The organism is Geodermatophilus sp. SYSU D00684 (genome assembly GCF_054050455.1).
This window is the reverse complement of the sequence record NZ_JBJGZI010000013.1, coordinates 1-57,671: the sequence shown is the minus strand read 5'-3', so window position 1 is coordinate 57,671 and position 57,671 is coordinate 1. Positions and strand designations below refer to the sequence as shown.

The following is a 57,671-nucleotide window of genomic DNA, read 5'->3' as shown; positions in this document are numbered from 1 at the left end:
CGGAGCGCTCGAGGGCCTCGATGGTGTTCGCGAAGGTCGGCGGCTCGGCCGACCCGGTGATCGCGGCGATCTCGGCGCGCTGCTCGGCCATCCCGGCCAGCACCGCCTCGCGGCAGTGCTCGAGCGTGATGCCGGCGAACGGCGGCAGCCCGTACGGCAGCGGCGACTCGGCGAACAGCGGGTTGGACACGGCGGGGGCGGTCTCGGCGCTCATCGCCGTCCATCCTGCGCCGCTCCGCCCTGGGTCCGTACGCCGGTGGCCCAGGACCGGGGAGATCCTGGGCCACCGGCGAACGACGGTCGCTCTACCGGGACGCGGTGCGCTGGTAGAGGCGGACCGACAGCGGCACGAACACCGCGAGGATGACCGCCGTCCAGATCAGCGTGTAGAGCACCGGGTTCTGCAGCGGCCACGCGTCGGGCACCGGGTAGCCGGCGGGCACGTTGCCGAACAGCTCGCGCGCGGCCAGCGTCACCGACGAGACGGGGTTCCACTCGGCGAAGGTGCGCAGCACCGCCGGGAAGGTCTCCAGCGGCACGAACGTGTTGGCGATGAACGTCAGCGGGAAGATCACGATGAAGCTGGCGTTGTTCACCACCTCCGGCGTGCGGACCAGCAGCCCGACCACCGCCATCAGCCACGAGATCGCGTAGGCGAACACCAGCAGCACGAGGAACCCGCCCACCGCCTCGCCGATCGAGGAGTTGATCCGCCAGCCGACCACCAGGCCGGTCAGCGCCATCACCGTGATCGAGATGACGTTGAGCCCGGAGTCGGCGATCGTGCGCCCGACCAGCACCGCGGACCGGGACATCGGCAGCGACCGGAACCGGTCGATCAGCCCCTTCTGCAGGTCCTCGGCGATGCTCGCGCCGGTGACGGTCGACCCGAAGACGACGGTCTGCGCGAAGATCCCCGGCAGCAGGAACTCCGCGTAGCTGATGCCCGGCGGCAGCCCGCCGATCGCGCCGCCGAACACGTAGCGGAACAGCACCACGAACATGATCGGCGACAGCGTCGCGAACACGATCAGGTCGGGCACCCGCTTCACCTTGATCAGGTTGCGCTTGGTGATGACGACGCTGTCCGACAGCGTCGCGGCCAGCGAGGTCATCGCACGCCTCCCGTGGGGACCGGCTCGGCCGGGGTCTCGTCGGTGGTGCCGGCGTCCGCGCTCTCGGCGGCCCTGTCGTCGGCGGCATGGCCGGTCAGCGCCAGGAACACGTCGTCGAGATCGGGGCGGCGCAGCCCGACGTCGAAGATGTCGGCGGTGTGGCCGTCGAGCCGGCGCAGCGCGTCGGCCAGGACCTCCGCGCCGCCGCTGACCGGGATGCTCAGCCGGCGCGCCTGCTCGTCGACGTGCGGCTCGTCCACCGCCAGCGGCCGCAGCCGCGCCACCATCTCCGGCAGGGCACCCGCGTCGGTGACCGCGAACTCCAGCCGCTGCCCGCCGACCTGCGCCTTGAGCTCGTCGGCCGTGCCGCGCGCGATCGCCCGGCCGCGGTCGATGACCACCATCGAGTCGGCCAGCCGGTCGGCCTCCTCCAGGTACTGGGTGGTGAGCAGGATCGTCGTCCCGCCGCCGGCGAGGTCGGCGATGAACTCCCACATCGCCAGCCGGCTGCGCGGGTCGAGGCCGGTGGTGGGCTCGTCGAGGAAGAGCACCCGCGGCCGGGCGATGAGCGAGGCGGCGATGTCCAGCCGCCGGCGCATGCCGCCGGAGTAGGTCTTCGCCGGCCGGTTCGCGGCGTCGGTGAGGTCGAACCGCTCGAGCAGCTCGCCCGCCCGGGCCCGCGACTCCCGCTTCCCCAGCCGGTACAGCCGGCCGACCATCTCCAGGTTCTCGAACCCGGTCAGGTACTCGTCGACCGCGGCGTACTGCCCGGTCAGCCCGATGACCGAGCGCACCCGGTCCGGCTCGCGGACGACGTCGACGCCGGCCACCTCCGCGCGCCCGCCGTCGGGCTGCAGCAGCGTGGTCAGGATGCGGACGACGGTCGTCTTCCCCGCGCCGTTGGGCCCGAGCAGCCCGAGCACGGTGCCCTCGGGAACGGCGAGGTCCACCCCCGCCAACGCTGTGTTCGACCCGAAGCGCTTCTGCAGTCCCTCGACCAGGATCGCGTCGTTCATGACAGGGAAACTAGGTGTGAGCACCGACACTTCCCGAACGCTTTTCGCGTCCGGCGAACGGTCCGACGCCTGCTGTTCTCTCCCACGACACCTCTCCTCGTCCGGCGGTCCCGGAGGGCAGACCGCCGGACGCGGGAGAAGTGAGCGCTAGGCCTCCGCGACGGCGAAACCGGCCTGCTCGAGCGCCCCGACGACGGTCCGCGCGTGGTCCGGTCCGCGGGTCTCGAGGACGACGAACACCTCGACCTGCCCGAGGTCCAGGCGGGTCGCCGTCCGCTCGTGCTCGACCTCCAGCACGTTGGCGCCGGCCTCGGCGAGGACCGCGAGCACCGCGGCCAGCGACCCCGGCCGGTCGGGCACCGCCAGCCGCAGCCGCAGGTACCGGCCGGCGGCGGCCATGCCGTGCTGGACGACCTTCATCATCAGCACCGGGTCGACGTTGCCGCCGGACACGACCGCGACCACCGGCGGCCGGAACGCCTCCGGCTCGGCCATCACGGCGGCGACCGCGGCCACCCCCGCCGGCTCGACGACGAGCTTGGCCCGCTCCAGGCAGAACAGCAGCGCGCGGGAGAGGTCCTCCTCCCCCACCGTGCGCACGTCGTCGACCAGGTCGCGGACGTGCGCGAGGGTGAGGTCGCTGGGCGCGCCGACGGCGATCCCGTCGGCCATCGTGGAGACCCCGGTCAGCGCCACCGGCCGCCCGGCGGCCAGCGACCCGGGGAAGGCGGCGGCCCCGGCCGCCTGCACCGCCACGACCCGCGCCTCCGGCCGCCGCTCCCGCACCGCGGCGGCCACCCCGGACACCAGCCCGCCGCCGCCGGTGCAGACGACGACGGTGGCGACCTCGGGGCACTGCTCGAGCAGCTCCAGCCCGACCGTCCCCTGCCCGGCGATGACGTCGGGGTGGTCGAAGGGGTGGATGAACACCGCCCCGGTCGCCTCGGCGTGCTCGACGGCGGCCGCCAGCGCCGCGGTCAGGTCGGCCCCGACCAGCCGCGCGTCGGCGCCGTAGCCGCGGGTGGCGGCCACCTTCGGCAGCGGCGCGGACTCGGGCATGAACACCGTGGCCCGGACGCCGAGCATCCGGGCGGCGAGCGCCACCCCCTGCGCGTGGTTGCCGGCACTGGCCGCGACCACCCCGCGGGCCCGCTCGTCGGCGGTCAGCCGGGACAGCCGCACGTAGGCGCCGCGGAACTTGAACGAGCCGGTGTGCTGCAGGTTCTCGCACTTGAGGTGCACCGGGCCGCCGACCCGCTCGGCCAGCGCCCGCGAGTGCTCCAGCGGCGTGCGCCGGGCGACCCCGTCGAGCAGCTCGGCGGCGGCGACGACGTCGGCTCCGGTGACCAGATCCGCTCCCATGCCCTGATCCTCGCAGGGCGGACGATCCCGTCCGGGCCGACGCAGCCGCTCCCGCATCCTCCCTGGTCGTCGTACCGTGGCTGAGGTGACGGACGTCGCCCCAGCGCAGACCCCACCCGCACCCACGACCCTCGGCGAGCTCCGTGCCAGCGGAGCCGTCGCCCGGCCCGTCAAGGCCGAGATCCGCGCCAACCTGCTCGCCCGCCTGGGCGCCGGCGAGCCCTCCCTCCCGGGCATCGTCGGCTTCGAGGACACCGTCGTCCCCGAGGTCGAGCGGGCCCTCATCGCCGGCCACGACCTCGTCCTGCTGGGCGAGCGCGGCCAGGGCAAGACCCGCCTCATCCGCACCCTCGTCGGCCTGCTCGACGAGTGGACGCCGGTCCTCGCCGGCAGCGAGCTCAACGAGCACCCGCTGCACCCGATCAGCGTGTGGGCGCACCGCCAGATCGCCGAGCACGGCGACGACACCCCGGTCGGCTGGCTGCACCGCAGCGAGCGCTTCGGGGAGAAGCTGGCCACCCCCGACACCAGCGTGGGCGACCTCATCGGCGACGTCGACCCGATCAAGGTGGCCGAGGGCCGCACCCTGGGCGACCCGGAGACGGTCCACTACGGCCTGGTCCCGCGCACCAACCGCGGCATCTTCAGCGTCAACGAGCTGCCCGACCTCGCCGAGCGGATCCAGGTCGCGCTGCTCAACGTGCTCGAGGAGCGCGACATCCAGATCCGCGGCTACCGCGTGCGGCTGCCGCTGGACCTGCTGCTCGTGGCCAGCGCCAACCCGGAGGACTACACCAACCGCGGGCGGATCATCACCCCGCTCAAGGACCGCTTCGGCGCCGAGGTGCGCACCCACTACCCGCTCGAGCTCGCCGACGAGATCCGCCTGCTCGAGCAGGAGGCGCGCACCAGCGGGCTGGGCGCCCCCAGCGGGCACGACGCGTTCGACGCCCCCGTCGTCCCCCAGCACCTGGTCGAGATCATCGCCCGGTTCACCCGGCTGGTCCGCGAGTCCAGCCACGTCGACCAGCGCTCCGGCGTCAGCGCCCGGTTCGCGATCGCCGGGCTGGAGACGGTCGCCGCCTCCGCCGTCCGCCGGGCCGCGATCGCCGGCGAGACCCGGCCGGTGGCCCGGGTGGTCGACCTGCCGGGCGTCGTCCCGGCCAGCCGGGGCAAGGTCGAGTTCGCCGACGCCGGCAGCGACCCCGACGACGACCGGGAGCTGGAGGTGCTGGAGCACCTGCTGCGGCAGGCGACCGCGCAGACCTTCCGGGCCCGCTGCGGCGGCCTGGACCTGACCGGCCTGCAGGAGCACTTCACCGGCGGCGAGACCGTCGAGTCCGGCGAGCTGGTGCCCGGCGCGGCGCTGCTGGGCCAGCTGGGCACCATCCCCCGGCTGGCCGAGCTGCTCGGCCGCCTCGGCGTGCCGGAGGGCGAGGAGTCCGCCGAGCAGGCGGCCGCCGCGGTCGAGTTCGCCCTCGAGGGGCTCTACCTCACCCGCCGGCTGGCCAAGGACACCGACGGCACCCGCACGGTGTACGGGGCCTGACGGTGGCGCGCCCACGCCCCGGCAAGGGGTACCGGTACGGCCGCTGGCGGGGCGGGCCCGACCCGCTGGCCCCGCCCTACGACCTCGGCAGCGCCGTCGACGAGATCGGCGACTCGGTGCTCGGCGGCAGCGGCGTCCGCGAGGCGCTGCGGGAGCTGCTGCGCCGCGGCATGGACGGCCGCCGCGGCCTCGACGAGCTGCGCCGCTCCGTGCGGGACCGGCTGCGGCAGGCCCGCACCGCCGGCCGGATGGACGGCACGCTGCAGGAGGTCCGCGAGCTGCTCGACCGGGCGCTCGCGGCCGAGCGCCGGGAGCTGTTCCCCGACCCCGACGACCTGGCCCGGCTCAAGGAGGCCGAGCTCGACGCGCTGCCGCAGGACACCGCGGGCGCCGTCCGGGCGCTCAAGGAGTACGACTGGGCCTCCCCCGAGGCCCGGCAGACCTACGACCAGATCCAGGACCTGCTGCGGCGGGAGGTGCTCGACAGCTCCTTCGCCAACATGAAGCAGGCGCTGCAGAACGCCACCGAGCAGGACGTGCAGGCGGTCAAGGACATGGTCGCCGACCTGTCGCAGCTGGTGGACGCGCACAACCGCGGTGAGGACACCGAGGAGCGCTTCCGCGAGTTCATGGACAAGCACGGCCAGTTCTTCCCGGACGACCCGCAGTCGGTGGACGAGCTGATCGACTCCCTCGCCCGCCGGGCCGCCGCGCAGGAGCGCATGATGGCCGGCCTCTCGCCCGAGCAGCGGGCCGAGCTGGCCGACCTCATGGCGCAGACCATGTCCGACCTGGGGCTGGCCAGCGAGATGGCCCACCTGCAGGACGCGCTGCGCCAGGCCCGCCCCGACCTGCCGTGGGGCCAGCGCGGCCAGGTGCCCGACGGCGAGCAGGGCCTGGGCCTCGGCGACGCCACCAGCGCCGTCGCGGAGCTGGCCGACCTCGAGGCGCTGTCCAACCAGCTCTCCCAGGGCTACGCCGGCGCCTCGCTGGCCGACGTCGACGAGGAGCTGCTCGAGCAGGCGCTGGGCCGGGAGGCCGTCGACGACCTCGCCGCGCTGCGGCAGATGGAGCGCGAGCTGGAGCGGCAGGGCTACCTCAACCGCTCCGACGGCAAGCTGGAGCTCTCGCCGAAGGCGGTGCGCCGGCTGGGCGCCACCGCGCTGCGGCGGGTGTTCGCCAAGCTCGACGCCACCGGCCGCGGCGAGCACGACGTCGCCGACGCCGGCGCCGCCGGGGAGCTCACCGGCAGCTCGCGGGAGTGGCAGTTCGGCGACGAGCAGCCGCTCGACGTCGTCCGCACGGTCCGCAACGCGGTGCTGCGCACCGCCGGCGACCCGCACGGGCACGGCGAGCGCCGGGTCCGCATCGCCGTCGAGGACTTCGAGGTCGTGGAGACCGAGCGGCGCACCGGCGCCGCGGTCGCGCTGCTGGTCGACCTGTCCTACTCGATGGCGCTGCGCGGCACGTGGGGCGCGGCCAAGTCGACGGCGATGGCGCTGCACTCGCTGGTGACCACCCGCTTCCCGCAGGACGCGATCCAGATCATCGGGTTCTCGTCGACCGCGCAGGTGCTCAAGCCCGAGACGCTGGCCGAGCTGTCGGTGGACACGCTGCAGGGCACCAACCTGCAGCACGGGCTGATCCTCGCCCGCCGGTTCCTGGCCCGGCACCGCGACGCCGAGCCGGTGGTCCTGGTGGTCACCGACGGCGAGCCGACGGCGCACCTGGAGGAGGACGGCACGCCGTACTTCTGCTGGCCGCCGATGCCGGAGACGATCGCCCGGACCGTCGCCGAGGTGGAGCGGGTGGCCCGGTCCGGCGCGACGCTCAACGTGTTCGCGCTCGACCCCGAGCCGGGGCTGGTGCACTTCGTCCACGACATCACCGCGCGCGCCGGCGGCCGGGTCTTCACGCCCGACAGCGAGCGGCTCGGCGAGTACGTCGTCGCGGACTACCTGCGCACCCGCCGGGGCCGCCGGGCGCGCTGAGCCGGGCCGGGGAGGCAGGCCGTCCCCGGTCAGCGTGGACCCGTGCCCCGACTCCTCCGGGCCGGCCTGCTCACCGCGGCCGGCGCCCTGCTGGTGAGCTGCGGAGGTGGGGACGACGGCGGCGTGTCGGCGTCGCCGTCGTCCGCCTCGAGCGCGGCCGCGACGTCGTCGTCGTCCGCCGCGCCGTCGTCCGCCGGCCCCGGGGCGGCGGCGTTCTGCGCCGACGCCACGCCGGTGGTCGCCCGGCTGGGCGCGGCGCTCGAGGCCGCCGAGACCCAGGGCGTCGCCGCCCTGCCGCCCCTGCTCGACCAGGCCGTCACCGCGTTCGACGGGGTGACCGCCCCCGGGGAGGTCGCCGCCGACTGGCAGACGGTCCGCGACGGGCCGACGCTGTCGCGCATCGGTACCTACCACGGGGAGAACTGCGGCTCCGGGGCCGCGCCCACGACGTGACCGTCACGGTCGAGGAGGTCGGCCTCGACGTCGTCCTGCCGCTGCGCAGCGCCGTCCTGCGCGGCGGCGGGCCGGCCGCGATGCCCGGCGACGAGGACCCCGCGACCGTGCACCTCGCCGCCCGGACCGCCGACGGGCGGGTGGTCGGCGTCGTCCGCCTGTCCCCCGCGCCCTGCCCGTGGCAGCCGGCCCGGGCGCCGTGGCAGCTGCGCGGCATGGCCACCGACCCCGCCGTGCGGGGCGCCGGGGCCGGCCGCGCGCTGGTCGCGGCCGGCCGGGAGCTGCTCGCCGCGCGGGACGCGGACCTGCTGTGGTGCAACGCCCGGGTCCCCGCGGCCGGCTTCTACGAGCGGATGGGCTTCCGCGTGGTGACCCCGCCGTTCGACGTCGCGGGCACCGGCCCGCACGTCGGCATGCTCACCGCGCTCGGAGCGGCTGGGCGCCGCTCGAGCTGATCCCGGGGATGCGCCCGGCGCGGAAGGCGTCGACGAACAGCCGGTGGTCCTCCTGCGTCTGCCGCGCGTAGGAGTGCGCGAAGTCGACCAGGTCGGCGACGAACTCCTCGCGCCGGCCGCCGACCATCGCCGACACCGCCTCCTCGGTCTGGAAGTCGACGAGGGTGTGGTCGCTGTCGATGTCGCCGACGCAGTGCATCTTCGCCGTCGCCCGGCCCAGCTGGGCCACGACCGGGGCGATCTCCTCGGGCTCGGTGAGGTCCTCCCAGTCCAGGTCCACCTCGTAGGGCGAGAGCTCCTGGACGACGAACCCGACGCCGTCGATCTCGGTGTGCCCGAGGAACTGCGAGGCGTTGGCCTGCAGCGCCCGCTGGCTGACCGCGGTGCGGTGCCCGTGGTGCTCGAAGTAGGAGCGGATCCGCTCGTCGCGGACGATCCGGCTGGGCGCGGCCACGTTGCCCTGTTTGAGCGACAGGACGACGTCGTTCTCCAGCGCCTGGTCGTAGCCCTCGAGCAGCACGTTGTAGGCGGGCAGGCCGGCGCTGCCGATGCCGAACCCGCCGGTGCCGATGACGTCCTTGACGTCGTAGGCGACGTCGCGGCGGCGCACCGGCGGGACGACGGTCTCCCGCCAGCGGTCCAGTGCGGCGAGCACCCGGTCGCGCTCGGCGTCGTCGAGCCGGCGGGTGCGGCCGCCGTCGGCGAACCGCCGCCGGTAGTCCTCGACGACGGTCATCCGGTCCAGCAACGAGGCCCGCGTGCGGGTCGTCGTCTCGAGGATCGCCTCGCGGACCGCGCCCTCGGTGTTCGCGACGGTCAGCGCGAACGAGCGGTCGTCGTCGGAGCGGCGGAAGGCCTCCACCTGGTCCAGGTAGGCGCCGAGGTAGGTGCCGACCAGGTCGCCGATGACGTCGTCGCCGAGCGCCTTGCGCCACGCCAGCAGCGCGAAGCTGGCCACGAACCGGCGCAGGTCCCAGGTGACCGAGCCGACGTAGGCCTCGTCGAAGTCGTTGACGTCGAAGACGATCCGCCCGGCGCCGTCCATGTAGGTGCCGAAGTTCTCCGCGTGCAGGTCGCCCTGGATCCACACCCGGCTGGTCCGCTCGTCGCACCAGGGGTCCTCGAGGCGGTCCACGTCGGCGTAGAAGAGGCAGGCGCTGCCGCGGTAGAACGCGAAGGGGTCGGCGGCCATCTTGCGGAACTTGGTCCGGAAGGCGTCGGCGTCGGCGGCCATCAGCTCGGAGAAGGCCTCGACCAGGACGTCGACGATCAGCTGCGAGCGGTCACCGGGAGTTCCCCCGGGGGCCACCCGGTGGGGGGATTCGGGCACGGGGGGCACCGTAGAGGCCGACTAGCCTGCAGGACAGACGGTTGCGCGGCGCGACGAGCGGGGTGGCGGTGACGAGGGCGAGCAGGGCGCGACGGCTGGCGGCCGGCGCCGCCTACGGCGGCGGCGGGCTGGGCCTGGCCGGGGCCGGCCTGCTCGCCCTGCTGCGCCTCCAGGCCCTCGCGGCCCGCCGCCGGGTCGAGGCGCGGACGTCGAAGCAGGACCCGCCGTCCGGCGACGGCGTCTACGGCCGGCGCCGCGGCAAGCCGATCGTGTTCACCGTGCTCGGCGACTCCAGCGCCGTCGGCCTGGGCGTCACGCGCGCCACCGAGACCCCCGGCGTGCTGCTCGCCGCCGCGCTGACCGAGCTCGCCGAGCGCCCCGTGCGGCTGGTCCGGCTGGCCGTCTCCGGCGCCGAGTCCTGCGAGCTCGACCCCCAGGTCGAGGCCGCGCTCGAGCAGAGGCCCGACGTCGCGCTGATCATGATCGGCGCCAACGACGTCACCACCCGCACCCGGCCGGCGGTGTCGGTGCGCCACCTGGCCGACGCGGTGCGGCGGCTGCGCGAGGCGGGCGCGCAGGTCGTCGTCGGCACCTGCCCCGACCTCGGGACGATCCGGCCGATCGGGCAGCCGCTGCGCCTGCTGGCCCGGCGCTGGAGCCGGCAGCTGGCCGCGGCGCAGACGATCGCCGTCGTCGAGGCCGGCGGGCGGACGGTGTCGCTCGGCTCGGTGCTCGGGCCGAGCTTCGCCCAGGACCGCTCGCTGTTCAGCGTCGACGAGTTCCACCCGAGCGCGGCCGGCTACGCGCAGGCCGCCGCGGTCATCCTCCCCGCGCTCGCCGACGCCATCGGCGTCTGGCCGGCCCGGGCCGAGCGCGGGCGGCTGCGCCGCACGTCGGTGCGTCCGGTGGCCCAGGCCGCGGCGCGGGCCGCCGGACGTCCGGGCACCGAGGTGCGGGCCACCGAGGTCCGCGGCTCGGGCACCGGCCCGCTGGGCCCGTGGGCCCGGCTGCTGCGCCGCCGGCCCACCGAGCTGCCCACGCCCGAGGAGGCCGGCGAGGCCAGGGAGGCGTCGGTCGGCTGAGCGCCGAGTGACCCGCAACACAACGGCGCTCTGTTCCCGGCGCACCCGCGACCCGTCGCGTACCCGGGGGTAGTTTCCGGGGTGACCCGACACCCGGCACCCCCCGGCCGGGAGCCCCTCACCGTGGAGGACCCCATGCCCGAAGCCGTCATCGTCGCGACCGCGCGCTCCCCCATCGGACGTGCGTTCAAGGGGTCGCTCAAGGACCTGCGTCCCGACGACCTGACCGCCACCATCGTCCGCGCGGCGCTGGACAAGGTCCCCGCCCTGGACCCGACCGACATCGACGACCTGATCCTCGGCTGCGGTCTGCCCGGTGGCGAGCAGGGCCACAACATGGGCCGCGTCGTCAGCGTGCTCCTCGGCATGGACCACCTGCCGGGCACCACGATCACCCGCTACTGCTCCTCGTCGCTGCAGACCACCCGCATGGCCATGCACGCGATCAAGGCCGGCGAGGGCGACGTCTTCGTCTCCGCCGGCGTGGAGATGGTCTCCCGCTTCGTGAAGGGCAACAGCGACTCGCTGCCCGACACCCACAACCCGGTCTTCGCCGACGCCGAGGCGCGCGTGGCCAAGACCGCCGAGAGCGGCGCCGACTCGTGGACCGACCCGCGGGAGAACGGCGAGATCCCCGACATCTACGTCGCCATGGGGCAGACCGCCGAGAACCTGGCGCTGCTCAAGGACGTCTCCCGGCAGGAGATGGACGAGTTCGCCGTCCGCAGCCAGAACCTGGCCGAGAAGGCGATCGCCGAGGGCTTCTGGGAGCGGGAGATCACCCCGGTCACCACCCCCGACGGCACCGTCGTCAGCAAGGACGACGGCCCCCGGCCCGGCACCACCCTCGAGGGCATCTCCGGCCTCAAGCCGGTCTTCCGCCCCGACGGCCGGGTCACCGCCGGCAACGCCTGCCCGCTCAACGACGGCGCCGCCGCCGTGGTCGTCATGAGCGACACCAAGGCCCGCGACCTCGGCCTCACCCCGCTGGCCCGCATCGTCTCCACCGCGGTCACCGGCCTGTCGCCGGAGATCATGGGCTACGGCCCGGTCGACGCCTCGAAGCTGGCCCTGCAGCGGGCGGGCATGACCATCGACGACATCGACCTGGTCGAGATCAACGAGGCGTTCGCCGCGCAGGTCATCCCGAGCTACCGGGACCTGGGCATCGACATCGACAAGCTGAACGTGCACGGCGGTGCGATCGCCGTCGGCCACCCCTTCGGCATGACCGGCGCCCGGATCACCGGCACGCTCATCAACGGCCTGCAGACGAGGGACGTGACCTTCGGGCTGGAGACCATGTGCGTCGGTGGCGGCATGGGCATGGCGATGGTGCTGGAGCGCCTCTCCTGAGCTGAGCTCCCGGCACGCCACGGCGGCCCGGTCCCCGCACGGGGGCCGGGCCGCCGTCGTCGCGCGGGGGCGGGGTCAGCCGCGCAGCGGCCGGAACGCCGCGCGGACCTCGGTCGTGAACAGCTCGGGCTCCTCCCAGGCGGCGAAGTGCCCGCCGCGGTCGACCTCGTTGAAGTAGGTGAGGTTCGGGTAGGACCGCTCGACCCAGCTGCGCGGCGCGCGCCAGATCTCGCCCGGGAACGTGGTGAAGCCGGTCGGGACCGCGACCGGCGGGGGCGCCTGGCCGGCCGCGGCGGCGGCGGGCGCGTCCGGTCCGTAGCTCTCCCAGTAGGACCGGGCCGCCGAGGCGCCGGTGCCGGTCAGCCAGTACAGCGTGACGTCGTCCAGCACGTGGTCGCGGGTGAGGTTGCCGGTGGGCTGCCCGTCGACGAAGGCGCGGGCGAACTTGTAGTAGGAGTCCGTGTCGTGGTCGAGCATCCACGCCGCCAGCGCGACGGGTGAGTCGAGGAGGGCGTAGCCGATCGTCTGCGGCCGGGTGGCCTGCTCGAGGAAGTAGGCGAAGCCGCTGGTCCTGAACGTCTGGACCGCGGCGGCGGCCTCGCGCTCCTGATCGGTGTCGGTCGGCTGGGGACCGGCCAGCGCGGTCACGAGCAGGTTGAGGTGGATGCCGAGCAGCCCCTCGGGCGCCTGCCGGCCCATCGCGTCGGTGACGCCGGCGCCCACGTCGCCGCCCTGGGCCACGTAGCGGGTGTAGCCGAGGCGGCGCATCAGCTCGGCCCAGGCGCGCCCGACCCGTGCGACGTCCCAGCCGAGCTCCCGCGGTTCGCCGGAGAAGCCGTAGCCGGGCAGGGACGGCAGCACGAGGTGGAAGGCGTCCTCGGCGCGGCCGCCGTGCGCCGTCGGGTCGGTGAGCGGGCCGACGGTCTCGAGCAGCTCGACGACCGAGCCCGGCCAGCCGTGCGTCATGACCAGCGGCAGCGCGTCCTCGTGCGGCGAGCGGACGTGCAGGAAGTGGACCTCCACCCCGTCGATCTCGGTCGTGAACTGCGGGAGCGCGTTGATCCGCGCCTCGCACGCGCGCCAGTCGTAGTCGGTGAGCCAGTGGCGCACGAGGGCCTGCACCGTCGCGAGCTGCACGCCCTGCGACCGGTCCCCGACCAGCTCCGCGGAGGGCCAGCGGGTGGCGGCGACGCGCCGGCGCAGGTCGAGCAGCTCCGCCTCCGGGACGGCGATCCGGAACGGCCGGATCGCGGTGGGGTCGGCCCCGGCGGCGGTCCGCGGCTGGGGCACCGCTCCGGGGACGGAGACGGTCGTCGGGTCGGTGGGAGCGGACATCCGGGCCTCCTGGCGCGGGCTGGGGGGTGGACCCGCTCGTGGGCCCTCCCCCGACCCCAGCGCCGCCCGGCCCGGACCCGCATCGTCCGTGGCGGACGATCCGGCGTTCCCGACCCCGGAGACGCCGGTGGCCCGGCCCCCCGAGGGGGACCGGGCCACCGGGACGGACTGCGGGTCAGTTGTCCTGGAAGTAGGACAGCAGCCGCAGGATCTCCAGGTACAGCCAGACGACCGTGACGAGCAGGCCGAAGGCGATGTACCAGGCGAACTTGGCCGGGGCGCCGCGGCGGATCGCCTGGTCGGCCATGTCGAAGTCGAGCAGCAGCGTGAAGGCCGCCACACCGATCACGACGAGGCTGAAGACGATGGCCAGCGGGCCGCCGTCACGCAGACCCAGGCCGCCCGGGACGAAGAACGACACGAGCAGGTTGACCAGGACCAGGGCCAGGACACCGAACAGGGCGCCGACGATCCAGCGGGTCAGCTTGGGGGTGACCCGGATGGCGCCGGTCTTGTAGACGACGAGCATGCCGGCGAAGACACCGAAGGTGCCGATCACCGCCTGGATCACGATCCCGGGGTAGATCGTGTTGAAGGCCTCGCTGATCGCGCCGAGCGCGACACCGTAGAGCGCGCCGTAGGCCAGGGTCGCCGCCGGGTTGGCGATCTGCTTGAAGCTGATCACCAGGCCCAGGACGAAGGCCACGAGCACCGCGGGCAGTGCCAGGCCCCACGCGGCCTGGCCGGGCAGCGCCCAGACGGCCGCGGCGGCCAGGACGGTGACGAGGAACGACAGGCCGGTCTTCTGGACGACGTCGTCCATCGTCATGTAGCGGGTGGCCGGCGGGCCGTACGGGCCGGCGGGGGCCGGGGCACCGTAGCCCTGCGGCGCGCCGTAGCCCTGCGGGGCGCCGTAGCCCTGGGGCGCGCCGTACTGCTGGCCGTAGGGCTGGCCGTACTGCTGCTGACCGGGAGCGGCGTAGCCCTGCTGGCCGTACTGCTGGCCGGAGCCGGGAGCGCCGTAGCCCTGGCCGTACGGCTGGCCACCGCCGGACGCGGCGTTGGCGAAGCCCCGGCCGAAGACCGGGTTGGAGCTGGGCATCGTCATCTCCTCGAGGTGACTGGTCGGTCGGTGGGCTGCTACCTCGCACCCCACTCGGTTCCTACAACGCCGCGAGTGGCCTGCGCGTTCCTGACCCTGCCAGTACCCCCGACCGGGTGGGAAGACGCGCCGGGGGCGCGGCACCGTGCGGTGCCGCGCCCCCGGGTCGGTGTCGGTTTCAGCCGGTCAGATCTCGTCCCCGTGGTCGTGGTCGTGGTCGTGGTCCGGCGAGAGGCCGCCGCCGCCGGCCTTCTGCTCCGCGGTCACCCGGAACTGGCGGTCGGTCGGGTCCTCCTGGAAGGTGCCGCCCGGCACCGGCCGGCCCTGGACGGTGTTGACCCGCGAGGTGTCGTAGGACAGCGTCAGCACGGAGTAGGCGATGGCGTCGGAATTCGTCTCCAGCGCCTTCGGGTCGACGTTGTCGATCGTGTCCCCGGCCTGGTGGTAGTTCGGGTCGTAGGCGACGCCGGCGTCCCCGCCGTACAGCGGCACCTGGTAGGCCTGCTTGAGGACCTCGGCGCCGGTGAACAGGCCACCGGAGGGGATGTTCGCCTCGATGAACGCCTGGTAGTCGCTGCGGCCGCTGAACTCGCTGCCCTCGTACCACAGGCCCTGGGCCTCGAAGTAGTCCTCGAGGACGTACTCGATCTGGGCCGAGCCCTCGGGGACCGCCACCGGCGCCGTGAAGTCCGACTGGTCGCCGTCGTAGATGAACCGGGCGAAGTTCGGTGAGCCGACCATGTCGAAGTTCAGGTACAGCCCGATGTCGGCCTTCTGCTGGTCGCTCAGCTGCGACACGTAGTGCTCGGAGCCGAGCAGGCCGAGCTCCTCGGCACCCCACCAGGCGAACCGGATGGTGTTCTCCGGCTTGAGCTTGGTGATGTTCTCGGCGACCTCGAGGATCGCCGCGCTGCCGGAGCCGTTGTCGTTGATGCCCGGGCCCGCGAGCACGGAGTCGAGGTGGGCGCCGGCCATGACGACGTTGTCGGAGGTGCGGCCGGGCAGCTCGGCGATGACGTTGTAGGTGTCGCGGATCTCGCTCTCCGCGTCGATGGTCAGGTCGACGGTCGTGCCTGCGGCGCCGAGCTCCTGGCCCAGGGCCGTGGGGACGCCGATGACCGGGATGCCGATGCCCGGCGCGCCCAGGGTGCCGTTGAGGGGGCCGGCGGTGTTGTTGAACACGATGACCGCGGAAGCCCCGGCGGCCTCGGCGTTCTGCGCCTTGACGGCGAAGGCGCAGCCGCCCCGCTGGACGAGGGCCACCGTGTCGGCTGGGAAGCCGGCGAAGTCAGCGGCCTCGCAGCCGCTGCCGAGGCCCGTGCCGGGGATGTCGACCGGGGTGACGACGCCGTTGTCGACCGTGCCCGGGCCGGTGTAGGTCATCGGCGCGTAGTCGGTGCCCACCGTGTACGTCGTCGCCGTGGGCGCGACGCGGCCGAACGAGCTCTCACCCAGCCGGAAGAACGGGAACTCGAACGTCTGGACGGTGACGGTGTAGCCGACCGCCTCCAGCCGCTCCTTCACGTAGGCGACCGAGTCGTCGTAGCCCTCGGTGCCCGAGGCCCGGTTGCCGCCGTTCTCGCCGGCGATGGCCTGGAACGCCTCGAGGTGCTCCGTGACGCCCTCGAGCGTCACGCACTCTGTCAGCTTGGCGACCGTGTTGTTGTTGCGGGTCTCGCAGCCGCCGGCGGCACCGGCGGGCAGCGCAGCGACCATGCTCCCGGCCAGCGCGATGGCGCCGGCACTGCCGATCACGGCGAGCCGTGACCGGCGGGACGGGTGGGACTGGGTCATGGACGACTTCCCCTCGAACGTCGGGCATGAGCTCCGTTGCTCACGGGGCGTCACCCTGTCATCACCATCACAGGGGACGTCAAGCCCTGGATTTCTTCTCGGTCCTGCGGTAAGGGGCCGGAAGAACTGCAGGTCCGGACGGTGCCCCCGGTGGGACTCGAACCCACACTGCGACCCTTTTAAGGGGCCTGCCTCTGCCGATTGGGCCACGGGGGCGGGCGCGCGGCGGACGGCTGCCCCGCGCCGCCCAGCCTAGGGTGGCCCGGCGGCCGCGCTCCGGCTCAGCGGGTCCCGGCGAGCTCCGTGGCCCGGGACAGGACGGCGTCCAGCATCGGCTCGGTCAGCCGGCCGGTGAAGGTGTTCTGCTGGCTGACGTGGTAGCTGCCGAGCAGGGTCAGCGGCCCGTGCGGCCCGTCCAGCGTCACCTCCACGCCGTGCCCGAACGCCGGCCGCGGGCGGGGCAGGGCGTACCCCGCCCCCGCGAGCACCGGCCACAGCGCCGTCCAGCCGAACCCGCCGAGGACGACGACCACCCGCAGGTCGGGCAGCAGCGCCAGCTCGCGGGCCAGCCACGGCGAGCAGGTGTCGCGCTCGGCCGGCGTCGGCGCGTTGTCCGGGGGCGCGCAGCGCACCGCGGCGGCCACCCGCACGCCGGTCAGCTCCAGGCCGTCGCCGACGTGCGTCGACGTCGGCTGGCTGGCCAGGCCCGCCCGCCACAGCGCGGCGAAGATCCAGTCGCCGCTGCGGTCGCCGGTGAAGACCCGCCCGGTGCGGTTGCCGCCGTGTGCGGCCGGCGCCAGCCCGACGACGGCGATCCGCGCGTCCGCCGGGCCCAGACCGGGCACCGGGCGGCCCCAGTAGTCCTGGTCGCGGAAGGAGGCGCGCTTGACCCGGGCGACCTCCTCGCGCCAGGTCACCAGCCGCGGGCAGGCGCGGCAGCCGGAGACGCGGGCGTCCAGGACGGCGAGGTCGCGGGCCGCGCGGGCCGACCGGGCCACCCCCGCCGGCGTCCGCGTGACCGGGAACCCCTGCGCGTCGACCGCCACGCGCCCAGTGGACCACCCGCCCGGGGACGCGCGGGCCGCGGGGGCGGCAGGCATGATCACCCCATGGCCCGCAAGCAGAAGGCGCCGCTGACCTGGAAGCTCCTCGGCACGGGGACGGCCACCGTGTCGGGGATCGCCGTCCGCAAGCTCACCGACGCCGCCTGGTACGCGGCCCGCGGCACGACCCCACCGAAGAACCCGGCCGCGCCGGGCGTCTCCTGGCCGGACGCGCTGGCCTGGGCCGCGTTCTCCGGGCTGGCGGTCGCGGCCGGCCGGCTGCTGGCCGCCCGCGGCGCGGCCACGGCCTACCACCAGCTGACCGGCAAGCTGCCCCCCGGCCTCAACGAGGGGCCCTGACCCCGGGCTAGCCGCGCGCCAGCCGGAGCGCGATGCCGTCGAGGATGTCGTGCTCGCTGACGACGACCTCGTCGAGCGCGAACGCGTCCATGACCACCCGCAGCACCAGCGCGCCGGCGCCGATGACGTCGACCCGCCCCGGGTGCATGACCGGGTAGGCGGCCCGGCGCTCGCGGGTGGCGGTCAGCAGCCCGGCGGTGACCGAGCGGACCGCCGAGACCGGGATCCGCGAGCCGTGGATGGCCTCGGCGTCGTAGGCGGGCAGCCGCAGCGCGAGCGCGGCCACGGTGGTCACCGAGCCGGCCAGGCCGACCAGCGTGACCGCCTCCTCGACCGGCACCGCCGCGGCCACCTCGGCCAGCGCCGCGCGGATGTCGGCCTCGCTGGCGCCGATCTCGTCCGCCGTCGGCGGGTCGCCGTGCAGGTGCCGCTCGGTGAGCCGCACGCAGCCGACGTCGACGGAGCGGGCGGCGCGCACCCCGGCGGCGTCGCCGAGGACGAACTCCGTCGACCCGCCGCCGATGTCGACCACCAGGTGGGGCGGGCGCGGCGGCGGACCGCCGTGCGCGGCGGCCGCGGCGGCGAGGGAGGCGGTGGCCCCGAGGAAGGACAGCCGCGCCTCCTCGTCGCCCGGGACGACGTCCGGCGCCCGGCCGAGGGTGGTCCGCACCATCGCCTCGAAGTCCTCGCGGTTGGCGGCGTCGCGGGTGGCGCTGGTGGCCACCATCCGCACCGCGGTGGCACCGAGGTCGCGGGCCTGGGCGGCGTACTCGGCGAGCACCACGCGGGTGCGCTCGATCGCCTCGGGCGCGAGCCGGCCGGTGGCGTCGACGCCCTGGCCCAGCCGCACGACCTCCATGCGGCGCAGCAGGTCGGTGTGCGCGCCCTCGGGCGGCACGTCGGCGACGAGCAGGCGGATGGAGTTGGTGCCGCAGTCGATCGCGGCCACCCGGGTCACGGCCGCTCCTCCGGCTGCGCGCAGGGACCGGCGGCCCACCACTCCCCCATCCCGGCCACCGCGCGGTCGCCGATCGGGTTGACGCCGGGCCCCGCGGCCAGCGCGTGGCCGGCCAGGGCGTGCAGGCACTTGACCCGGTCGGGCATGCCGCCGGCGGTGTTGCGGGTGGGCAGCTCGCCGAGGGCGTCGCGCTCGGCCAGGTAGGCCTCGTGCGCCGCCCGGTAGGCCGCGGCGAGGTCGGCGTCGGTGCCGAGGTCCTCCTGCCACTCGCGCATGCGCCCGGTGGACTCCAGCCGGCTGGCGGCCGCCGACGCCCGCGGGCAGGTCAGGTAGTACAGCGTCGGGAACGGCGTGCCGTCCTCCAGCCGCGGCGAGGTCTGGACGACGTCGGGCTGTCCGCACGGGCAGCGGTGCGCGACCGCCCGCACCGCGCGCGGCGGCCGGCCCAGCTGCCGGGCGACGACCTCGCGCTCCTCCGGCGTGATCGGCTCGTGCACCCGGTGTCCCGGGGTGGTCGGGGTGGTCACCAGGGAAGTCTGCGGCAGCCGGTCGGCGGGCCCGACGGCACCCCTCAGCCGTCGGCGTCGGCCACCGAGCCGAGCAGCTCCTCGTACCAGGGCCGCGGCGCGGCGTCGACGGCGTCGGGCAGCGTGCCGGCGTCGCCCTCGGCCGCCTCGCCGTCCACCACGACGACCAGCCGGTCGCCGGGCAGCACGTAGGCCAGCCGCTCGCGGGCCTCGCGGGCGGTCCAGGCCGGGTCGGCCTGGCGCTCCAGCTCGGCCTCCAGGTCGGCGATGCGCTCGTCGTAGGCGGTGCTCTCCGCGGTCAGCCGGGCGATCTCCGCGCGGCCGTCCAGCCACTGCCGCACCGGCCCGGCCAGCGTCAGCGACAGCAGCAGGAGCAGCCCGACGAACACGACGGTCCGGCCGGTGAACAGCGGCCGGCGCGCCGCCGCGGGACGCGCGGGCGTCCGCGGCGGCGTGCGCCGGCCGGGGCGGCGGGCCTCGGGACGGCTGCCGGCGCCCGACCGCGTCCCGGCCGGGACCGGCCGGGACGCGGCGTGCGACAGCGGGCGGCCGGTCGAGCGCCGCCGCCCCGAACCGGCGCTCACCGGGTCAGGAGGTCCGCAGGCGCGGGAAGGCCGCCGCGCCGGCGTACCGCGCGGCGTCGTCGAGCTCCTCCTCGATGCGCAGCAGCTGGTTGTACTTGGCCACCCGCTCGCTGCGCGCTGGGGCGCCGGTCTTGATCTGCCCGCAGTCGGTGGCGACGGCGAGGTCGGCGATCGTGGTGTCCTCGGTCTCGCCCGAGCGGTGGCTCATCATGCAGCGGTAGCCGCTGCGGTGCGCCAGGTTCACGGCGTCGAGGGTCTCGGTGAGCGTGCCGATCTGGTTGACCTTCACCAGCAGCGCGTTCGCGGCCTTCCGCCCGATCCCGTCGGCGAGGCGGGCGGGGTTGGTGACGAACAGGTCGTCGCCGACCAGCTGCACGCGCTCGCCGAGCGCGGCGGTCAGCGCGATCCAGCCGTCCCAGTCCTCCTCCGACAGCGGGTCCTCGATCGAGACGATCGGGTAGGCGTCGACCAGCTCGCGGTAGTAGTCGGTGAGGAACTCCGCCGAGCGGGTCTGGCCCTCGAACTCGTAGCCGCCGTCGCTGTGGAACTCGGTGGCGGCGACGTCGAGCGCGAGCCCGATGTCCGTGCCGAGCGCGTAGCCGGCCTTCTCCACCGCCTCGGCGATGAGGTCGAGCGCGGCGCGGTTGTTCGGCAGGTCGGGGGCGAAGCCGCCCTCGTCGCCGAGGCCGGTGGACAGGCCGCGGCCCTTCAGCACCGACTTCAGCGCGTGGTAGGTCTCCGTGCCGACGGCGAGGGCCTCGGCGAAGGTCGCCGCGCCGATCGGGGCGATCATGAACTCCTGCACGTCGACGTTGCTGTCGGCGTGGGCGCCGCCGTTGAGGATGTTCATCATCGGCACCGGCAGCAGGTGCGACGACGGGCCGCCCACGTAGCGGAACAGCGGCAGGCCGGTGGACTCGGCGGCGGCGCGGGCGACGGCGAGGCTGACGCCGAGGATCGCGTTGGCGCCCAGCCGCGACTTGTCCGGCGTGCCGTCGAGGTCGAGCAGGCGCTGGTCGACCAGCCGCTGCTCGGTGGCCTCGTAGCCGACCAGCTCGGGGCCGATGACGTCGAGGACGCCGTCGACGGCCTGGGTGACGCCCTTGCCGCCGTAGCGGTCGCCGCCGTCGCGCAGCTCCACCGCCTCGAAGGCGCCGGTGGAGGCGCCGCTCGGGACCGCGGCCCGCGCGATCGTCCCGTCGTCGAGGGCGACCTCGACCTCCACGGTGGGGTTACCGCGCGAGTCCAGGATCTCCCGCGCGCCTACGGCATCGATGCTCGGCACGGGGAGCAGCCTAGCGAGGCGAGCGGGGCGCACCCGGGACGCGTGGTCCCGGGACTCCCGTAACGGAGCGGTCACGGTGCGGCCTCGGCGGAACCGATCCGGCGATAACCTCGACCTGGCGGGCGTCTTCCCCACGTCTGCGCCGTCGGAGGACCCGATGACCGAGCGCCAGCAGCAGCGACCCCCCGTGTACGGCGCCGGAGCCGCGCCCCCGCCACCTCCCGTGGACGCGGACGACGGGACGGGTCCGTCCATCCTCGGGTTCGCCGCGGATCCCGCCGCGGACGACGACGTCGAGGACGTGGAGCCCGCCCCGGGCGGCACGGAGGTGGCCGGGGTGGCGGCCGGCTCGGGAGGGCTGTTCTACGTGCGGCGCCCCGATGTCGTCGGCGGGGTGCTCCTGCTGCTGGCCGGCGTGGCCGACGCGGCGAGCCTGTGGCTGCCGTGGGAACCGGACGGGCAGACCACCGGGCTGGACCTGGTGGTGCGTTCGGTCGACGCGGCCCGCGAGGGGGTCGCCGAGCTCGGGCGCACCGGGCTGTGGCAGCCGGCGGCGGTGGCGGCCGGCGGTGCCCTGCTCGTCGTCCTCGGGCTCCTGCTGCTCCGTCCCGCGCGCGGCCACCGGGTGTCCGGCGTGCTGGCGCTGGCGGTCGCGCTGGCCGTGGCCGCCGCGGTCGCCGCCCGGCTGGTGGACGCCGGCTGGGACGTCCACCGGCTCGGGCCGGGCGTCTGGTGCGCCGCCGCCGTCGCCGGGCTCGGCGTGCTCGGCTCGCTGAAGGCCATGCTCACCGCGCCGCGGGTCACCACCGCACCGGTCGGGCAGCTCCTCGTCGGCTAGGGCGCCGCCGACGACGCCGCCTCGGCGGCCGCGTCGAGCTCGCCCGCGTAGCGGCGGACCGCCTCGCGCAGCGCGTCCTCGGCGTCCCAGCCGCGCTGCGCGGCCGCGGCGACGACGGCCAGCAGCCGCTCCCCCAGTTCCTCCGGCGACGTCGAGCCCAGCTCGGCCGGCTCCGGCGTCGGGAGCCCGGCCCGGGCGGCCCGCCGCACCAGCGCCGTCCCCCACGCGGTGGCCGGCTGCGAGCGCGAGACGCCCTCGGTGGGCGAGCGCCGCTGCTTCTCCGCCTTCTTGATCTCCTCCCAGCCCGCCTCGACGCCGGCTATGTCCGGGCGTGGCCCCGCGTTGCCGGCGTCGCCGAACACGTGCGGGTGCCGGCGGACCAGCTTCTCGACCAGGTCGCGGGCCACGTCGTCGACGTCGAACCGCCGGTCCGGGCCGGCCTCGGCGGCGACGCGGGCGTGGAAGACGACCTGCAGCAGCACGTCGCCGAGCTCCTCGCGCATCGCGACCGGGTCGTCGTCGACGATGGCGTCGTAGGCCTCGTGCGCCTCCTCGAGCAGGTAGCCGCGCAGCGAGGAGTGCGTCTGCTCGGCGTCCCAGGGGCAGCCGCCGGGCGAGCGCAGCCGGTCCATCACCGCGACGACGTCGAGCAGCCGGGCGCCGGGCGGCTCGGGGGCGCCGTCGACGACCGGCCGGCCGGCCACCTCCTCCCCCGGGGCCGCGAGGCAGGCGACGTCCGCGTCCAGCGCGGCGACGTCGGCGGCGTCGGCGACCTGCCACCCGGCGGCGCGCAGCGCGTCCGCGGTGGCGGCGGCGCCGGGCAGCGCGGCGATGCGGCGCCCGGCCAGCGCGGCCCAGCCGGCCGGGCCGAGCAGGCCGGGCAGCCGCGGGCTGACCGTGACGACGACGGCGGGAGGCACCGGATCAGCCCTCGCCGGTGGTGGGGGCGGCGGCGCCGGCGTCGTCGAGCAGGTCGACGACGCCGCCCTCGGCCTCCTGCACCACGTCCTGGTCGCCGAACTCGCCGTAGCGCGGGTTGACGGTGACGCCGACGTCGTCGCGGACCTCGTCCACCACCGCCGCCCCGGCCGCCTCGGCGCCCTGGGCGGCCTCGTCCTCCAGCTGCGGGCGGACCTCCTCGAACGACGGCGTCGTCCGCTGCCCGACGAAGGCGACCACCACGCCCGGCACGTCGCCGACGGTGACGCTGAAGCCGGTGTTCGGCGCGGCGGCGGCCACGCCCTCGGCCAGCGGCGCGGGGACGTCGGCGGTGCCGGTCGGCTGCAGCGCGGGCAGGGTGATCTCGCCCGGGTACCGCGCCGCGACCGCCGGGTACGAGGCAGGCGCGGCGGCCAGCTCGGCGACCACGGCATCGGCGGTGGCCTGGTCGGGGACGACGAAGTAGCCGAGCTCCACCTGCTCCAGGCCGGCGCGGACCTCCTCGTACCGGGCGCGCAGCGCGGCCTCGTCGGTCCCGGGGTCCTCCCCGGCGGCGACGCCGAGCTCCCGGCGCAGCAGCTGCTGGCGGGCGCTCTCCCGGATGTCCTCGCGGGAGTAGCCCTGCGAGGCGGCCTGCGCGTACAGCTCCTCCTCGTCGCGGCCGGCCAGCGCCGTCTCGATGAACTCGCCGACCTCGGCGTCGGTGACCTCGACGTCGCTGCGCCGGGCCGCCTCGGCGTAGAGCTCCTGGCGCACGAGCAGGGTGAGCACCTGGCGCGTGTAGTCCGTGCCGCCGCCCCCGACGGCCTCGGCGATCGCGGGGTCGGCCAGCCGCTCGTCGACGGCGGACTGCAGCTCGGCCACGGTCACCTGCTCGTCCCCGACGTAGGCGGCGACGGTCGGCGAGGTCCGGCAGCCGGTCACCGTGACGGCGGCGGCCACGAGCCCGAGGGCGACGGCGGCGGGACGGCGGGTGCGCACCCGGGCAGGCTCCCACACCGGTTGTGACGACCGTCGCAGGCGGCGCCTCAGGCGGCGACCGGCTGCTCGATCACCGCCTTCAGCAGCGAGTGCAGGTGCTCGAGCAGGGCGACGTCGCGCAGCGGGGCGCGCCGGTCGGGGCCGACCGGGACCTTGAGCGACACCGTCTGGACGGCGGACTTGTACGTCGCGCCGTCGGCCAGCCGGGCCAGCCGCATCTGCTGCGACTCCCGCAGCGGCACCGGCGAGACCCGGATCGCGCGGCCCTGCAGCGACACCTCGGTGATGCCCAGCTCCCGCATCGCCGCGCGGAAGCGGGCGACCGCGAGCAGGTTGAGCACCGGCGCCGGCGGGGCGCCGTACCGGTCGGTGAGCTCGTCGAGCACGGCCTGCGCCTGGTCGTCGTCCTGCACCGAGGCGACCTTGCGGTAGGCCTCCATCCGCAGCCGCTCGCCGGGCACGTAGTCGTGCGGCAGGTGCGCGTCGACCGGCAGGTCCACCCGGACCTCGAGCGGCTCGGCCGGTGCCTCCCCGCCGCCGACCTGCGCCTTGTAGTCGGCCACCGCCTCGCCGACCAGCCGCACGTAGAGGTCGAAGCCCACCCCGGCGATGTGCCCGGACTGCTCGCCGCCGAGCAGGTTGCCCGCGCCGCGGATCTCGAGGTCCTTCATCGCCACGGCCATGCCGGCGCCGAGGTCGGTGTTGTGCGCGATCGTCGTCAGCCGGTCGACCGAGGTCTCGGTCAGCGGCCGCGAGGGGTCGTAGGTGAAGTAGGCGTAGGCGCGCTCGCGACCCCGGCCGACGCGGCCGCGGATCTGGTGCAGCTGGGAGAGGCCGAAGGTGTCGGCGCGGTCGACGATCAGGGTGTTGGCGTTGGGGATGTCCAGGCCGGACTCGACGATCGTCGTCGCGATCAGGACGTCGTACTCCTTCTCCCAGAAGCCGACCATGATCCGCTCGAGCTCGTGCTCCTTCATCTGGCCGTGGCCGACGGCCACGCGGGCCTCGGGCACCAGCCGGCGGATCTTCGCCGCGGCCTTGTCGATCGACTGCACCCGGTTGTGGATGACGAAGACCTGGCCGTCGCGCAGCAGCTCGCGGCGGATCGCGGCGGCCATCTGCTTGTCGTCCCACGCGCCCACGTAGGTCAGCACCGGGTGCCGCTCCTCCGGGGGCGTGAGGATCGTCGACATCTCGCGGATGCCGGTCAGGCTCATCTCCAGCGTGCGCGGGATGGGGGTGGCCGACATCGACAGGACGTCGACCGCCGTCCGCATCGTCTTCAGGTACTCCTTGTGCTCGACGCCGAAGCGCTGCTCCTCGTCGACGATGACCAGCCCGAGGTCCTTGAACCGGGTGGTCGGCTGCAGCAGCCGGTGGGTGCCGACCAGCACGTCGACCTCGCCGGCCGCGAGCTGGCGCAGCGTCTCGGCGCTCTCGGCGTCGGACTGGAAGCGGGACAGCACCTTCACCGTGACCGGGAACTGGGCCATGCGCTCGGAGAAGGTCTTGAAGTGCTGGTTGGCCAGCAGCGTCGTCGGCACCAGGACGGCGACCTGCTTGCCGTCCTGCACCGCCTTGAACGCGGCGCGGACGGCGATCTCGGTCTTCCCGTAGCCGACGTCGCCGCAGATGATCCGGTCCATCGGGACCGGGTTCTGCATGTCCGCCTTGACCTCGTCGATCGCGGCGAGCTGGTCGGGGGTCTCCTGGAACGGGAAGGCGTCCTCGAGCTCGCGCTGCCAGACGGTGTCGGGGCCGAAGGTGTGCCCCGTGGTCGCCATGCGCGCCGAGTACAGGCGGATGAGCTCCGCGGCGATCTGCTTGACCGCCCGCCGCGCCTGGCCCTTGGTCTTCTGCCAGTCGGCGCCGCCGAGCTTGGACAGCGCCGGCTGCTCGCCGCCGACGTAGCGGGTGAGCTGGTCGAGGGAGTCGGTGGGCACGAACAGCCGGTCCGGCGGCTGGTTCCGCTTGCTCGGCGCGTACTCGACGATCAGGTAGTCGCGCTGGCCGCCGTGCACGGTGCGGCTGACCATCTCGACGTAGCGGCCGATGCCGTGCTGCTCGTGGACGACGAGGTCGCCGGGCTGCAGCTGCACCAGGTCGACGGCGTTGCGGCGGCGCGCGGGCATCTTCACCGCGTCGCGCATGGTGGTGCCGCGCTGGCCGGTGAGGTCGTGCTCGGTGACCAGCGCCAGCCCCACGCCGGGCAGCGCGAAGCCGGACTCCAGGTTGCCCTGGGTGATCGAGGTCAGGCTCTCCTCGGGCGCGGACTCGATGCCGGGCACCAGCCGGACGCCGAGGTCGGCGGCCCCCAGCTGCTCGGCCGCGCGCTGGGCCGGGCCGGGGCCGGCGAAGGTGAGGACGACCCGCCACCCGTCCCGGGTCCAGCCGCGCAGCGTCTCGACGGCGCGGTCGAGGTCGCCGGAGAAGCGCTCGACGGTGCCCGCCTGCAGGGTCACCGAGGACTCGTCGTCGACGTCGAGGGTGAACGCGCCGGTGGTCCACCACGGCAGGCCGCGGCCGCGGGCGGCGGCCTCGACGTCGGCCAGCTCGCGGAACGACGAGGCGCCCAGGTCCAGCGGCGCCTCGCCGGCCTCGGCGGCGGTGGCCCAGGACGCGGCGAGGAACTCCTCGGCGGTGCGCACCAGGTCGGCGGCCCGGCTGCGGACCCGCTCGGGGTCGGCGACGAGCACGTGGGTGCCGGCGGGCAGCAGGTCGGTGAGCAGCTGGAGCTGCCCCTCGACCAGCGCGGGGGTCAGCGACTCCATGCCCTCGACGGCGATGCCCTCGGCGAGCTTGCCGAGAAGCTCGGCCAGGCCCGGGTGCTCCGCGGCGAGCCCGGCGGCGCGGGCGCGGACGGCGTCGGTGAGCAGCAGCTCGCGGCACGGCGGGGCCCACAGCCGCTCGGGCCGCTCGTCGAGGGAGCGCTGGTCGGCGGCGGAGAAGTAGCGCAGCTCGTCGACCTCGTCGCCCCAGAACTCGACGCGGACCGGGTGCGGCTCGGTGGGAGGGAAGACGTCGAGCAGGCCGCCGCGGACGGCGAACTCGCCGCGCTTCTCGACCAGCTCCACGCGGGTGTAGGCGGCATCGGACAGCGCGCGGGCGACGTCGTCGAGCTCGGCGGTGTCCCCGGCCTTCAGCTCGACCGGCACGAGGTCGCCGAGGCCGGGGGCCAGCGGCTGCAGCACGCTGCGCACCGGGGCGACCAGCACGTCGATCCGGGCCTCGCCGGGGTGGGCCAGCTCGCGCAGCACGGCGAGGCGGCGGCCGACGGTGTCCGCGCGCGGGGAGAGCCGCTCGTGCGGGAGCGTCTCCCAGGAGGGGAAGGTCTCGACGCGGCGGTCGGGCAGGAAGCAGCGCAGCACGTCCGCGGCGGCGTCGGCGTCCCGCTCGCCGGCGGTGACCAGCAGCACCGGGACCCCGGCGCCCGGCTCGCGCGCGGCCAGGGCGGCGGCGACGAGCGGCTGCACCGGCGGCGGCGCGGTCACGGCGAGCTCGGCGGACCCGGCCGCGGCCACCACGCGCGCGACGCCGGGATCGGTGAGGACGACGTCGAGCACGCCGCGCAGACTCACGGGGGTCTTCCTCCTGGGATGGACGGCCCGCTCCGTGCCGCCGGGTGCGGCGCAGGCCCGGCATCCCAGGCTAGACCGCGGCGGGGACACCCGCCGCGGACGTCCGGGCCGTCGCCCGGGGCGAGCATGATGGGTCGATGGCGGAGACGGCGCCGCGTCGTGCGGGCGGCCCACACCCGGCGGCGTGGTGGTCGTGGGGGCTGGGCCTGGTCGCCCTCGGGCTGTTCACCGTCGCCCTGGTGGCGCGGCTCGGCTGCGTCCGGTACGCGTGCGTCGGGTCGTCCGCGGAGCAGGTGCTGAACCTGGACGCGATCGGTGGGCTGCCCCGCCTGTTCACCACCGGGCTCTTCGTGGCCGTCTGCGTCCTCGCCGGGCGGGAGGGGCGCCGGAGCGAGGGACGCACCGCGACGTGGTGGTGGCTGGTCGTCCTCGCCGCCGGCGCGCTCGCCCTGCTCAAGGCGGTGAGCGGGCACTCGATCGCCAAGGCCACCTCGCCGGCACTGACGCTGTCGGTCAGCACCCTGCTCGCCGCGGTGGCGGTGGCGGTGCTCTGGACCACGGGCCACCGCTGGAGGGTCGCTGCCGGCCGGCCCGTGGCGGTCGCCGTCGGCCTCTACGCGGTGGCGGCGCTGGGGCTGGAGCTGGTCACCGCGGCGGGGGCCGCGCTCGCGAGCGCCCACGGCGGCGTGGAGGTGGCCGTGGGGACGTACGTGGAGGAGCTCGGGGAGGCCCTCACCGCGACCGTCCTGCTCACCACGGTGCACCGCTGGACGACCCGGCGCCGGCGCGCGGCAGGAGCGACGACGCCGCGGCGCTGACCGGTCCGTGACCGGCTCTGGGCGGCTAGCTTGCTGAGCCGGAGACGTCACGGCGGGCGAGACGAGGCTGGCGTGCGAGTAGCGGTCACCGGCACGGAGGGTTACCTGGGCTGTCTGACGGCGCAGGAGCTGCTGAGAGCGGGACACGACGTCGTCGGGGTGGACACCGGCTACTACAAGCACGGCTGGCTCTACCCCGGCCTCGAGGTCACCCCGCAGACGCTCTGCCTGGACGTCCGCCGGGTCACACCCGCGCACCTGGAGGGCGTGACCGCCGTCGTGCACATGGCGGAGCTGAGCAACGACCCCCTGGGGGACCTCATCGGTGAGGTCACCTACGACATCAACCACCGCGGATCGGTGCACCTCGCCGAGACGGCGCGGGCCGCCGGGGTCGAGCGGTTCGTCTACACGTCCTCCTGCAGCGTCTACGGCATCGCCGACGGGACGGTGGACGAGGACAGCCCGGTCTCCCCGCTGACGGCCTACGCCCGGTGCAAGGCGTTCGTGGAGCGGGACGTCGGGGCGATGGCCGGTGACGACTTCTCCCCCACGTTCCTCCGGAACGCCACCGCCTTCGGCGCCAGCCCGCGGATGCGCTTCGACATCGTGCTCAACAACCTCGCCGGCCTGGCCTGGACGACCCGGGCGATCGCCATGACCAGCGACGGCACCCCCTGGCGCCCGCTGGTGCACGCGCTGGACATCGCGAAGGCCATCCGGATGACGCTGGAGAGCCCGCGGGAGCGGGTGCACGGCCAGGTGTTCAACGTCGGCAGCGAGTCCAACAACTACCGGGTCCGGGACATCGCCGAGATCGTCGCCGCCGAGTTCCCCGGCTGCGCCCTGACCTTCGGCGACCCCGGCGCCGACAACCGCAGCTACCGCGTGGCGTTCGACCGGATCCGCGAGGTCCTCCCCGGGTACGACACCGACTGGGACGCCAAGGCCGGCGCGGCCCAGCTGCACCGGGTCTTCGAGGCCGTCGCCCTGGACACCGGCACCTTCACCGGGCGGGGACACACCCGCCTCAAGCAGATCGAGCACCTGCTGCGCACCCGCCAGGTCGATGCGGAGCTCTACTGGCAGGTCCCCTGACCCGTACCGAGCTCCCCGTCCGGGGTCAGCTCCCGCCGTGACGCCCGCGTGGGCTCCGGCGGCGCCCGGCCGGCCGCACCGGGACGGCGTGCCGCTCGTCCGCCCCGTAGTCGGCGCGGTAGGCGAGGCCGGAGGCGGCAGCGATCTCCGCCTTGGGCGGTACGACGTTGAGGACCACTCCCAGCGTCCGGGCGCCGACCCGGTCGAGGGCGATCCCGGCCTGGCGCAGCTCCTCCCTGCTCGTGACGCCGTACCGGACCGCGAGGAGGGCCCCGTCGGAGATGGCGGCCAGCCCCGAGGCGTCGGCGAACGGGAGCAGCGGCGGGGCGTCGAGCAGCACCACGTCGTTCTTCTCCCGCAGCGCCGCGAGGAGCATGAGCATCTGGCCGGAGGCCAGCAGCTCGCTGGGGTTGGGCGGGGTCGGCCCCGCCGCCAGCACCTCGAGGCGGCCGTCGCCGTAGCTCTGGAGCACCTCGGGGATCTCGGCCTCACCGGCCAGCACGTTGATCAGCCCGGTCCCGCCGACCATGCCCAGGTACCGGGTGACCCGGGGTCTCCGGAGGTCGGCCTCCACCACGGTCACCCGCTGGCCGGCCTCCGCGAGCGCGAGGGCCAGGTTGATCGTCAGCGTCGTCTTCCCCTCGGACGGGACGGCGCTGGACACCACGATGATCTTGGGCGGGTTGTCGACGTCGAGGTAGTTCAGGTTCGTGCGCAGCTGCCGGAAGGACTCCGCGACGCTGCCGGCCCCGCCGCCGGAGTCGGCACGGGCGAAGAGGTGGTTCTGGCTGAGCTCGCCGTCGCGCAGGACGACGCCGATGACGGGGGCGCCGACGAGGTCGGCCGCCTCGTCGGCATCCCGCACCGAGCGGTCCGACCGGACCCGGGCGACCGCCGCCGCCGATCCGGCGACGAGGCCGAGCACCATGCCGAGTGCGACGTTCACGGTGGTGCGGGGCGAGCTCGCGATGGCCGGCACCTGTGGCGCTTCGACGACGGTCACCCGGACCGGCGATGCCGTCGACCCCTCGGGGGTCTCCAGCTCGTTGACCATCTCGCCCAGCTCCACGCCGACCGCGACGGCGATGTCCCGGGCGCGCTGGGGATCCGGGTCGGTGACGGTCACGTCGAGGAGGACGGTGTCCACCACCGCCGTGGCGGAGATCTCGCGGGCGATCGCCCCCGGTGACGCGTCCAGGTCCAGGGAGTCGACGACCCGGGCGGCGATCTCCTGGCCGCCGAGCAACTGCGCGTAGGACGCGACGCGGTCACGCGAGAACTGGTTGCCCTGGAAGGCGTCGCTCAGGGTGGCCGAGTCGCTCGTGGCGACGAAGAGCTGGGTGTGGGCCGTGTAGAGGGGCGTCTGCAGCAGGCTGATCACCGTCGCGGCCACCCCGCCCAGGACCATCCCCAGGGCAGGCAACCACCACGCGGTGCGCAGCGCCGCGACGATCTCCCTGATCTCCATCCGGCCTCAGTCCCCGTCTCGATCCAGATGTGTCACGTCATCGAAAGCGCGGTCCCAGGACGGACCCGCCCGGATGACCGAAGACCACCCCTGCAGGGACCTCGCCGGCGACGACCGTCCCGGGGGTCACGACGGCGGACACGCCGATCCGGCTGCCCCCGGTGACGATGCACCGCGCGGTCACCCACGCGCCGTCCTCCACGACCACCGGCCGGGTGAGGAGCGCCATGTCGCGCCGGTGCGCGTGCGAGCCCGTGGTGATGAAGGTGCCCTGGGAGATGACGGCGTCCGCGCCGATGCTGAGCCGGTCCTGGTTGTGCAACCAGACGTCCTCGCCGATCCAGGAGCGCGGGCCGATCTCGAGCTTCCAGGGGAAGCGGACGCGCAGCCGGGGGCGCAGCAGGACGCCCTCACCGATCCGCGCACCGAAGAGCCGCAGCGCCGCACGCCGGAGGCGGGAGCTCACCTGCCAGGGGTTGCTGACCAGGAGCAACTCGACGAGGCCCCACGTGTAGACCTTCCAGCGCGGTGCGTCCCAGGACTCCCGAGCGCCCGGCGCGGCCGCGAGGTCGACGACTCTGGGCTGGGACACCGGGCGAGGATACGGTCGGCCGCCACGCCGGTCGATGGGCTCGCGCGCCATCGACCGAACGGAGCGTGACCGTCGAGGGGAGCGCTGTGTGACGAGGAGGCGCCGCACCCCGGCACCGCTGCGGGTGCTCGTGGCCGGACTCAACTACGCCCCGGAGACGACCGGGATCGCGCCGTACACCACCGGCCTGGCCAGGCACCTGGCCCAGGAACACGACGTCACGGTGGTCACCGGACATCCGCACTACCCGGAGTGGCGCCTGCACCCGGGATACCGGACACCCCGCCCGCCCGAGCAGGACCGCGGGGTGCGGGTCGTCCGCGTCCGCCACCCCGTCCCCCGCGATCCGGGTGGCGCCGCCCGGGTCCTCATGGAGGCCGTCTACTCCACCCGGGTCGCCCGCCACCTCCTCCGCGAGCGTCCCGACGTCGTCGTCGCCGTCAGCCCGGCGCTCCTCGTGCTGGTGCCCGCCGTCCTGCTGCGGCTGGTCGCCGGTTACCGGCTGGGGGCGGTCGTGCAGGACCTGTACGGGGCAGCGCTGTCCGAGACGGGGCTCGGCGGCGGCCGTCTCGCCCGCCTGACCGCCCGGCTGGAGGCGGCCCTCCTCCGCCGTGCGGACGGCGTGGTCGTCATCCACGAGGTGTTCGCGCGCCGGCTGCGGGACGCCGGGGTGCCCGGCGACCGCATCACGGTCGTGCCGAACTGGGTGCACGTCTCGATGCCGCCCCACGACGAGCCGGCCGACGACGACCGGGTGGCCACCCGCCGCTCCCTGGGCTGGGCCGACGACGAGGTGATCGCGCTGCACGCCGGGAACATGGGCGCGAAGCAGGGCCTCGAGGGACTGATCGACGTGGCTCGGGCGGCGGAGACCCGGAGGAGCCGGGTGCGGATCGTCCTGCTGGGCGAGGGGTCCCGCAGGGCGGTCCTCCAGGAGCACGCCCGCGGGATCTCGCGCGTCTCGTTCCTCGACCCCCTGCCCGACGGGGAGTTCGAGTCGGCCCTGCGCGCCGCGGACTGCCTGCTGCTGCACGAGAAGCCCGGCGTGGTGGAGATGTCGGTCCCGAGCAAGCTGACGACCTACTTCGCGTCGGGCCGTCCGGTGGTGGCCGCGACCGATCCGCGCAGCGGGGCGGCCGCGCTCATGCGGGCCTCCGGAGCCGGGCCGGTGGTCCGGGCCGGGGAGCCGGAGGAGGTCCTCGCGGCGATCGAGCGGATCGCCGGCGACCCGGACCTCGCCGGCGCGTGCGGTGCCGCCGGACGCCGCTTCGCCGCGGAACGACTCGGTGCGGCCGCCTCCCTGGAGGGCTACGGGTCGTGGCTGGTCGAGCTCGCGCACGACCGGCCGCCCCGCCGGGTCGTCAGGCCCGCGAGGGGACCGGCACCTCCGCCGGGGACTGCTGCTGACGGAACCACCGGTACGTCTCCGCCACCCCCTCCCGCAGAGGGATGAGCGGCTGCCACCCCAGAGCCCGGATCGTGCTGACGTCCAGGAGCTTCCGCGGGGTGCCGTCGGGCTTGGTCGGGTCGAAGACGATCTCGCCGCGGTACCCGACCACGTCGGCGACCAGCTCCGCCAGGTCGCGGATGGAGAGGTCCTCACCCACCCCCACGTTCACGGGCGCCGGGTCGTCGTAGTGCTCCAGCAGGTGCAGGCACGCCCGCGCCAGGTCGTCGACGTGCAGGAACTCCCGGCGGGGGGTCCCGGTCCCCCACACCACGACCGACGGCGCCCCCGTCCGGACGGCCTCGTCGAAGCGCCGGATCAGTCCCGGCAGGACGTGGGAGCCGACGGGGTCGAAGTTGTCGCCCGGGCCGTAGAGGTTGGTCGGCATGGCCGAGATGTAGTGCACCCCGTGCTGTCGGCGCAGCGCCTGGACGTGCAGGACGCCGGCGATCTTGGCGATCGCGTAGGCGTCGTTCGTCGGCTCGAGCGGGCCGGTGAGGAGTGCGTCCTCGCGGATCGGCTGCGGCGCGAACTTGGGGTAGATGCAGCTCGACCCCAGGAACAGCAGCCGGGTCACGCCGTGCCGCACCGCGGCGTCGAGCACGTTGAGCTGGATCCGCAGGTTGTCCGAGAGGAAGTCCGCGGGGTGGGTGCTGTTGGCCAGGATCCCCCCGACCCTCGCCGCAGCGAGGACGACGACGGCCGGCTGCTCGTCGGCGAAGAAGGACTCGACGGCGTCGGGGGCACGCAGGTCGAGCTCCGCCGAGGTCCGCGTCACCAGGTCGCGGAAACCCGACCGGCGGAGGTGTCGCAGGACCGCGCCGCCGACCAGCCCGCGGTGGCCGGCGACGTAGACCCGGGTCGCGCGATCGAGTGCGAGAGCCATGACTGCGAACCCCTCCGTCGGAGCACCGGCGCCCTACGCTACGGCGATTCGACCCGGGACGGCCGGGTCCGGACCTCGAGCGGGGCGCGAGTGGCGAAGTCTGCACTCATCACCGGCATCACCGGCCAGGACGGCTCCTACCTCGCCGAGCTGCTCCTGACCAAGGGATACGAGGTGCACGGGATCGTGCGCCGGTCCTCGTCCTTCAACACGGAACGACTGGACGGCATCTACCAGGACCCGCACGTGGCCAACCGCCGGCTGTTCCTGCACTTCGGTGACCTGAACGACGGCATCACGCTGGACAACCTGCTCCGCGACATCAACCCCGACGAGGTCTACAACCTCGGCGCACAGTCGCACGTCCGGGTGTCCTTCGACCAGCCCGTGTACACCGCCGACATCACCGGCGTGGCCGCGATGCGCCTGCTCGAGGCCATCCGCGCCGCCCGCCTCCGCACCAAGGTCTACCAGGCCTCGTCGTCCGAGATGTTCGGCAGCTCACCGCCGCCGCAGGACGAGCAGACCCCCTTCCACCCCCGGAGCCCCTACGGCGCCGCCAAGGCCTACGCCTACTGGGTCACCCGCAACTACCGCGAGGCCTACGACCTGTTCGCCGTCAACGGCATCCTCTTCAACCACGAGTCCCCGCGACGCGGGGCCACCTTCGTCACCCGGAAGGTCACGCGGGCCGTGGCCCGCATCCAGGCGGGCCTCCAGGACAAGCTCCACCTGGGGAACCTGGACGCCGTGCGGGACTGGGGCTACGCACCCGAGTACGTCGAGGGCATGTGGCGGATGCTGCAGGCCCCCCAGCCGGACGACTACGTCCTCGCCACCAACACGGCGTACACGGTGCGGGACTTCGTCCGCATGGCCTTCGAGCACGTCGGCCTGGACTGGCAGGCCTACGTGCACCACGACGAACGGTACGAGCGGCCCACCGAGGTCGACGCGCTCATCGGCGACTACAGCCGGGCCCGCGAGGTCCTCGGCTGGACACCCAGCGTCCTCACGCCGGAGCTCGTGCGGATCATGGTGGAGGCGGACGTGCAGCTCCTCGACGACGAACGGAGTGGCCGACTGGTGCGCATCGACTCCTGATCCCCGCCCCCACCCGATCCCCCGGGGCCGGGAGGTCCGGCCACCGCCGCGGACCTCGGCCCACGACCCTGTGGAGGGCAGCCGGTGCCCGACCGATCCCTGCGGATCTGCCAGGTCGTCCCCTACGTCAGCGAGGACGGCGCCTTCGGGGGCCCGATCAGCGTGGCGGTGGAACAGTGCCGCTCGCTGGCCGCCGCGGGGCACCGGGTCACCCTGCTCGCGGGCTGGGACGGCCGCGCGTCGTTGCGCGTCCCGGGGGTCGACGTGGTCCCGCACCGGGCCCGCCGGGTGGCACCGAGCCGCCGGTTCTCGGCTCTGCTGGCCCCCGGGGTCAGCCGGGACCTGCGCGCCCGGACCGACGTGGACGTCATCCACTTCCACCTCCCCCGGGACCTGACGACCGTCGCCGCGCTGCACTCCGCCCGCCGGCACCGTGCGCTGCGGGTCGTGCAGACCCACGGCATGGTGCCGCCGGCGCGGAGCGCCCCGCTGCGGCTGTTCGACCGCACCTGGCTGGAGCCCGCACTGCGCTCGGCCGACTGCCAGGTCGTCCTCGGTGACCACGAGACGACGCTGACCGGGGCCGCGGTGACGACCCGGCCGATCCCCGTCCGGACCGTGCCCAACGGCGTCCCGGAGCGCACCGAGCGGGCCGCGTGGTCCGCGACGCCGCACGTCGTCTACTGCTCCCGGCTGCACCCGCGCAAGCGGCCCGGGGTCTTCGTCGAGGCCGCGGCCCGGGTGCTCGCCTCGGGCCACACCGCCACCTTCAGCCTGATCGGCGCGGACGAGGGCTGCCTCCCCGCGGTCCGGAACGCGATCTCCGCCCTGGGACTCGAGGACCACGTGCGCTACGAGGGCCCCGTGCCCCGCGAGGCCGTGATCGCCCGGCTCGCAGCCGCCCAGTGCTTCGTCCTGCCCAGCGTGGAGGAACCGTTCCCCATGGCCCTGCTCGAGGCGCTCAGCGTCGGGCTGCCGTCGGTCATCACCGACTCGACGGGCATCTCCGAGGACCTCCGGGCGCGTGGCGGGGCCCTGGTCACGGACGGGACGGTCGCGGAGGTGGCCACCGCCATCGCGACCGTCGTGACCGCCTCCCGAGCCGAGTGGGACCGGCTGTCCCGCTCGGCGCTGGCTGCCGCCGGGCGGTACAGCTCGACCTCGATGGCCGACCGTCTCCTCGAGGTCTACCAGGAGGGCAGGAGCGCCCACCGACACGAGGAGGAGCCGTGACCACGTCCCCCGGGACCACCGGCGACCTGCCGTCCACGGACGTGCCCGGACCCTCGGGGCTCCCCAGCAGGGTGCTGTGGGTGACCAACCTGCCGGCGCCCTACCGCCTGGCCGTGTGGGACGAGCTGATCCGCCGGGGCGTCGACCTCGAGGTCTGGGTCGTCGCGACGAACGGCACCAACCGGCGGTGGAGCGAGGGCGCCTCCCGGCCCTACGTCACGGTGCTGCCCGCCCGGGTCTTCCACGTCGGGGAGGGCGACGTGTACCTCGCCCGGGTCTCCGTGCTCGAGCTCGCGAGGCGGCTCGCGGGACGCGACGCGGTCGTCATCGGCGGCTGGGACCTCGGGCTCTACTGGCGGGTGGCGCTGGTCGCCGCCGTGCGCCGCCTGCCGCGCGTGGTGTTCTACGAGTCGATCGCGACCAGCCACCGCTTCACCTCCGGCCCGGTCGCGTGGCTGCGCCGCCTGTTCCTGAGCCGTGCCGCGGACGTGGTCCTGGTCCCGGGGGTGGCCGCGGAGACCGCGGTGAAGGCCCACGGGGTCCCCGCGTCCTCGATCGTCACGACCTTCAACTCGGTGGACCACGCAGCCGTGCGGTCCGCCGTCGAGGAGGTCACCGACGAGCGCACGGCGAGTCCGTTCCGGTACTGCTACGCCGGCCAGCTGATCGAGAGGAAGAACGTCGCCGCCCTCCTGGAGGCCTTCTGGACCATGGAGGACCGGAACGCCGAGCTGCACCTCGTCGGTGAGGGGGTGCTGCGGGACGAGCTGGAGGCCCTCAGCCGGCGCCTCGCGCCGCCGGCGTCCCGGAGGAGGGTCGTCTGGCACGGCGGCCTGGCTCCGGAGGCGGCCATCCGGCAGATCGCCACGGCGCACGTCCTCGTCCTCCCCTCCACGACGGAGGTGTGGGGCCTGGTCGTGAACGAGGCGCTGGCGGCCGGCCTGTCCACGGTGGTGTCGAGGGCCTGCGGGGTGGCGCCGTCCGTGGCCGACATGGCGGGCGTCTTCCTGTGCGACACGACACCCGCGTCGATCCGGGAGGCGATGGAGACCGCGGCCGCCGAGTGGTCCGGCTGGATCGCCGACCCGGAGATCCTCCGGGCCGGCTCACCGGCGCGTTTCGCCGACGACTCGATGAGCGCGGTCCGACGGGCGGTCAGCAGACACCGCGGCAGCCCTGGGGGGAGGCGGTGACCCGGGGCCCCGGACCCGGTGGGGTCCCGCTACCGCAGCTCCCGGGCGAGGTGGTCCGCGAGGCGCGAGACCAGCGCGAGCATGGTCAACGTCGGGTTCATCCACGAGGAGGTCGGGAACACCGCGCCGCCCGTGACGTAGAGGTTCCTGAGCCCGTGCACCCGGCAGTCGAGGTCCACCACCCCGCCCTGGGGGGAGGCGGACATCCTCGCCGTCCCGGCGTGGTGCTTGTTGTCCTCGAGCAGTGACGTCCACTGCTCGCCGTGGAGCCGTCCGTCGACCTCCAGCCGACCCAGGCCCTCGGCGGCGAGCAGCTGCGCGAGCCGGTCGAGGAACACCTGCATGGACCGGCGCACGCCGTCCCCGATCCGCCACGAGACGTGGGGCCTCAGGAGACCGAAGCCGTCCCTCTCCGTGGACAGGGTGATCCTGTTGGCCGGGTCGGGCTCCTGCTCGCCGAAGAGGTGGACGCCGACGGCCGCGGGCGTCCCGACGTACCGTCTGCGCGCCTCCCGGCTCGTGGCGAGCCGCACCGTCGTGACCGGGTGCCGCGCGGCCGCCCTCGCCGCTCCGGCGACGGCGCCGGCGTAGTGCCTCCCGCGGAGCAGTGACTCGACGGCGCGCAGCTCTCCGGTCAGCGCCCCGTCGGGGTAGTCGTAGGTGAACACGCAGCCGACCCCCAGGACCTGCTCGTCGGCCTGGACGGCGTCGCAGAGGGCGAGCTTGGGCAGGACCCGGGCACCGTCCCGGTGGGCGGGCCCGAACCGGTCCCTGAGGGTGCTCATCCCCGATCCCGTGATCGTGGCCACGCGCCCGTTGGCGTGGTCCTGGAAGCAGGCGCCGGCCCAGCGGTTGCCGTGCGCCAGCCCCGCGGGGTCCGTCGCGGTGGGCTGGAGGAGCAGTCTCGTGTTCTCGACCGCCCCCGCGGCCAGGACGACGACGTCGGCCGGGATGTCCACGCGCGTGCCCGAGCCGTCCGTGAGCGTCACGCCCGTGACGCGCTGGTCCGTCCGCAGGACACCGGCGGCCTTCATCCCCAGCACGATGTGGTGGCCCGGGGTGTCGGCGTACTCCTTCCGCCAGCCCCTGGCCAGGTCGCGCGCCGGCGCGAACACGCTGGTGTGCTGCTCGATCCCGTGGGGCAGCGACGGACGGCCGGTGGTGAGCAGGTCACCCACGCCGAGGACCTGCTCCATCCGGTGGTAGTGCGGCAGGAGGTCGACCCGGCTGATCGGCCAGCCGCTGTCCCTGACCCACGGCCTGGCGCGGAAGTCCGCCTCGTCGAAGCGCATCGCCTGGCCGGCCCAGAGGGCGGCGCTCCCACCGACGCCCATCCCCATGCCGCCGAGTCCGGCGTGACCGGTCCCGTCCGAGGCGGCCGGGATCTCCACGCTCCTGCTGCCCCCCTGCTCGACGACGAGGATGCTGGCCTGCGGCCGAGCCCGTCGGACCAGCCGCGCCAGGGAGAGACCCGTGGCACCGCCTCCGACGACGAGCAGGTCGGTGTGCGGCAGGCGCCGGAGGTCGGCGACCCTCGAGACGATCACGTGCCCCCCCGGCCGTGGCGGTAGTCGTCGACCGCTGCTGCCAGGTCGTCCAGCTCCGACCCGGTCATGCTGCGGCCACGGAAGCTCTCCGCGTTGCGTCGCACCCCCTCCGGCGTCGAACTGGACAGGATGACCCCGCAGGACCGGCTCGTGCGCGCGGTCAGCTCGATGAGGGCGGACCCGAGCTCACGCCGGGTCATCGCCGGTCCGCACGACGCCCCCGGAGCGTGCAGCAGGTGGTCGTGGAGGTCCCGCAGCCAGGAACCCCCGGGCCCGAAGAGGGAGTGCACGACCGTCGGCACGGGCCAGTCCGGGAGCGCAGGCAGCAGCGGCCCGCCGGCGACCTGCACGACGTCCAGCGGCAGGATCCCCGCCTCCACGATCGCGGCGGTCCGACCGCGCGACGTGGCGGTGCCGAGGGCCCTGACCCGTCCGCTCTGCTTCCACGAGCGGAGGAGGGCCACGAGGTCGGCGGTCAGGTCGTCCGGGTGGACCTGGTGGAGCAACAGGCAGTCGGGCTGGCGACGCAGCTGACGCTCGCTGAGCCGCAGGCTCCGCTCCGCGGCAGCGACGGAGAAGACGCCGCGGTCCCGGTCGACGTCCGTGCTCGGCGGTGCGGCGGGGACGGGACGGCGTGGCCGTAGCGTCCTGAGGACCGGCCGTCCGACCGCCCGCGCTGCACCTCGGGCGGTCTGCGCGGACAGCGGTCCCAGGCCGAGCTTCGTGGCGACGGTGGCATCGGCCGGGAAGCGGGCCAGGACGGCCCCGACGACCCGCTCGGCCTGGCCGCCTCCGTAGGCGCGGGCGGTGTCGACGTGCCGGTAGCCGCTCTCCGCCGCGGCCCGGAGGATCGCCGTGCTGTCCGCGCGGCCCAGCCGGCCCATGAGCCCACCGGTCCCGACACCCAGCCATGGGCTCACGGGATGCCGACCCCTGCTCGCTGCACGGGCACATGGTGACCGAGATCCGGCCCGTGCAGCGCGCTTCCCGACCTGGTCGACCCCGGGACACCGGCGCGGCACTGCGACGGCGCCGCTCACGCGGGGAGCCGGTGCATACTCCAGGCTCAGCCCATCGACCCCGGAGTTCCGTCAGTGGCCGACTCGTCCGGACCACCACCGGGCCGCGTCGCGGACGGCACGGGCTCCGGGCAGCCCCCCGGCCCCGTCGGTGGACGTGGCCGGGGAGGACCGCCCGACCCGGCCCGGCCCGCCCACCCGGTGACCGTGACCAGGCGGGCCCTCCTCCTCGGAGGTGGCGCGGTCCTCGCCGGGGGGAGCTGGGTGTGGGCGCGGACCACCGGCACGCGCGGGAGACCGGTGGACGAAGGCGACGAGGGCTTCTTCGACGTCAGGGACCACGGTGCGGTGGGAGACGGCGTGCACGACGACACCGTGGCCGTGCAGGCGACGATCGACGCCGCGCAGGCCGCGGGCGGCGGCGTCGTCCACTTCCCGGCAGGGACCTACCGCCTGCGACCCCAGGCCGCGCGGACCGTCGATCCCGCCGACAACGTCGACCAGGGTCACGCCCTGTCGGTGACCGGCTCCCGCCTCGTCTTCCGCGGAGACGGCGCACGTCGCTCCCGGCTGGTGTTCCACGCGCTCGACGGCGAGCCGAACGAGACCTCCTGGCAGGTCGTGCGCGGCAGGGTCTGGCGCGGCGGGGGGTTCTTCCTCGACGGCGGCGGCTCCTCCGAGGACGCGCAGCACGACATCGCCTTCGAGGACCTCGGGATGGACGGCACGGCACACCGCACCGGCGACAACCGGTACCCCGCCGACGCCAGGACCGGCGACGGCTGGGACCTGACCCACAAGGGCCTCTGGTTCCGCAACGACCGCGCCTTCGACCGGATCCGCATCTCCCGCTGCGAGATCCACGGCTGGAAGGGTGAGGTCGTCTACTACGGCGGGACCGGTCTCGGCCGCTACCTCCTGGAGGACTGCACCCTCCACGACACCAACGGGGACTGCCACTCGGTCACGGCGTCGGTGCTCGAGGCGAGGAGGAACGTCCTCCACACCGCCACGACGGCGGGCTTCGAGGACAAGATCGCCGAGGGCGACGGAGAGGCGAGCTACACGGACAACCTGATCCACGACTGTGACAAGGAGGCGTTGTCCCTGGCCAGCGCGGGGCTGGACGGGCCGTGGGGCCCGGTCACCATCGCGGGGAACACCGTGCGCGACTGCCCCCGGACGGGGTTCCTGGTCTTCACGTCGAGGACGCGCATCGTGGACAACCGGCTCGTCGACTGCGCCTCCACGTCCGGCACGCAAGCCGTGTACCTCGTGACCGAGCCCGGGAGGCCACTGCGGGACGTGCGCGTCGAACGCAACCGGATCGAGGCCGAGACGGAGGACGTACGGTCCGGCGTCGTCGTGGACGACCGCGCCGGCGCCGGCCTCCACGGGATCACCATCGTGGACAACTGGGCGGGCGTCACGCCCACCGGCGTCGAGAACGGGGTGACCTTCGACCAGGCGTACTTCTTCGACTTCACCGACCAGCTCGGCGCCACGATCCACGGCAACGAGGCGATCGGGACCAGCACCGGTCGGTGACACGTCCCCGTGACACCGGCGGCCGTCTCCGCCCCTAGAGGAGGTCCGCGCTCCGGAGCACCTCGACCAGCCGGGTCCCGTAGGCGTCCCAGGTGAAGTCCCGCGCACGTTCGGCTGCCGCCCTGCCCATCTGGGCCCGGAGCTCCGGGGACCGGCCCAACTCGGTCAGCGCGCGGGCGAGGGGCGCGGCCTCTCCGGCGGGCACCACGAAGCCCTCCTTCCCGTCGGAGACGACGTCCTCCCCGAACGTGTGCGTGGACACCACGACCGGCAACCCGTGTGCCATCGCCTCGATGCCGACCAGACCGAACCCCTCGATCAGCGAGGGCAGCACGAAGACGTCGGCGCGGCGGTACTCGGCCTCCAGCTCCCCCTTCGGCAGCGACCCGAGGACGTCGACCCAGGGGTACCGCCGGCAGACGTCGGCCGCGTCACCGATCGGCCTCCCGGCCAGCACCAGGCGAGAGCCGGCCGGGAGGTCGGCGGCCTCGAACGCCTCGAACAGGTAGGACAGGCCCTTGCGCTGGGTGAGCATGCCGGCGAACAGGACGCGGAGCGGCCCGTCCGGTCGGACCGGCCGCTCGGGCACGTCCTCGGGGAGATCCACGCCGAGGGGGAGTATGCGGATCTTGGACGGGTCCACTCCCTCGGCGATGTACGTGGACGCGCAGAAGCTGCTCGCCACCAGGAGCACGGAGGCCAGGGAGAGTTCCTCGTCGAGGTGGTCGGCCCACGTCTCGTCGAGGACGTGGTGCTGCAGGGTGCCCGCCCACGCGGGGTTGCGCGCGGGCTCGTCGGCCAGGTAGCGCTCCATCCACCGGTGATGGGCGATCGGGCAGTTGAGGACGGTGGGGATCCCCCGTCGATCGGCCGCCGTCAGCAGGGCCGTCGCACCGGTCCCCTGAGCGAGCACGAGGTCCGGGCGGGCCCGGCGCGCCAGTTCCCGGGCCACCGCACGGTCGAACCTCATCGTCCGGGCGTGCAGGAACCGGGAAGCCGTCCGCCGGTACCGCGTCCGGATGAAGACCTGGTAGGCCAGTTCGAGCGCTGCTCCCCGGCGCCTCACCACCTGCGGGGAGAGCCCGGCCAGGAGACGCCGGTCGACCATGCTCCTCGCCGGCCCCGGCAGCCTGCCCCTGGCCATGCGGCCGTCCTCGGACCAGCCCAGGCTGGTCCGGTACCCGGACAGCAGGCCCTGGGCGGCCAGCTCCCGCGCCGCGTGCTGCAGTTCCGGATGGGTCCCCATGTTGGCCACGAGCACCCGGTGTCCACCACTCACTCGGACCTCCTGGTTCGAGCGCATCAGACCACGTCACGACGCGGGGGCGCAGCCCGCCGGGGAGGGGACGCCGACCCCCTCCGCCGCCAGGGACGCTGTCCCGCCCCCCGGGAGGACCTCGCGTCCTCTGCCGTGACCGTCAGGCGGGACCGCGGAGGGTGGAGATCCGGCGTGGTCCGGAGCGGCCCCTGCGCCTGCTCCTGGCGTCGCCACCGGGCCACGAGCACCGACAGCACGAACAGCGGCACCGTCGCGAAGGCCGCGATGGCCAGCGAGTAGGCCAGGATCCCCCGGATCACGACAGGGACGAGAGCGGTGGCCACGGCGAGGAGCGCCGTCCCGAACGGCGAGGCGGAGCGCTCCCGCCCACGGCGCACGGCGAAGCCGTAGAAGGCCCCGAACGCGACCGCCACGGTCACGACCCCGAGGGCCCCCGAGTCGAAGTAGGCCTCACCGATCATGGAGTAGGCGACGCTCGCCTCGTTCACCCCACGGTCGAAGAGGACCTGGTTGAGCACCAGGTCGACCGTCCGGGGCTTGCCGGGCCAGACGAGCCTCGGGACGGGCGCACCCAGCGTCGAGACCACCATGATCCCCGGCTCGTGGGCGATCACCTGTGGGACGATGCTCATCTCCAGGGCCAGGGCGTCGACCATCTCCGTGTCGTCGGCGGTGAACGTGTCGAGGAGCATCTCGTCGGGGTGGGTCACGGAGTGGGCCAGTGACTGCCCCAGGGAGCTGGTGGGCGAGTTCGCGTCCCGGAGGGCCGAGAACCCGAACACGGCCAGGACGACGATCCCGAGGACGCCCAGCCGCGGCACCCGGATCCTCCACTGCACCGCCGCGAAGAGCGCCGGCGCACAGAGCGCCAGGAGCAGCGGGGTCCGGGCGCCGACGGTCATCAGGTGGGTGGCGTACACCGCGGTGATCAGGCAGGCGGTCACCAGGTCGGCACGAGCGCGCCCCCAGGCGTAGAGGACGAGGAACACCAGCGTGGCCGGGATCAGGAGGTAGGGCGTCTGGTAGGCGTAGGCGGTCCGGCCCGATCCCGAGTTCCCGTGCACCGGATTCGCAGGCAGCGAGACCAGCACGGTGAGGCCGAGGACCCCCAGACCGGTGAGGAGCCATCCCGCGTTGCGCAGCCGCCGGAGGACCACCGGCCCGGGCGCCGGGGCCCCCGTCCGTCCCGCCCCGTCCCCCTGCCGTCGACCGCTCCCCACGACCAGCTGGTACGCGACGTTCAGGAGCACCATCGCCAGGAGTCCGAGGAGGATGGCGGACGGGTACGTCGGCACGATGTCGAACCTGCCGTGGTACGGCTCGGTGACACTGCCCTCCAGGTGCTTGCTCAGCGGGTGGAGGGCGAAGAGGACCAGGTAGGTGGCGTTGATCCAGTGGATCGGCTCGGTCAGGTCCGCCGGGTGGAACAGCGTCCGGAAGCCCAGGACCAGCAGCCAGAACGCCACGACGAGGAGCGAGCAGAAGACGACCTCGTCCGGGGACTCGACGACCAGGTAGCCGGCGCAGGCGAGCGCGAGGCCCAGGTTCACCACGCCGGCCAGCCGCACGACGGCCCGGTCACGGACCGGCTGCCCGCTCCCTGCCGGGCTCCGCTGACCGCCGGGGTCGGGCTCACTCCGCACGGCCGCTCCCCCGGCCGTGCGGAGTCCTCGCGCCCGGAACTGCGCGGCCGGCTCCCGGGAGGACGCTCACGTGTCCCCTCGGACCGACAGCGCCTCGGCAGGTGCGGGCGCGGGGTGGAGTCCGCTGACCTGTCGGAACAGCAGGGCCAGTCCGAGGTAGGTGAGGACCAGGGCCACCGCGGCACCGGTGATGCCGGTCTGCCCGACCAGCAGGGTGAGCAGCGCGAGGCCGGACAGGACGACGACCCCTGAGGACAGGGTCAGCCGCACCCTGGCCCCCGCCGCGTAGATCCACGAGAGGTACGCCTCGGAGTAGGCGTTCAGGGCGGCGGCGACGCACACCGCCGCGAGCACCGGCCAGGCCCCCTCGAACTCCTCGCCGAAGAGCACCCGCACCACGAGCGGACTGGCGAGGCTGGAGAGGACGAGACAGCCGCAGACGACGGTGGTCGCCGTCAGCAGGCGCTGCCACTGCACCCGGCGTTCGGCCTCGGAGGAGGTCGCCGACAACCTCGGCACGAAGACCTGCTGGAGCACCGACGTCACCAGGCCGAGCGGACCCAGGAGCCGGGTGGCGGCACCGTAGAGGCCGGCGGTGGTGGGACCGGCGACCGCGGACACCAGCAGGGTGTCGGCCTGCCGGAGGTTCGCCACCCCGGTCAGCCCCCAGTAGGCGACACCGCCCCGCACGAACTCCTTGAACCGGCGGGGGCGGGTGAGGGACGCCCGCATCGCGAGGTAGGCCGTGACCCAGCCCGTCACCCCGGCCGTGAACAGCGCCGCGAGACCCTGCACCGCGGTGAGTCCTGCCAGGAAGGGCGCCACCGTGGCCAGCCGCCGCGCCACCAGCAGGCCGGCGGAGAACCGCACCTTGCCGCGAGCCAGCAGGTGGGCCAGTCCGAGGTCCCCGAAGGTGTCGCCCGTCGCGTAGACGGTGACCGCGCAGCCGAGCACCCAGGACCCCGGCGCGACCAGGACCCACACCAGCGAGCCTGCCGCGATCACCAGGACGTTCGTGACGGTCCGGACGAGGAGGATCCACGTGGTGGTGCTCTTCGCGTCCGGCTCCGCGGCCAACCTCAGCAGCCGGGTGCCGAAGCCGAAGTCGAAGGCGTTCATCACCAGGTAGACACCGGCGAGGAACGCGACGTACCGGCCGTAGGTCTCGACCCCGAAGGAACGGGCGAGCAGGGCGATGAAGAGGACCTGCAGCAGCCCTGCGGCCACTCGCCCGCTGAGCAGGGTGCCGACCGACCGCCAGAGACGCTCGCCGGCTCCGGCCCCCATGGGGCAGGGACCGTAGCGCAGCCCGCGCCGCCATGGCTGTGGCGCGATCACGCCGAACGGCCGTCTGCCGGGAGGAGCGACCGGGCGGCCCCCCCGCCACAGGAGCCCCTGCGGTCATCTAGAGGGAGCCCGGGACGTCGGGGATGCCGGCCAGGAACTCCTGGACCTTCACGGCCAGGTAGTCGTGTCCCGCCTGGGTCGGATGCGCACCCCCCGATCCCGTGGCGATGAACTGGGCCCGGTTGCCCAGCGGGGTCCCGTCGTCGGTCCCGGTGATCCACCGGTCCTGGATGGGACTGACGAAGGGCACCCCGAGTTCCTCGGTGACCTCCTGGATCACCTCGTCGACCAACAGCACGGACGGCGTCGGCTCCTCGTTCGGCCAGAACGGCCCGACGACGGCCACCAGGGCGTCCGGCAACTGCTCCGTCAGAGGTCGCAGTGTCGCCTCCACCCCGGCCCGGATCCGCTGCTCCGTGTAGCCGCGCTCCGCGTCGTTGAGCCCGGCGGCGACGATCACGACAGCCGGGTCCTGCGCCACCACGTCGGCGACGCGATCAGGCAGGGGGGCCCGCTTCGGGTACTCCTCCGGCCCGTCGGTGACGTAGCCGGTGCCGCCCTGACTGGCGTTGATCAGCCGCCAGCCCTGGGCGCTCGCCACCTGCTCGGGATACGTGCCGCTGGGGCTGTCCGCGCCGGCGCCCTCGCTCCAGGAGTCGCCCATGACGATCGCGATCGGGGCGAGCCCGCCGCTGGACTGGGCCACGGTGGGCCCCGCCCCGGACCGTGTCGACGGATCGACCAGCCCCCTCTTCATGCCGACCGGCACCAGCGCGATCAACGCGGCCAGCCCCGCGACGAGGAGGCCCAGCGCCCAGCGCGGTGGCTTCTCCACCTGGCGCCCTGCCATGCGCGAGGAGCGTAGCCGACCGCCGTCCTCACCAGACCCGTCGTGCTCCCCGGCGGTCCGTCCCACCCCCGACCGGCCCGGAGGCCACGTCCGTGCCGTCCGCCGGGCACCGGGTCCTGGCCCGGAGGGCGCTGCTCGCCCATGCTCGGCACATGAGGCCCTTCCGCTTCATCGCACCCCTCCCCCGGTGGACGGGGGATCTCCGGGCGTGGCAGGCAGGGGTACGCCGGCTGGAGGACCTCGGCTTCGACACCGTCTCGGTCTCCGACCACCTCAGCGGGGGCTGGGCACTGGACCCGATGGTGTCCCTCCAGGCGGCTGCGGACGTCACCTCCACCGTGCGGCTGCTGACCCTCGTGGTCAACAACGACCTCCGCCACCCGGTCCTCCTGCACAAGGCGGCCGCCAACCTCGACGTGTTCTCGGGCGGCCGTCTGGAACTGGGGCTCGGCGCCGGCTGGATGGAGACCGACTACCAGGCGTCCGGGATGACGTTCGACTCCCCCGGGGTGCGCATCGACCGCCTCGGCGAGTCGGTGACGATCCTGAAGTCCCTGTTCTCCGGCACGGCGGTCACCTTCTCCGGCCGCCACTACGGCGTGGAGGACCTCGTCGGGCTGCCCGAGACCACGCAGCGCCCCCGCCCACCGCTGCTTCTGGGCGGAGGAGGGCGCCGCATGCTCGAGCTCGCTGCCCGGGAGGCCGACATCGTCGGTGTCCACCCGCGCCTCCGGTCAGGACGCCTCGACGCCGCAGCCGTCGCTGACCTGTCGCCCGCTGCCGTCGCGGAGAAGGTCCACCTGGTCCACGACGCCGCCCGGCGGGCCGGCCGCGAGCCGGACGACCTCGAACTGCAGTTCAGCGTCTACCACTGCCAGGTCGGCCCCGTGGGTCCACCCGGGCCGCGGGCGAGCAGCTTCGCCCGCCTGCTGGACGAGTCACCGGAGCTGCTGGCCGGATCCCCTGCCGTGCTCCGCGGTTCCCGTGAGGAGTGCATCGACCTGCTCGTCCAGCGGCGGGAGGAGTACGGCTTCAGCTACCTCTCGCTCGGCGGGGACGTCGATGCGGTCGCACCGGTCGTCTCGGCGCTCTCGGGCACGTGACGCCGGCTGGTCCACCGAGGACGCCGCGGTCCCAGCGGAGGCGCGGCACCGACCCGGTGACGGGTGCTCCCTCGAGTCTCTCCGGCGGACCGGGGACGCTCCCTCCCGGACTGCCGTCCGGACCGACCGCGGATCGCCGTCCTCGTCACTGTCCGCGCACGTGACGACGGGATCCGAGACGGCGCCCGGCTCCGGCACCGCGGGTGGCCGGGGAACGACGCTCCCCACTCCCCGGGGACGGACGGACCGTTCCCCGCTCCGAGAAGGCCGGCCTCACGACCGGCGTCCCGCGCCATCGCGGAACCCGTTGACTCCGCTTCCTCCTCACGTCAAGTTCGAGCAACGGGACACGTCCTCGACTCGGCGCCACCCCGACTCCTCCCGGACGGGACGGGGGACCGCCCCTGTCGACGAGGGCGACCACCCGCCGGAGCCGACCAGAGGAGGTCGCGCGTGAAGGTGGTTCTCTTCTGCGGTGGTTACGGACTGCGCATGCGGGACGGACACGCGGATCTCCCGAAACCCATGACGATGGTCGGCCACCGGCCGCTGATCTGGCACGTGATGCGCTACTACGCCCACTTCGGGCACACCGAGTTCATCCTGTGCCTCGGGTACGGCGCCCACCACATCAAGGACTACTTCCTCAACTACCGCGAGACGGCGAGCAACGACTTCGTCCTCAGTGGCAGCGGCAGTCGGATCGAGTTGCTCTCGACCGACATCGCGGACTGGACCATCCACTTCATCGACACCGGTGTCGACTCCCCGATCGGGGAGCGGCTGCGACGGGTCCGGCACCTCGTGGCGGACGAGGAGGTGTTCCTCGCCAACTACTCCGACGTGCTCACCGACGCGCCGCTGCCCGTGATGATCCAGCGTTTCGTGGCCAGTGACGCGACCGCGTGCCTGCTGGCGGCACCGCCGGACCAGTCCTTCCACTGCGTGGACGTGGACGAGCGCGGCCGGATCCGGGACATCCGCCCGGCCGCGGACATGGGCTTCTGGATCAACGGCGGCTTCTTCCTGCTGCGTCAGGGCGTCTTCGACCACATCCCCAAGGGCGGTGACCTGGTGGGGGACGCCTGCGTGGCGCTGGCCGAGCGCGGTGAACTGCTCTCCTACCGCTACACCGGCTTCTGGCACCCGACGGACACCGTCAAGGAGCGCAACGCACTCGAGGCCCGCTTCGCCAGCGGGGACCGGCCCTGGATGGTGTGGGAGACCGACCCGACGCGGGCGCCGGCCCCGGCGGTCTGAGTTGCTGTCCCTGGACCTCGACGCCCGCACGGACGGGCAGCCGCCTCTGGTGGTCGCGCTCGGCGCCCACTGCGACGACGTCGAGATCGGCGCCGGCGCCCTCCTCCTGCAGGCGGCACGGTCCCACCCCAGGGCCCGCTTCCAGGTCCTCGTCCTCTCCTCGACCCCCGAGCGTGCCGCGGAGACACGCGCGTCACTCCAGGCGTTCACGTGCGGTTGCGACCTCGACCTGACGGTCCTCGACCTGCCGGACGGACGGTTGCCTGCGCACTGGGGGGACGTGAAGCGGGCCCTCGAGGACGCCGGTTCGCGCGCCCGTGACGCCGGGGGTGCCGATCTGGTCCTGAGCCCCTGGCGTCGGGACCTGCACCAGGACCACCGCCTGGTGGGCGAGCTGAGCACCACCGTCTTCCGGGGACCCCTGGTCCTCGCCTACGAGATCGCCAAGTGGGACGGGGACCTCGGCCACCCTCCGGTGCACCTGCCGGTGCCTGCGGAAGTGGCGCGGCGCAAGCACGAGCTCCTCGCCGAGCACTACCCCTCCCAGCGGCACAAGCCCTGGTTCGACCGGGAGGCGTTCCTCGGGCTCATGCGGTTGCGGGGGATCGAGTGCCAGGCGCGGTACGCCGAGGCCTTCTGGTGCGACAAGCTCGTGCTCGGGCTGTCGAGCGCCTCCCGGGGAGCGGCCACGTGACCCCGGGACCCGGTCGGGTCCGCCGGGGGAGGTCCGCCGCCCCGGCCGGGCTACCGGCCGCTGATCCGGTCGGAGAGCGCAGCCCAGCTGCCGGCTTCCGCGTCACGTCGCGAGACGGCGCTCACCGGCAAGGGCCACGGGATGGCCAGTTCGGGGTCGTCGTAGCGCACCGCGACGTCCTCGGCCGGGTCGTGCTCCCGGTCGATGCGGTAGCAGACGTCCGCCCAGGTCGTGAGCGCCTGGAAGCCGTGGAGGAAGCCCGCCGGCACGTGGAGGTGCCGCCCGTCCTCGTCGTCGAGGCGGAAGGACGCCGCACGCCCGAAGGTCGGCGACCCGGGACGGGCGTCGACCACGACGTCGAAGACCGCCCCGCGGGCGCACCGCACGAGCTTGGACTCCCCGGCACCCACCCGACCGTGCATCCCGCGCAGCACGCCCTGCCGCGAGCGCGACTGGCTGTCCTGGCGGAACGCGGACGTGTCCACCCCGGCGCGGCGGGCGACCTCCGCGTCGAGGGTGCGGACGAACCACCCGCGGTCGTCCTCGTGCCGGACCTCGGGCAGGAAGCAGAGGACACCGTCGAGTTCGGACCGCTCGACCCGCATGGCAGGAGTGTGCCGCAGTGCCGTCCCCAGGGGGACCCGTGGTGAAGTCCCCCTGCTGCCGGTGGTGCCGGTCGACGACGGGCACCACCGTGCTGGACCTCGGCCGCCAGCCCTCCAGCGACGCCTTCCCGCAGCCGGGCGACCCGCCGCCGGCACTGCACCCTCTCCGGTTGTGGCGTTGCGACGAGTGCTCGCTCGTCCAGCTGCCCGACCACTCCCCCGCTCCCGAGGAGCCCCGTGCGCGTGAACCGGCCGCGCTCCGGGACCACGCGCGGGACTCGGTCGACTGGGCCGGAGCAGTCGGCCTCCTGGCACCGGGGGCGACCGTCCGCGAGTTCGGCAGTCCGCACGGCGGGAGCTGGCTCGTCCCCCTGTCGTCCGCCGGACTGGAGGTGCTCTCGGCTGCCGACGGTCCCGCCGACGTCGTGGTCGACGTCTTCGGACTCATGCACGAGGAGGACCAGCGCGCGGGTCTCCAGCGCCGGGTCGACGCGCTGGCCCCCGGCGGGGTGCTGGTCCTGGTGTTCCCGCCCCTGGAGACCCTCGTCGCGCACGCACAGTGGAACGCGGTCCGCCACGGGCACCACGCCTATCCCTCCACGGCGGTGGCCGCGGACCAGGTGAGCGAGTGCGGCCTCACGGTCGTGGCCTCCGCTCTCCACCACCTCTACGGGGGCACGCGACTGCTCGCCGCCCGCCCGACCGCCGCCGTGCCCGCCGACCACCGGCCGCCGCCCCTCCCGGCCGACGTGCCCCCGACCGGACTGGCCACGCTGGCCGACGGGGTGGAGGCCACCGTCACGGCCCTCCGGGCCCGCCTGCAGGGTCACGCCGACGCCGGCAGGAAGGTCCTCGGCTACGGAGCGGCCTCCCGCGCGGTCCCGTTGCTCGTGGCCGCGGCGGTCGGTCCGGAGCTGCTGCCCGCGGTCGCTGACGCGTCACGGGAGAAGCAGGGACGGCTGATCCCCGCGGTCGGCATCCCGGTGATCAGTCCGGCGGCCCTGGTGGCCGCCGGTCCCGACGAGGTGCTCCTCTTCCTGCCCGACCTGCTCGAGGAGGTCCGCGCCGACCTGCCCGACGTGGAGCGGGCGGGCGGCGCGTGGTTCACCGTCGACGCCCTCTTCCACGGAGGTGGGACGCTGTGACACGGGTACCGGACGGCCCGCTGGTGACGGTCGCCATGCCGACGTTCCGACGACCGGACCTCCTGCGCCAGGCGATCGAGTCCGTGTTGGCCCAGACCTACCGCAACCTCGAGGTCCTCGTCTCGGACAGCGCCGCGGACCCGGAGATCGAGACCCTGGTCGCCGGGTACGGCGATCCGCGGTTGCGCTACCGCCACAACGGCCGGGTCACCGACATGAGCACCAACGCGCTGGCCATGTACACCGCGGCACGGGGGGAGTTCATCGGCACCCTGCACGACGACGACCTGTGGGAGCCGGAGTTCCTGGAGGTCCTGGTCCCACCGTTGGTGGACGACCCGAGCGTGGTGGTCTCCTTCTGCGACTACTGGGTGATGGACAGCGAGGGGGAGATCCGTCCCGACCTCACCGAGGCCGCTGCCCGCCTGCGGGGACGCACCGGGTTGCGGCCGGGCCGGCACCAGCCCTTCACCGACCTCGCGACCACGAGCCGCGCCGTCTTCCTCCCCGTGGCCGGCGTCTTCAGGGCCTCGGCGATGGACTGGTCGGAGTGGCGCCACGAGGCCGCAGCCGGCTACGACATGTGGTTGGCGTACCTGCTGGCGCGCGACGGGGCGGCCGCCTGGTACGACCCCCGCCGGCTCAGCCGCTACCGGCACCACCCAGCCGCCGCGTCGTCGACCGCCCGGCTGGACGCGGCCGCGGTGTGGTGCTTCGAGCGCTTCCTCGCCGACGACAGGTTGAGCACGCTCCGCCCCGACCTCGTCCGGGCCGCAGCGCCGCACCACGCGGGCCTCGCCCTCACAGCGCTCCACTCGGACGAGCCCGGCGCCCGAGCCGTCGCGGCCCGGCACCTGAACGCCGCCTCCCGCGCCGGCGTGACGGCCGGGCTCCTGTTCGGCGGCCTCCTCTGGCCCCTGCCGCACCCGGTGCGGCGCCGGGTGATCGACCTGGTCCGCCGGTCGCGCTCCCGACGCCGCGCCCGGGTCAGTCCGAGCTGACCCGGACGCTCTCCGGCGCCTGGGCGTCGGCGGGCGGCGCCGGTGCCTCGTCACGCTCCAGCCACGCCTCGCGCCAGTACGGCGTGATGGCCCGCTGGCACAGGCCGTGGTAGAGCCCGCGGCAGATCCCGCCCTCCAGGACGACGCACCGGCTCCGCAGGTCGAGCATGCGTCCGGTCCAGTCGTCGATGATGCGCGTGACCACCCGGTCCACCCGCATCCGCTCCCCGCAGTACGGCGTCATCTCGACGTCGAAGGACAGCCCCCGGTTGCGCGCGTCGTGGTCCACGGTGCCGCGGATCTCCCGGCGGCTCTTCACCCGGACCCACTCCCCGGGCTGCAGTCCCAGCGTGACCGCCGGCGTCCGCTTCAGCCTGCCGTGGACGAAGGGGACCGCCGCTCCTCCCCACAACCGCAGCCGGCGCGGCAGGTAGGTCTTGCTGAGGCCCTGGTAGGTGTTGACCAGCGACGGCAGCGCCCAGCGCAGGACGTCGCGCAGGCGGACGTTGCGGTTGCGGACGTCACGCACGTAGTGCCGCAGGTCCCAGGGGCGGATCCTCCGGGTCGCGGCGCGCACCTGGGTGGCCTGGCACGACCACAGCTCCTCGCCGTCCGGGCCGGGCACCGGCGGGTGCACCGCGCGGACGACGTCCTCGGTGGTGCAGCCCTCCCGGGGAACGGGCGCGGCCAGGTCCACCGGGCGGGCACCGTTCCCGCCGACCGGCCTGAGCCACTCCTCCTTCCAGAACACGAGGCACCCCGCCTGGCACCCGCCGTGCGCCGAGCCGTCACAGCGGACCCCGGTCAGGTGCACCGCCGCGTCCATGTCCAGCAGGCCGCCGTAGAAGCAGGTGGTGTCCGCCCGGCTGGCCACCGTGAACCGGGAGCCGCACTGCGCCAGCATCTCCGGCATGAACGGCAGGCCGTCGATCGTGGCGTCGGCGTCCAGGGTGGCCAGGATCTCGTCCCGGCTGCGGACCTCGACGACGTCGCCGGGGCGCAGCGGCCGCGGGCGGGAACTGGACGGAGAGACCATCGACGGCTCCAGGGTCAGTCGATCTCGAGGGTGGGGATGGGCACGACGATGCGGCCGCCCCACTCCCGGACGTGGGCCAGCTGCGCGGTGATCTCCTTGCGGAGGTTCCACGGCAGCAGCAGGACGTAGTCGGGGCGGTCCCGGGCGATCACCTCGGGCGCCAGGATCGGGATGTGGGTGCCGGGCAGGTACCTGCCCTGCTTGTACGGGTTGCGGTCGACCGTGTAGCGGAGCAGGTCCGACCGGATGCCGCAGTGGTTGAGCAGGGTGTTGCCCTTCCCCGGGGCGCCGTAGCCGACGACCCGCCGGCCCCGCGCGGCCGCGTCGGCCAGGAAGGTGACCAGGTCGCGCTTCACCCGGGCCACGACCTCGGCGAAGCCGGCGTGCCCCTCGAGGGTGTGCAGGCCGCGGCGCTCCTCCTCGGCCAGCACACGCGCTACCGCGGCCGCGGGCCGCCCGGCGTGCCGGTCGTGGCGCGCCCAGATGCGCAGGGACCCGCCGTGGGAGGCCAGTTCCTCGACGTCGACGACGGCCAGGCCGGCCGAGGCGAGGACGCGCTGGGCGGTGAGCAGTGTGTAGTAGTCGAAGTGCTCGTGGTAGATCGTGTCGTACTGCGCGTGCTCGATGAGCCGCATGAGGTGCGGCACCTCGATGCTGAGCCAGCCGTCATCGGCCAGGAGGGCCGCCAGGCCGAGGCTGAAGTCGCGGACGTCCGGGACGTGCGCGAAGACGTTGTTGGCCACGACCAGGTCCGCGGGCCCGTGCTCCGCGCGGACCCGCCGCCCCTCCTCCTCGCCGAGGAAGGCGACGTGGGTCGGGACGCCCCGCTCCGCGGCGACGGCGGCGACGTTGCCGGCGGGTTCGATCCCCAGCGCCCGGATCCCGCGGGCCAGGACGTGCTGGAGCAGGTAGCCGTCGTTGCTGGCGACCTCGACGACGAAGCTCGACCCGTCGAGTCCCAGGCGGCCGACGGCGCGTTCGGTGAAGACCCTCGCGTGCTCGACCCACGAGGTCGAGTACGAGGAGAAGTAGGCGTAGTCGGTGAAGATCTGCTCCGCCGGCAGGTGCGAGGGCAGTTGCACGAGCAGGCAGCCCGAACAGATCCAGACCCTCAGCGGGTAGAAGACCTCCGCCGCCTCGAGCTGGTCGACGGACAGGTAGCTCTCGCAGGGCGGGGACATCCCGAGGTCGACGAAGACGTCGGAGAGCCGGCGGCCACAGAGACGGCACACACCACCGCCGAGGTCGGGGATCCGGGGGAGACCCGCAGCCTGGGGCGTCGTCGCGGTCGAGGTCATGTCATCGCTCCCGCGGTCGCTGGAGGACGAGGCGACGGGTGTCGCCCCGGGGCGACGGACTCCCGCCCGGTCGTCGCGGTGTCGGGTACCGCATCAGTAGGCCCCGCGGGCACGGGCCACGGTCGCCAGCGTCTTGAAGAGGATGACGAGGTCGAGGGCGAGGGACCAGTTCTCGACGTACCGGAGGTCGAGACGCACGGTCTCCTCCCAGGTGAGGTCGCTCCGCCCCGAGACCTGCCAGAGACCGGTCAGCCCCGGCTTGACCAGCAGCCGGCGACGCACCGAGTCGTCGTACCGGGCGACCTCCTCGGGCAACGGCGGCCGGGGGCCGACGAGGGACATCTGGCCGCACAGGACGTTGAACAACTGGGGCAGCTCGTCCAGGGAGTGACGTCGGAGCCGTGCCCCGACCCGGGTGATCCGCGGGTCGCCGGGGACCTTGAACAGCAGTCCGTCCGCGTTGTGGTTGTGGCGCTCCAGCTCGGCCCGGCGGTCCTCCGCGTCACTGGACATGGTCCGGAACTTGAGCATGGTGAACGGCCGGCCCTCGTGACCGATCCGCACCTGGCGGAACAGGACCGGTCCCCTGCTGTCGGCTCGGATCGCCACGGCCACGGCCAGGAGGAGCGGCAGCACGAGGACCAGCAGCAGCATGGCTCCGATCCGGTCCATCGTCGCCTTGACCAGACGCATGGGCCCGGTGAAGCGCGGTTCCTCCACGAGCACCAGGGGGAGCCCGATGAACGGCCGCACGTGCATGCGGGGTCCGGCGACCTCCATGAGACCGGGTGCGACCAGCAGTTCGACCCCCGTGCCCTCCAGGTCCCAGGAGAGGCGACGCAGGTAGGCCGCGGCGGTCTCGCTGCTGCTGGCGACGGCCACGGCGTCGACGCCCCATGCCGAGACGACCTCCGGGACGCACCTGAGGTCGCCGACGGTCTCGACGCCCTCGGCACGGAGGAGCGCCGCGCCGTCCGGGTCGGGGACGCACGCTGCGACGACGGTCATCCCGCAGTGCCGCTCGCGGCGCAGGTGACGGACGAGGTCCAGCACCGCCCGCTCCCTGCCCACGGCGAGGACGGTCCGCATGCACCGCCCGCCCGCCCGCAGCCGGTGCACCCACGTGCGCAGCAGGTGACGCCCGAGCACGCTGACGACGACCGTCGTCGGCACGGCGATCACGACCAGGGCGCGGGACAGGTGCCAGTTGCCCGCGTAGGAGGCGAACCCGATGGCGGCGAGGCCGACGAGACCGGCCTGGAGGACGCTCCGGAACTCCTCGTTGCCAGTGCCTATCGTCGCGGCGTCGTAGCCGCCCGCGAGGCTCACCACGGCGGCCCAGACGAACGGGAACACCGCCACCGCGACCAGCGTCTGCGTCGACGACTCGACATCGACGCCGATGCCGAACCGGATGACGTGCGCGGACACGCCGCACAGCGCCGCGGCGAGGAGGTCGGCAGCGACGGCCGCCGCCTGGTAGCGACGGACCCAGCGCAACGGACGACGGCCCACGTGGGGAGGACCGATCGAGGCGCGGCCGTACCCGCCGGACCTCAGCCGGGCCGTCTGCGTCGGTGGAACGGGCACCGCCCTGGACGGTCCGACCGGCCGGCCGACCTCCGGCATGTTCAACGCCACGCGCGTCGCCCCCTCCCTGTCACTGTTGACAGGCGCGGACAGCGCTCGAAGACGCCCCCCGCTGCGTCCGGCGGCGACCGGGTTCCGTGGGGACCGGTTCGCCGCGGGTCCGGCCAAGCAACCAGAAGCGGTGACGGACTGCAACCCCTTCCGGCGCCGACATGCCTGATCAAGGCACTTGGTCCCGAGTCGCTGGTGCCATTCCAATCACGGAGTGTCACGGCGCACGAGGAACCTGAACGATCAAGCACGCGCACTCCCAGATGGGGAGGCCTAGGGGTGAGGATTGCCGGCCGCCTGCGACCCGGCGCCGCGCCGGCCCCTCCCATGGGGTGAGCCGGTGCCGTCACGCGGGTCCGCCCGCGCCCGGTGCGCCCTAGCCTCGACCGGAGCCAGTCCGGGCAGGCCGGGACGACGCGCGGGGCGCAGCGCCCCACGGGTGCGTCGGGAGGGCTCCAGAGGGCGGGCGAGATGGAACTCCAGGACTACGGGACGGCCCTGCGCCGGTACTGGACGACGTGGGCGGCGATCACCCTCACCGGGCTGTTCGTCGCCCTCGTCGTCGTGCTGGCCGTCCGGCCGACCTACACGACCACCGCGCAGGTGTTCGTCGCGAGCTCGGGGGACGGGACGAGCGGTTCCCAGTTCGTCAGCCAGCGCGTGACGACCTACCCCGACGTCGCCCGCAGCCAGACCGTCCTCGGCCCGGTCATCGAGGAGCTCTCGCTCGACGAGTCCGTCACCGACCTCCGGGCGCGGGTCGCCGCGGTCAACCCGCCCGACACCTCGCAGGTCGACGTCTCGGTCACCGACGAGGACCCCGCCCGCGCCGCCGCGGTCGCCAACGCCGTCGCCGAGCGCTTCAGCACGGCGGTCGAGGACCTCGAGGAGCGGCAGGACGGCGTCTCGCCGGTGGACCTGACCGTGACCAACCCGGCCACCGTGCCGTCCTCCCCCGTCTTCCCCGTCCCCGGGCTGGTGCTGGGCCTCGGCCTGTTCGTCGGCCTCACGCTGGGCGCCGCCGTCGCCGTGCTGCGCAGCCGCGCGGACACCCGGCTGCACACCGTCGACGACGTCCGCACCGCCTGGGGCGCCGGCGGGGACGAGCTGACCGTCCACGCCGTCACCGCCCGGCGGAACCGCCGCCGGCGCGGGACCGGCCGGCCCGTGGCGATGCTCGCCCGCCAGCTGGAGCCGGTCGACGACGACGGTCTCGTGCGGGCCGTCGTCCTGGCGGCCTCGCCCGACGAGTCGCAGGCCGCGCGCGACCTGGTCACCGCGCTGGCGACCGAGCTCGTCGACGGCGGCACCCCGGTCGTCGTGGCCGAGCCGGGCGAGGACCCGGCGCCCGCCCTGCCGGCCGGCGCCCGCCTGACCGTCGGGTCCGCCTCGGCCTCGGCGCGCGAGTGGCGGCGGCTGGCGCGGGAGAACGACGGCGCCGTGCTGGTCGTCACCGCCGGCCGGACGGAGGCCGCCGACCTGCGCGAGGCGCGGTCGCTGCTCGCCGCCGCGGGCGCCGGCCTGTTCTCGGTCGTCCTCCTCCCGTCCCGCCGGACGGGGCGGACCGCCTCCGGCGACACCGCGCCGGGCCGGCCGGCCGTCCCGGCTGCGGGCGAGCGGGTCCCCGCCGCCTGACCGTCCGGCGGCCCACCGCCGCGCAGTTCCCCTCCTACGGCCCCCGGGGGGGGGCGCCGGGGTGGCCGTCCACCTGGCGGTAGGCCGAGCCCTGCGCGCGGCGGCCGATGACGATCATCGCCGCTAGCACGCCCCCGTTGACCGCGCT

Annotated in this window: 50 protein-coding genes and 1 tRNA gene (1 of these 51 running past the window's edge); 21 read left to right on the top strand and 30 right to left on the bottom strand. The window is 74.4% G+C overall.

The genetic code is table 11. From position 1 onward, the window contains the following. From ACI79L_RS11380 to ilvA, 4 genes are all read right to left on the bottom strand, one after another. Positions 1-214: the beginning of a M3 family metallopeptidase gene (locus tag ACI79L_RS11380; RefSeq protein WP_456936895.1), read on the bottom strand. It extends 1,847 nt beyond the left edge of the window; only the first 214 of its 2,061 coding nucleotides appear in the window; it begins with the start codon at positions 212-214; its stop codon lies off the left edge, out of view. A gap of 91 nt (positions 215-305) precedes the next feature. Further along, entirely contained in the window at positions 306-1,115 is an 810-nt protein-coding gene (locus ACI79L_RS11375) for an ABC transporter permease (RefSeq protein ID WP_387987883.1), read from the bottom strand. Beyond that, positions 1,112-2,131 carry an ATP-binding cassette domain-containing protein gene (locus ACI79L_RS11370; protein ID WP_456936894.1) on the bottom strand — a complete coding sequence of 340 codons (1,020 nt, stop codon included), beginning with the start codon at positions 2,129-2,131 and terminating at the stop codon, positions 1,112-1,114. Before ACI79L_RS11370 ends, ACI79L_RS11375 begins: the two co-directional genes overlap by 4 nt. A gap of 147 nt (positions 2,132-2,278) precedes the next feature. After that, positions 2,279-3,493, bottom strand: coding sequence for a threonine ammonia-lyase (gene ilvA / locus ACI79L_RS11365; protein ID WP_456936893.1), 1,215 nt, complete (start codon positions 3,491-3,493; stop codon positions 2,279-2,281). Between the two features lie 85 nt (positions 3,494-3,578). Here ilvA and ACI79L_RS11360 point away from each other — a divergent pair, with 85 nt between their 5' ends. From ACI79L_RS11360 to ACI79L_RS11345, 4 genes are read left to right on the top strand one after another with little or no spacing between them, the layout of a single operon-like run. Then, a complete protein-coding gene (locus tag ACI79L_RS11360; protein ID WP_456936892.1) occupies positions 3,579-5,042 on the top strand; it encodes a sigma 54-interacting transcriptional regulator in 1,464 nt (487 codons plus the stop codon). Positions 5,043-5,044: 2 nt separating this feature from the next. Next, on the top strand, positions 5,045-7,033 hold the full coding sequence (locus ACI79L_RS11355) for a VWA domain-containing protein (RefSeq protein ID WP_456936891.1): 1,989 nt from the start codon (positions 5,045-5,047) through the stop codon (positions 7,031-7,033). Between the two features lie 42 nt (positions 7,034-7,075). After that, positions 7,076-7,486 (top strand): hypothetical protein, encoded by a 411-nt coding sequence (locus ACI79L_RS11350; protein ID WP_456936890.1) that lies wholly within the window; start codon positions 7,076-7,078, stop codon positions 7,484-7,486. Next, positions 7,483-7,941 carry a GNAT family N-acetyltransferase gene (locus ACI79L_RS11345; protein WP_456936889.1) on the top strand — a complete coding sequence of 153 codons (459 nt, stop codon included), beginning with the start codon at positions 7,483-7,485 and terminating at the stop codon, positions 7,939-7,941. Before ACI79L_RS11350 ends, ACI79L_RS11345 begins: the two co-directional genes overlap by 4 nt. Here ACI79L_RS11345 and ACI79L_RS11340 read toward each other — a convergent pair. After that, positions 7,904-9,271 (bottom strand): DUF2252 domain-containing protein, encoded by a 1,368-nt coding sequence (locus tag ACI79L_RS11340; protein ID WP_456936888.1) that lies wholly within the window; start codon positions 9,269-9,271, stop codon positions 7,904-7,906. The genes ACI79L_RS11345 and ACI79L_RS11340 overlap by 38 nt on opposite strands. Before the next feature lie 68 nt (positions 9,272-9,339). Here ACI79L_RS11340 and ACI79L_RS11335 point away from each other — a divergent pair, with 68 nt between their 5' ends. Together ACI79L_RS11335 and ACI79L_RS11330 are read left to right on the top strand one after the other, a co-directional pair. Beyond that, complete coding sequence (locus ACI79L_RS11335) at positions 9,340-10,353, top strand: SGNH/GDSL hydrolase family protein (protein ID WP_456936887.1); 1,014 nt, start codon at positions 9,340-9,342, stop codon at positions 10,351-10,353. Between the two features lie 135 nt (positions 10,354-10,488). Continuing rightward, entirely contained in the window at positions 10,489-11,709 is a 1,221-nt protein-coding gene (locus ACI79L_RS11330) for an acetyl-CoA C-acetyltransferase (RefSeq protein WP_456936886.1), read from the top strand. A gap of 75 nt (positions 11,710-11,784) precedes the next feature. Here ACI79L_RS11330 and ACI79L_RS11325 read toward each other — a convergent pair whose 3' ends face one another. The 5 genes from ACI79L_RS11325 to ACI79L_RS11305 all read right to left on the bottom strand — a co-directional run bounded on the left by ACI79L_RS11325 (position 11,785) and on the right by ACI79L_RS11305 (position 16,986). After that, positions 11,785-13,044, bottom strand: coding sequence for an epoxide hydrolase family protein (locus tag ACI79L_RS11325; protein WP_456936885.1), 1,260 nt, complete (start codon positions 13,042-13,044; stop codon positions 11,785-11,787). Positions 13,045-13,219: 175 nt separating this feature from the next. Further along, positions 13,220-14,146 (bottom strand): Bax inhibitor-1/YccA family protein, encoded by a 927-nt coding sequence (locus tag ACI79L_RS11320; RefSeq protein WP_456936884.1) that lies wholly within the window; start codon positions 14,144-14,146, stop codon positions 13,220-13,222. Positions 14,147-14,332: 186 nt separating this feature from the next. After that, positions 14,333-15,940: a M28 family metallopeptidase gene (locus ACI79L_RS11315; RefSeq protein WP_456936883.1), complete on the bottom strand. Its 1,608-nt coding sequence runs from the start codon at positions 15,938-15,940 to the stop codon at positions 14,333-14,335. 142 nt (positions 15,941-16,082) lie between these two features. Continuing rightward, positions 16,083-16,156 (bottom strand) — tRNA-Leu (locus ACI79L_RS11310). 65 nt (positions 16,157-16,221) lie between these two features. Beyond that, positions 16,222-16,986: a uracil-DNA glycosylase gene (locus tag ACI79L_RS11305; RefSeq protein ID WP_456936882.1), complete on the bottom strand. Its 765-nt coding sequence runs from the start codon at positions 16,984-16,986 to the stop codon at positions 16,222-16,224. A gap of 63 nt (positions 16,987-17,049) precedes the next feature. Here ACI79L_RS11305 and ACI79L_RS11300 point away from each other — a divergent pair, with 63 nt between their 5' ends. After that, a complete protein-coding gene (locus ACI79L_RS11300) occupies positions 17,050-17,343 on the top strand; it encodes a DUF4235 domain-containing protein (protein ID WP_456936881.1) in 294 nt (97 codons plus the stop codon). A 7-nt stretch (positions 17,344-17,350) separates the two neighbouring features. Here ACI79L_RS11300 and ACI79L_RS11295 read toward each other — a convergent pair whose 3' ends face one another. The 4 genes from ACI79L_RS11295 to eno are packed head-to-tail and all read right to left on the bottom strand — an operon-like array spanning position 17,351 to position 20,697. Continuing rightward, positions 17,351-18,301, bottom strand: a complete 951-nt coding sequence (locus ACI79L_RS11295; RefSeq protein WP_456936880.1) for a Ppx/GppA phosphatase family protein — start codon at positions 18,299-18,301, stop codon at positions 17,351-17,353. After that, on the bottom strand, positions 18,298-18,828 hold the full coding sequence (locus tag ACI79L_RS11290; RefSeq protein ID WP_456936879.1) for a DUF501 domain-containing protein: 531 nt from the start codon (positions 18,826-18,828) through the stop codon (positions 18,298-18,300). The genes ACI79L_RS11295 and ACI79L_RS11290 overlap by 4 nt, the downstream gene beginning before the upstream one ends. 44 nt (positions 18,829-18,872) lie before the next feature. Next, a complete protein-coding gene (locus ACI79L_RS11285; RefSeq protein ID WP_456936878.1) occupies positions 18,873-19,412 on the bottom strand; it encodes an FtsB family cell division protein in 540 nt (179 codons plus the stop codon). A gap of 4 nt (positions 19,413-19,416) precedes the next feature. Next, positions 19,417-20,697: a phosphopyruvate hydratase gene (gene eno, locus ACI79L_RS11280; RefSeq protein WP_456936877.1), complete on the bottom strand. Its 1,281-nt coding sequence runs from the start codon at positions 20,695-20,697 to the stop codon at positions 19,417-19,419. A 157-nt stretch (positions 20,698-20,854) separates the two neighbouring features. Between eno and ACI79L_RS11275 the strand changes: the two genes are divergently transcribed. After that, complete coding sequence (locus ACI79L_RS11275) at positions 20,855-21,535, top strand: hypothetical protein (RefSeq protein ID WP_456936876.1); 681 nt, start codon at positions 20,855-20,857, stop codon at positions 21,533-21,535. Here the strand turns inward: ACI79L_RS11275 and ACI79L_RS11270 are convergent. The 3 genes from ACI79L_RS11270 to mfd are packed head-to-tail and all read right to left on the bottom strand — an operon-like array spanning position 21,532 to position 27,033. After that, positions 21,532-22,455 (bottom strand): MazG family protein, encoded by a 924-nt coding sequence (locus ACI79L_RS11270; protein WP_456936875.1) that lies wholly within the window; start codon positions 22,453-22,455, stop codon positions 21,532-21,534. The genes ACI79L_RS11275 and ACI79L_RS11270 overlap by 4 nt on opposite strands. 4 nt (positions 22,456-22,459) lie before the next feature. After that, positions 22,460-23,455 (bottom strand): peptidylprolyl isomerase, encoded by a 996-nt coding sequence (locus ACI79L_RS11265; RefSeq protein ID WP_456936874.1) that lies wholly within the window; start codon positions 23,453-23,455, stop codon positions 22,460-22,462. A gap of 47 nt (positions 23,456-23,502) precedes the next feature. Next, on the bottom strand, positions 23,503-27,033 hold the full coding sequence (mfd, locus tag ACI79L_RS11260; RefSeq protein ID WP_456936873.1) for a transcription-repair coupling factor: 3,531 nt from the start codon (positions 27,031-27,033) through the stop codon (positions 23,503-23,505). 137 nt (positions 27,034-27,170) lie between these two features. On the opposite strand from mfd, the gene ACI79L_RS11255 reads away from it, so the two are divergent. Both ACI79L_RS11255 and ACI79L_RS11250 read left to right on the top strand, forming a co-directional pair. Beyond that, complete coding sequence (locus ACI79L_RS11255) at positions 27,171-27,851, top strand: hypothetical protein (protein ID WP_456936872.1); 681 nt, start codon at positions 27,171-27,173, stop codon at positions 27,849-27,851. A 72-nt stretch (positions 27,852-27,923) separates the two neighbouring features. After that, positions 27,924-28,949, top strand: a complete 1,026-nt coding sequence (locus tag ACI79L_RS11250; protein WP_456936871.1) for an NAD-dependent epimerase/dehydratase family protein — start codon at positions 27,924-27,926, stop codon at positions 28,947-28,949. A gap of 25 nt (positions 28,950-28,974) precedes the next feature. Here ACI79L_RS11250 and ACI79L_RS11245 read toward each other — a convergent pair whose 3' ends face one another. Next, the gene (locus ACI79L_RS11245) at positions 28,975-30,417 is read right to left on the bottom strand and encodes a polysaccharide biosynthesis tyrosine autokinase (protein WP_456936870.1); all 1,443 of its coding nucleotides are present in this window, start codon (positions 30,415-30,417) and stop codon (positions 28,975-28,977) included. A gap of 37 nt (positions 30,418-30,454) precedes the next feature. Beyond that, positions 30,455-31,009 carry a hypothetical protein gene (locus tag ACI79L_RS11240; protein ID WP_456936869.1) on the bottom strand — a complete coding sequence of 185 codons (555 nt, stop codon included), beginning with the start codon at positions 31,007-31,009 and terminating at the stop codon, positions 30,455-30,457. A gap of 88 nt (positions 31,010-31,097) precedes the next feature. On the opposite strand from ACI79L_RS11240, the gene ACI79L_RS11235 reads away from it, so the two are divergent. Then, the gene (locus ACI79L_RS11235) at positions 31,098-32,462 is read left to right on the top strand and encodes a glycosyltransferase family 4 protein (RefSeq protein ID WP_456936868.1); all 1,365 of its coding nucleotides are present in this window, start codon (positions 31,098-31,100) and stop codon (positions 32,460-32,462) included. Here the strand turns inward: ACI79L_RS11235 and ACI79L_RS11230 are convergent. After that, on the bottom strand, positions 32,371-33,342 hold the full coding sequence (locus tag ACI79L_RS11230; protein ID WP_456936867.1) for a GDP-L-fucose synthase family protein: 972 nt from the start codon (positions 33,340-33,342) through the stop codon (positions 32,371-32,373). The genes ACI79L_RS11235 and ACI79L_RS11230 overlap by 92 nt on opposite strands. Before the next feature lie 90 nt (positions 33,343-33,432). Here ACI79L_RS11230 and gmd point away from each other — a divergent pair, with 90 nt between their 5' ends. The 3 genes from gmd (at position 33,433) to ACI79L_RS11215 (ending at position 36,872) form a co-directional block, all read left to right on the top strand. After that, a complete protein-coding gene (gene gmd / locus ACI79L_RS11225; protein ID WP_456936866.1) occupies positions 33,433-34,446 on the top strand; it encodes a GDP-mannose 4,6-dehydratase in 1,014 nt (337 codons plus the stop codon). An 84-nt stretch (positions 34,447-34,530) separates the two neighbouring features. After that, positions 34,531-35,679: a glycosyltransferase gene (locus ACI79L_RS11220; RefSeq protein ID WP_456936865.1), complete on the top strand. Its 1,149-nt coding sequence runs from the start codon at positions 34,531-34,533 to the stop codon at positions 35,677-35,679. Further along, entirely contained in the window at positions 35,676-36,872 is a 1,197-nt protein-coding gene (locus tag ACI79L_RS11215; protein ID WP_456936864.1) for a glycosyltransferase family 4 protein, read from the top strand. The genes ACI79L_RS11220 and ACI79L_RS11215 overlap by 4 nt, the downstream gene beginning before the upstream one ends. A gap of 29 nt (positions 36,873-36,901) precedes the next feature. Here ACI79L_RS11215 and ACI79L_RS11210 read toward each other — a convergent pair whose 3' ends face one another. Next, the gene (locus ACI79L_RS11210; RefSeq protein ID WP_456936863.1) at positions 36,902-38,419 is read right to left on the bottom strand and encodes a GMC oxidoreductase; all 1,518 of its coding nucleotides are present in this window, start codon (positions 38,417-38,419) and stop codon (positions 36,902-36,904) included. After that, a complete protein-coding gene (locus ACI79L_RS11205) occupies positions 38,416-39,339 on the bottom strand; it encodes an aldo/keto reductase (RefSeq protein ID WP_456936862.1) in 924 nt (307 codons plus the stop codon). The genes ACI79L_RS11210 and ACI79L_RS11205 overlap by 4 nt, the downstream gene beginning before the upstream one ends. Positions 39,340-39,738: 399 nt before the next feature. On the opposite strand from ACI79L_RS11205, the gene ACI79L_RS11200 reads away from it, so the two are divergent. Continuing rightward, on the top strand, positions 39,739-40,986 hold the full coding sequence (locus ACI79L_RS11200; RefSeq protein WP_456936861.1) for a glycosyl hydrolase family 28-related protein: 1,248 nt from the start codon (positions 39,739-39,741) through the stop codon (positions 40,984-40,986). 34 nt (positions 40,987-41,020) lie between these two features. Here the strand turns inward: ACI79L_RS11200 and ACI79L_RS11195 are convergent, their stop codons facing one another. From ACI79L_RS11195 to ACI79L_RS11180, 4 genes are all read right to left on the bottom strand, one after another. Then, positions 41,021-42,265 (bottom strand): glycosyltransferase family 4 protein, encoded by a 1,245-nt coding sequence (locus ACI79L_RS11195; RefSeq protein WP_456936860.1) that lies wholly within the window; start codon positions 42,263-42,265, stop codon positions 41,021-41,023. A 23-nt stretch (positions 42,266-42,288) separates the two neighbouring features. After that, on the bottom strand, positions 42,289-43,908 hold the full coding sequence (locus ACI79L_RS11190; protein WP_456936859.1) for a hypothetical protein: 1,620 nt from the start codon (positions 43,906-43,908) through the stop codon (positions 42,289-42,291). A 66-nt stretch (positions 43,909-43,974) separates the two neighbouring features. Then, positions 43,975-45,135, bottom strand: coding sequence for a lipopolysaccharide biosynthesis protein (locus tag ACI79L_RS11185; protein WP_456936858.1), 1,161 nt, complete (start codon positions 45,133-45,135; stop codon positions 43,975-43,977). Between the two features lie 178 nt (positions 45,136-45,313). Continuing rightward, positions 45,314-46,105 carry an SGNH/GDSL hydrolase family protein gene (locus ACI79L_RS11180; protein ID WP_456936857.1) on the bottom strand — a complete coding sequence of 264 codons (792 nt, stop codon included), beginning with the start codon at positions 46,103-46,105 and terminating at the stop codon, positions 45,314-45,316. Between the two features lie 152 nt (positions 46,106-46,257). Between ACI79L_RS11180 and ACI79L_RS11175 the strand changes: the two genes are divergently transcribed. The 3 genes from ACI79L_RS11175 to ACI79L_RS11165 all read left to right on the top strand — a co-directional run bounded on the left by ACI79L_RS11175 (position 46,258) and on the right by ACI79L_RS11165 (position 49,162). After that, positions 46,258-47,208: a TIGR03621 family F420-dependent LLM class oxidoreductase gene (locus ACI79L_RS11175; protein ID WP_456936856.1), complete on the top strand. Its 951-nt coding sequence runs from the start codon at positions 46,258-46,260 to the stop codon at positions 47,206-47,208. 453 nt (positions 47,209-47,661) lie between these two features. Further along, complete coding sequence (locus tag ACI79L_RS11170; RefSeq protein WP_456936855.1) at positions 47,662-48,468, top strand: sugar phosphate nucleotidyltransferase; 807 nt, start codon at positions 47,662-47,664, stop codon at positions 48,466-48,468. Position 48,469: 1 nt separating this feature from the next. Next, positions 48,470-49,162, top strand: coding sequence for a PIG-L deacetylase family protein (locus tag ACI79L_RS11165; protein WP_456936854.1), 693 nt, complete (start codon positions 48,470-48,472; stop codon positions 49,160-49,162). A 50-nt stretch (positions 49,163-49,212) separates the two neighbouring features. On the opposite strand, the gene ACI79L_RS11160 is transcribed toward ACI79L_RS11165, so the two are convergent. Next, positions 49,213-49,767: a dTDP-4-dehydrorhamnose 3,5-epimerase family protein gene (locus ACI79L_RS11160; RefSeq protein ID WP_456936853.1), complete on the bottom strand. Its 555-nt coding sequence runs from the start codon at positions 49,765-49,767 to the stop codon at positions 49,213-49,215. A gap of 38 nt (positions 49,768-49,805) precedes the next feature. On the opposite strand from ACI79L_RS11160, the gene ACI79L_RS11155 reads away from it, so the two are divergent. Further along, the gene (locus ACI79L_RS11155; RefSeq protein ID WP_456936852.1) at positions 49,806-50,912 is read left to right on the top strand and encodes a hypothetical protein; all 1,107 of its coding nucleotides are present in this window, start codon (positions 49,806-49,808) and stop codon (positions 50,910-50,912) included. Then, the gene (locus tag ACI79L_RS11150) at positions 50,909-51,913 is read left to right on the top strand and encodes a glycosyltransferase family 2 protein (protein ID WP_456936851.1); all 1,005 of its coding nucleotides are present in this window, start codon (positions 50,909-50,911) and stop codon (positions 51,911-51,913) included. The genes ACI79L_RS11155 and ACI79L_RS11150 overlap by 4 nt, the downstream gene beginning before the upstream one ends. On the opposite strand, the gene ACI79L_RS11145 is transcribed toward ACI79L_RS11150, so the two are convergent. From ACI79L_RS11145 to ACI79L_RS11135, 3 genes are all read right to left on the bottom strand, one after another. After that, the gene (locus ACI79L_RS11145) at positions 51,900-52,949 is read right to left on the bottom strand and encodes a hypothetical protein (RefSeq protein WP_456936850.1); all 1,050 of its coding nucleotides are present in this window, start codon (positions 52,947-52,949) and stop codon (positions 51,900-51,902) included. The genes ACI79L_RS11150 and ACI79L_RS11145 overlap by 14 nt on opposite strands. A gap of 14 nt (positions 52,950-52,963) precedes the next feature. Next, a complete protein-coding gene (locus tag ACI79L_RS11140; RefSeq protein WP_456936849.1) occupies positions 52,964-54,247 on the bottom strand; it encodes a methyltransferase domain-containing protein in 1,284 nt (427 codons plus the stop codon). A gap of 93 nt (positions 54,248-54,340) precedes the next feature. Further along, a complete protein-coding gene (locus ACI79L_RS11135) occupies positions 54,341-55,747 on the bottom strand; it encodes a sugar transferase (protein WP_456936848.1) in 1,407 nt (468 codons plus the stop codon). Between the two features lie 612 nt (positions 55,748-56,359). Here ACI79L_RS11135 and ACI79L_RS11130 point away from each other — a divergent pair. Further along, positions 56,360-57,523: a YveK family protein gene (locus tag ACI79L_RS11130; RefSeq protein WP_456936847.1), complete on the top strand. Its 1,164-nt coding sequence runs from the start codon at positions 56,360-56,362 to the stop codon at positions 57,521-57,523. Positions 57,524-57,671: the final 148 nt, after the last annotated feature.

What these genes read in the sequence shown, in the direction of transcription:
- ACI79L_RS11330 (WP_456936886.1), top strand. Translation starts at nt 10,489, where the DNA reads ATGCCCGAAGCCGTCATCGTCGCGACCGCGCGCTCCCCCATCGGACGT.
- ACI79L_RS11230 (WP_456936867.1), bottom strand. Translation starts at nt 33,342, where the DNA reads ATGGCTCTCGCACTCGATCGCGCGACCCGGGTCTACGTCGCCGGCCAC.
- ACI79L_RS11140 (WP_456936849.1), bottom strand. Translation starts at nt 54,247, where the DNA reads ATGACCTCGACCGCGACGACGCCCCAGGCTGCGGGTCTCCCCCGGATC.
- ACI79L_RS11370 (WP_456936894.1), bottom strand. Translation starts at nt 2,131, where the DNA reads ATGAACGACGCGATCCTGGTCGAGGGACTGCAGAAGCGCTTCGGGTCG.
- ACI79L_RS11325 (WP_456936885.1), bottom strand. Translation starts at nt 13,044, where the DNA reads ATGTCCGCTCCCACCGACCCGACGACCGTCTCCGTCCCCGGAGCGGTG.
- ACI79L_RS11245 (WP_456936870.1), bottom strand. Translation starts at nt 30,417, where the DNA reads ATGGAGATCAGGGAGATCGTCGCGGCGCTGCGCACCGCGTGGTGGTTG.
- ACI79L_RS11320 (WP_456936884.1), bottom strand. Translation starts at nt 14,146, where the DNA reads ATGCCCAGCTCCAACCCGGTCTTCGGCCGGGGCTTCGCCAACGCCGCG.
- ACI79L_RS11255 (WP_456936872.1), top strand. Translation starts at nt 27,171, where the DNA reads ATGGCGGAGACGGCGCCGCGTCGTGCGGGCGGCCCACACCCGGCGGCG.
- ilvA (WP_456936893.1), bottom strand. Translation starts at nt 3,493, where the DNA reads ATGGGAGCGGATCTGGTCACCGGAGCCGACGTCGTCGCCGCCGCCGAG.
- ACI79L_RS11175 (WP_456936856.1), top strand. Translation starts at nt 46,258, where the DNA reads ATGAGGCCCTTCCGCTTCATCGCACCCCTCCCCCGGTGGACGGGGGAT.
- ACI79L_RS11275 (WP_456936876.1), top strand. Translation starts at nt 20,855, where the DNA reads ATGACCGAGCGCCAGCAGCAGCGACCCCCCGTGTACGGCGCCGGAGCC.
- ACI79L_RS11160 (WP_456936853.1), bottom strand. Translation starts at nt 49,767, where the DNA reads ATGCGGGTCGAGCGGTCCGAACTCGACGGTGTCCTCTGCTTCCTGCCC.
- ACI79L_RS11130 (WP_456936847.1), top strand. Translation starts at nt 56,360, where the DNA reads ATGGAACTCCAGGACTACGGGACGGCCCTGCGCCGGTACTGGACGACG.
- ACI79L_RS11300 (WP_456936881.1), top strand. Translation starts at nt 17,050, where the DNA reads ATGGCCCGCAAGCAGAAGGCGCCGCTGACCTGGAAGCTCCTCGGCACG.
- ACI79L_RS11315 (WP_456936883.1), bottom strand. Translation starts at nt 15,940, where the DNA reads ATGACCCAGTCCCACCCGTCCCGCCGGTCACGGCTCGCCGTGATCGGC.
- ACI79L_RS11375 (WP_387987883.1), bottom strand. Translation starts at nt 1,115, where the DNA reads ATGACCTCGCTGGCCGCGACGCTGTCGGACAGCGTCGTCATCACCAAG.
- ACI79L_RS11180 (WP_456936857.1), bottom strand. Translation starts at nt 46,105, where the DNA reads ATGGCAGGGCGCCAGGTGGAGAAGCCACCGCGCTGGGCGCTGGGCCTC.
- ACI79L_RS11145 (WP_456936850.1), bottom strand. Translation starts at nt 52,949, where the DNA reads ATGGTCTCTCCGTCCAGTTCCCGCCCGCGGCCGCTGCGCCCCGGCGAC.